The sequence below is a fragment of the Leuconostoc sp. S50 genome, assembly GCF_016624925.1.
In the GTDB taxonomy this organism is placed as follows: Bacteria; Bacillota; Bacilli; order Lactobacillales; family Lactobacillaceae; genus Leuconostoc; species Leuconostoc pseudomesenteroides.
Genome location: NZ_JACVUE010000001.1, coordinates 346,029 through 403,699, shown reverse-complemented (window position 1 = coordinate 403,699; position 57,671 = coordinate 346,029). Strand labels below are relative to the sequence as shown.

The window sequence follows — 57,671 nt, the reverse complement described above, 5'->3', positions numbered from 1 at the left end:
TTGCTTTGTTAGCAATATGCATCAAAACACGACCACTATCTGAAGGTATCTGAAATTTAGCGCCCTTGCCATAGACTTCTTCATCAGGAGTGAGATAAATGTCAAATCGTTGCGCTAATGTCGCAAACACATTGTCATTATCAACAGTGTCCAGTAAATATGCCGCGAGCAAAAAGTCAAAATTAACACCAGTTAATTTCAAGCCTAAACGCTTAAACAAGACTAATTGCGCCTTGACATTGAAAACATTTTTTTGAATTTTATCGTTTTCAATCAACGCTTTAAGTTCAGGCTGCTGTAATAATGATACATCTCGACTACCATAATACCCGACAGCAGCATTTCCAATCACAAAGCCAATCATCTCGCCAGCATGGTAATCTTCGCCAACATATTCAATATGGAGCGCAAATTTGTCCCCTAACATACTTAAAGCGCGTAAATTACTGTCTTTTAATTCAACAACTTGTACACTCTTCTCATCAACCGTATCGTCTCCAGCAATTTGGCCTGAGCGCTTCAGCGCCTTAATCTTAGCTAGCTGTTGCTTAAAATCTAATTTTTCATAAAAAGGAATGAGGGCATCATAATCAACACCGCGATATTCAATCTCTTCCAGTGGTAATTCGAGATCAGCCGCCGTTAAAATAGTGGCTAATTGACGTGCTCGGAACGCTTGATCACGGTCATTCATCAAATTTTCTTTCATCTTCGATGGTTTCATGCCGTCAATATTGTTGTATAAATTATCCAAATCATGATACTCTGCCAAGAGCTTGAGTGCCGTTTTTTCACCCACCTTAGTTACACCAGGATAATTATCAGACGTATCGCCAGTCAAGGCCTTTTTTTCAATAATCTGAGCAGGCGTCAAGTTGAACTTTTTCAAAATGTAATCCGGTGTATAACGTTCAATTTCAGTGACCCCTTTTTTCGTCACATTTACAGTAACATTATCGGTAGCCAGTTGTATTAAATCCTGATCTCCCGTCACAATTGTAACTGAATATCCAGCTGCTTCACCCAAACGTGAATATGTCCCGATAATATCATCTGCTTCGAGTCCATCTTGTTGATAATTGCGCAGTCCGTGGAGCGCGACCATTTCACGTAGATAAGGAAACTGTTCTAAAAATTCAGATGGTGTTTTCGAACGCCCATCTTTATAACTTGTTAATAGTTCACCACGAAACGTCGTTTTACCAGAACCAGCATCCCAAGCCACCACTGCCAAATCAGGTTGCATGGGGTCAACTATTTGGTCCAAGAAATTATTAAACGCAACTAATGCATTAGTATGTAGGCCTTCATGTGAAATCATGCGGTCTAGTTGATTATACATCGCATAAAAAGCTCGAAAAGCCAGTGAATTACCATCAATTAATAAGAGTTTTTTATTGGTCATTTGCTATCCATTCTGTTTTTCATTGTAATGATATCTTCAAAAACAATGTAGTGAGATAATACCTATCTCAATTATTATACCATGTAATAATTTTCCAAATAAAAAAGCCCTAGCGGGCTGAATTTTATTCTAAATAAATTAGTCGCGAGATCCACCGGCTGCAACACCAAAGATCCGCAATAAGGAAAAGAACAAGTTCACAAAGTCTAAGTAGAGACGTAGCGCGCCGTTAACTGCCAAGCCCGTTGTATCAGCTTGTCCAGCATATTGAGCGTACATCACCTTAAGATTTTGATTATCATAGGCTGTGTACAAAGAAAAGACAAATACACTGACCCACGAAATTAACAACGACACCATACCGCTGTAAAAGAACATGTTAACAACGGAAGCAATGACCAAGCCAATCAACAAACCAAACAAAATTGATCCTAAGCCAGTCAAATCACGCTTTGTCACCATACCATATACAGCCATACCGCCAAAAACACCAGCAGCTGAAACGAATGCCATTAAGACTGATGCGCCAGTGTAAACTGCTAACAACAATCCGAGCGTTAAGCCTTCAATCACGGCAAACGCCATCAGCAATCCAAAAGCTTTAGCTGGATTTTTGAACGTTGCTCGTCCAATCATCGTCATGATTAAAATTTGTACCCCAAACAGTGCAAATGTACCAATGATGTTACCAGCAATAAGACTATAAACTTGAGTTAAGAAAAAATTCTGAACAATAAACCCTGTAATCGCAGTCACAATGATAGCAATACCCATGAAACTATATGTTTGTCTAAAAAATGCTCTTAGCCCATCATCGACACCCGTCACATCGCGACGTGCATTCATATTAAAATTATCCATTAATGCTTACCTCCTCCAATTAGCAAATACAACACCGTTGTATTTCAGTTATATCCATTATATCAGAAAGGTCATTAAATAGACATTAAGTCAAATCAGTATGAAGTTGCCCAAGTAGTTTTTCGTAAGCAAATTCATATTTTTCGATGTCACCAGCCCCCATAAACACCATGACTGCATTATCATACGGCATCAGCAAACGCATATTATCTTCCTGAACGATGCCACCAAACTTGGAAATTTCTGCACCTAAGTCCTCTGAAGAAATCGTACCTGATTGTTCTCGCGCTGAGCCAAAAATATTGGCCAAATAAACTTTATCAGCTGCTTCTAGGCTTTCCGCAAATTCGTCCTTATAAGCAATGACACGAGAAAATGTGTGTGGCTGAAAAATAGCAATAATTGGCTTATTAGGGTATTTTTGTCGAGCAGCATCTAAAGTCGCGGTAATTTCTGTTGGATGATGTGCATAATCATCAATCACCGTAATATCACCGATTTGTTTTTCACTGAAGCGTCGTTTAACACCTTGATATGTGAGTAAATACTGACGTATCAAATCGAGATCAACTTGTTCCATGTAACTCACTCCAATGACAGCCAAAGCATTTAAAATGCCATGTTGCCCGAACAAGGGAACGGCAAAATCACCAAGACTTTTACCACGAAATACCACTTCAAAATGAGAGCCTAAAGTTGATTTACGAATATTAGTAGCAACGAAGTCATCTTTATCAGGGTTAACGCCATAGTAATAAACATCGGCATTCGGTTCCAATGACCGTAGATGTGCATCATCACCCCACGCAAAAATGCCTTTTTTGACATTGTTGGCAAAGTCGGCAAATGCACTGGTGACATCCTCAATCCCTGTGTAATAATCGGGGTGATCAAAATCAATATTAGTCAAGATCGCGTAATCTGGACGGTAATCCTTAAAATGGCGACGATATTCATCTGCTTCCACAACAAAGAATTGCGAGTTTGGTACCCCACGTCCGGTGCCATCCCCAATCAAATAGGAGGTTGGCGCAATGTTTTTGAGCACATGGGCTAGTAATCCAGTCGTTGATGTTTTACCGTGCGCACCAGCGACAGCAATTGAGGTCGTTTGAGCAATTTGCTCTTGAACTGCTTCAGGATACGAAATCAGCTTAACACCTAGTTCAAGTGCGCGTGCTACCTCGACATGCGTATCTTCAAAAGCATTTCCCCGAACAAAAACAGCTGACTGGTATTCGTCAACATTTTTAGCTTCAAAGGGCAAAATTTTGATACCCGCTGCTTCTAAAGGTGCTTGTGTATACGTATAAGTATCAATATCAGATCCCAAAACTTCATTGCCTTGATCATGCAAAATTTGCGCTAAGGGTCCCATTCCTGTGCCTTTAATACCAATAAAATAATATTGTTTACTCATTATTTTCACCTTCTGTTACAAATGTAAAATATTGTAACTCACCTTTTCGCAGTTCAAAAATTAAGCGACGATACTGTGCCGTTTCATCATTTAACGTGCGATATACTCGTGGTGCATTCTTCAAATTATCGCTCATTAGTAGTTTAGGTCCACGAGATTATCACGATACAAATTAACAGCCTTTTCAAAATTAAAGCTGTCACCAACTTCACCAAAATCGTCTGGTAAAATCAGTGCACCTGGCTTATCAGGAGCGCCTGGCAAATGCAATTCTCTGCCAGACACAATCATTCCAGCCGAAGGTACACCGCGTAATTCGCCATCCCAAATCAAAGCGCCACTTGGCATCATTGTGCCTGGTTGCGCAACTGCCACTTTGATATTTTCTTTAATATTGGGCGATCCCGAAACAATTTGTAAGGTTTTATCATTAGCCACGCGCGTTTTGGTGACATGTAAGTGATCAGAGTCTGGATGTGTGGCAACCGTTTCGACGTAGCCAATGACTAATTTCGTTGGTTCAACCGTCAATTCATCAGAAAATCCGGCTTGCTTTAATTCTTGATTAATGACATCAATTTGTTCTTGTGTCAATGTTAGCTGACCAGATTTGTGCTTAATCTGTATTTTTTCGCCAATGCCAAAGATGTTATAGCCTGTTGTTTTATCCGAAGATAAATCACTCACTCGGGTAACATTTTTATTGGTAGTCACAACTTGTTGGTTAGCATTTGGTGCCAAAATAATCATTAGAACATCTCCGAGATGTTCTGGGTTATATGTTGTTATCATGGTTAAATTCCTTTATTTTATCAGTACGTTATCTATTTTACATTACTTTTTAATACCAATAAAGTCAATATTTGACGAACGCTAGTGAAAAGAGTAAAACAGAGTAGTACACTGAAAAAACAATGGAGTAATCATCGTGAAAAAAGCTTATATCTATGTTCTCATTTCAACATTTCTCTTCAGTTCGATGGAAATTTCATTAAAGTTAGCCGGCAGTCAATTCAACGGCGTCCAATTAAATTTTCTACGTTTTTTAATTGGTGGTTTAGCTCTAGTGCCACTCGCTGTCCATAACATGAAGCAGCGTCACGTCACCTTTCAAAAGCAAGACATCGGTACTTTTCTCTTAACTGGATTTGTGGGTGTTGTTGTCAGTATGACATTCTTCCAAATTGCAGTTGAAGTCGATGCTGCCTCTACGGTAGCGGTCCTGTTTAGCTCAAACCCAATATTTGCCCTCATTTTTGGCTATATCATTCTTCATGAAACGCTAACACGTTCTAACTTGATTGCTGTTGTTGTATCAGTTATTGGACTACTCGTTATTGTCAATCCAGCTCACTTAACGAATCCACTTGGCATTTCACTTGCACTGATCGCGGCACTAACTTTTGGCTTATTCGCAATTATGCAACGTCAAGTAGGTATGAAGCGTGGCTATGATGGTTTAACAATGAACACATTTTCGTTTATTGCTGGGGCCTTGGAGCTGATGGTGATTATGATTTTATCTCATATTCAAGGTGTAGCTAATTTGTTTATAAAAAATCCTGTCATGCATGATTTTTCAAACATTCCTTTCTTTCAAGGCATTACTATCCACAATATCATTTTGTTGGCATACATATTCTTGGGTGTCACAGCAGCCGGTTATGTACTTTATTCACTAGCAATGGAGGCTTCAGATGTCTCAACTGCCTCGCTTGTCTTTTTTATTAAACCAGCCCTCGCACCAATCTTGGCACTGATTATTCTCCATGAAAGCATCAAACTTAATACAATAATCGGCGTTGTCATTATCGTGATAGGTTCAACCATCATGTTTATCGGCAATCGTTATAGTAGTAAAGCTGACACCGTGCCCTATCAACAAGAAACCGAAACACAAAAAAAAGCCTAACGGCTTATTTTTTTTGATCCAAATATCGTAACAATAGCTTAGCTGAAGCTTTTCCAGCTTCAACCACATAGTCATCAAACACAACGCCTGAATCACCATTGGCTAAATCGGAAACACCACGTAATACAATAAACGGCGTCCCAAATTGGGTGGCAACTTGCGCTACCGCTGCGGCCTCCATCTCAGCAACCAAAGCGTCTGGAAAATGAGCTAAAATACGTTTTTTGGCATCATCTTGTACAAATTGATCGCCGGAAACAATAAGACCTTCTTTAACGGCTGCCAATTTTTCAAAATCAGCGACAACTTCAGGATCGGCCAAATAATACAGAGGTTTGTTAGGTACCTGCCCAAATGCATAGCCAAATACAGTCACGTCAACGTCAGAATGGGCAACTCGAATACCGACAACCTCATCACCAATTTTCAAGTCAGGGTCAAGGGCGCCAGCCGAACCAGTATTTACAATTAAATCTGGTTCAAAATTGTCAATCATTACTGTCGCCGCTGATGCTGCTGCAACTTTCCCAATACCAGATTCTGTTAAAATCACTTCATGACCCTTATAAGTGCCTGTGGTAATTGAAGTACCACCATGCTCCTTTGTCTTTGTATTATCTAGTGCAGCAATCAATGACAACTTTTCTTCCGCCATTGGTGTAATAATACCGATTTTCATAATAATTTACGCTCCAAGTCTAATTTACTAAAAAGAAATACGCATAGGTCGCAATAATTAATAAAGCCAAAAAGATAATGGCTAAATTATAACGATGCGTTAATCGCTTAGATTTGCCGATTGGTGTCAGTTTCCCGTCTGATCCCAATTCATAGCGACCTTTGCGAGTTAATCGCATCTCTTGACGTGTTTCTGGTGTGACAACTTCTATCTTTATGGGGTGTGCTTTAGCATATTCTTTTTCTGCTTTCACCCGTTGTTTATCACGTTGCTTTTGGGCTTTTTTCGCAGCTTTTCTTGTTTCGTTATCCATTCATTAACCTCTAAGATAGGCCCAATACAAAAACGCCGTTACTGTTTTTTGATCGTTTAATTTTCCAGCTTCAAACATCTCTTTTAAGTCATCAAACGAAATTGTTTTCAGATCCATTGTCTCCCCTAAATCACGAGGTAATTGCTCTGATTTTGCTATTGGCTGTAGGTTTTTTGCAACATAAAGATGCATATAGGCATCAGAAAAACCGACTGTTTCCACAAACCCGATTGCCCTTTCAATCGTTCCAGCGGTCATTCGTAATTCTTCGTTTAATTCGCGAACGACCGCATGATGTGGGGCATCGAAATCTCTTTCATCTAACTTGCCCGCCGGAATTTCAAGAATAAAATCACCAATTGTGGCACGCCATTGCTTTTCCAAAATAATGTGGTCATCATCGACCATTGCTAAGACTGAAATAGCTGGCACGTGTCTCACAATATCACGCTGTGATGTTTGATTATTGTAGAGTTGTACACTTTGTTTTTCAACACTAAAAATGGGTCCTTCGTAGACAATTTTAGTGTCTGTCACAATTTCTTTTTCAGCCATTAAATTTCTCCAGCTTTTGCCCTAATGGGTTGCACGCGGGCAGCTTGATATTTTTGGTGACCTTGTACCAAAACATACTTAACCTTTTCGCCTTGAATTAACGACTTAAAGCCGTCCATTTCAATGCCATTAAAATGGACGAAAATATCATCACCACCATCATCAGGTGTGATATAGCCATAGCCACGTTCTTTTTGCCAAATTTTTACTGTTCCTGTTTTCATATCTTTATTGTATCAAAAAAGTTGCCTACATGGACAACTTTCATGGTTTTCAATTAATTTTTAAATAAATGCTAGAACAACAAAATTTATCAAGAAAAAGAGCGATACGATGATTAATACTGGGGAAATTTCTTTGAATTTACCTAATGTTAGTTTCACTATAATGAAAAATAAGAAACCAGCGGCAATACCGTACGAAATGGAATAAGAAAATGCCATAAACACTGACGTGAAGAAAGCTGGTAATGCTACTTCTAGGTTTTCCCAAGAGATTTTAGTAAATTCTCCCATCATCATGATACCTACCAGAATCAATAATGGTGATGTTGCCGCAGTTGGTATAACACCAACAAACGGTGCAAAAATAATCATCAAAGCAAATCCAACTGCCGTAACAATATTTGCCAAACCAGTACGGGCACCAGCAGCAACACCAGCCGCTGATTCAATAAACGTTGTCGTGTTACTAGTACCTGCGATACCAGCAAAGGCTGTTGTAAATGTGTCGACAACCAACGCGCGATCCATTTTAGAATTAAACCCTTTATCTTCTTCAAACGCTTTCGTATCTGCTTTTGAGAAAATACCAGTTTGATCACCAATACCAATCAAAGTGCCAATCGCATCAAACAGACCGGTAAGTCCCATTGCAAAAATGGTAATAATTGCCAATGAGGCATGATGCCAATCAGTGAACAATGATCCCAAACCATTCGCGCCTAATGCTTGTCCAAAAACATGTCCCAAAGATCCAAAGGCTGATCCAATCGAAGTCCCAGCTGAAATGTGCGTATTGGTAACACCCATTGGAATACCAATGACTGTTGTCGCAATTAACGTTATCAAAAACGCACCAGGTACTTTACGCATTACCAATATTACTAATAGAATAAAACCAATTAGTGCCAATAGCACAGATGCAGAATTAAATTTTGACAGTTCAGGTGTCACGCCACCACTCGCTAAAATAGAATTAATCGTACCTGTGGCCTTGCCAGTAAATGGTTTGTCATTTAGCGTCAAAATATTGCCTGGATCAACGATAAAGTTGATAAAACCAGCGTTTTTTAATCCAATATAAGTGACAAACATACCAATACCACCGCCTATGGCAGCCTTCAATTCACTAGGAATGCCTTTCACAATAGCGCGTCGACCATGTGTTAAAGTAATGATGATATCAACCACACCGACCAAGAACACGATTGCTAAGGCTTGCTGCCAATTGAATCCAAATCCAAATACAATCGTATAGGTAAAGTACGCTTGCATGCCAATTCCTGGCGCTAATGCAAATGGAACGTTAGCAAACAAGCCCATAAAGAGGGTGCCAAATACGGCCACTAAAATCGCAGCCAAAAAAACAGCTTGCTGTGGGATACCTGCTTGACCAAGAATCTGTGGATTCAAGAAAAAGATGTAAGCCATGGAAACAAAGGTCGTGATACCTGCGACAATCTCCCGTCGTACACTGGTACCATTTTCCTTAAGATGAAAAAACTTTTGCATGTGTGTTTATCTCCCTTTGACATAGAAAAATCCACCCATCACAAACGATGAATGGATCAACACCACGCAATTTATGATAGTCCAACATGTTGGTGTTGGGTAGAAACTGTCGGCCAATATCCGACACTATATCAACAATTTATTTTAATATATTCTAGTTTAGCACCGTCACGACGCAGTTGCAAGAATTTCAAATAGTCATTAAATGTTGTGATTGAATCCTCATTTTTTTCGTAGCGACCGCGTCAATAAAGTCCTTATAATGAGATACAATCAAAACAGCGCCAGCATAATGCGTTAAAAAATTTGTCAGCGCATCTAAGGCGAGTAAATCTAAATAATTAGTGGGTTCATCTAAAATAAGTAACTGCGTATCGGTAAATAAAACTTGTAGCAGTAACACTTTTACTTTTTCACCGCCACTTAGTGAACTAACTTTTTGAAAAGCCATATCTCTTTTAATGCCAAACGCACCAAGAAAATCTCTGGCTAATTGTGGCAGTTGAGAAGATTTCAATAATACGTTTTCTAGGACTGTCTTTTCTTCGTCCAAACCAGACAAATTTTGTGAAAAATAGCCAACCGGCTTATCATAATTTTTGATGATTTGCTTAATCAGGGTGGTTTTACCACTGCCATTATCACCTAAAACAGCCAGTCGCTCCCCTGTTTCCAGATTAAAATTCACGTCTTGTAACAGTAAATGATTGCCGGCTTTAACTGTTTCCCCTGTTATTTTTAAAATAGTCCGTGTTTTATAGTTTTGACCTGCAACCGTTTGAAGTTTTAAAGGCTTTGTGACAAGCGGTTTATCAACTTTTTCTAGTTCTGAAAAGCGGCGCGCCATCGTTTTGGCATTTTGACCTAACTTTTTCTGTGTTTTTAATGCGTTACCTTTTCCACTGATCAAACGTGCATCAGATGGACTAATATTCTTTGGTCGTTTTGTCACTTGCTTTTCCCGTGTTCGGACCTTATCCATTGCCCGTTGCAGTTGCTTTTTCTTATTGACCGCATCATGATACAGATGATTCTGAGTTTCGTTGACAAGATTACGTTGGGCTAGATAGTCGTGATAATTGCCATTATAAGCAGTAACTTGTTGTTCATGCAGCGCCCATATTTTTTGGATGATATGATTAAGAAAATAACTGTCGTGGGAAATCACAATCAATGTACCATAAAAATGTGACAGCCGTTTGATTAACCAATTTTGATGTGTCATATCTAAATTAGCAGTTGGTTCATCTAACACCAAAATATCAGGTTGATTGTTTAGTGACTCATTGATACATTGCATCATTTTTTCACCACCACTACGATCACTATCGTCGACGACCAATTGTGGCACATAAATAACACGGCCATTTATAGAAATCTCACCACTGTCAGGTGATAAATCACCAATCATTAAGTGCGCCAATGTCGTTTTGCCAACACCGTTAGCGCCAATAATGCCAATACGCTCACCAATTTTTATTTGCTGAGTAACTTGTGTTAAAATGTCACGTCCGTCAATACTGTAATTGACTTTATTTAATGTGAATGCATGCATAAAAAAACCTCCTCTGATTTTTCACAGAATTGGTTTCGTAAACATCGCAAAAATAACGACTTATTGTCGATTTTGGCGCACTTATCCTACTCTTTCCAATTCCGTTTGTGAAATTTGAATGAATAGTTTAGTTACGCACTGGATCGACCTCTTCTCAATATTTAAAATGATTATATCATGCTCTACAAGTTAGAACAAGCCAGTAATTCGACCTTTTTCATCAATATCAATGTCTAATGCTGCCGGATGTTTTGGCAAACCAGGCATTGTCATAATATTACCTGTCAGTGCAACCAAGAAACCAGCGCCTAACTTAGGGACAAATTCACGAATATGAATAGCAAAGTCTTTTGGTGCTCCTAACTTTTTAGCATCATCAGAAAGAGAATATTGCGTTTTAGCCATAATAATTGGTAGTTTATCCCAGCCACGAGCTTCAAATTCTTTTAGTTGCTTTTGAGCTTTGTCAGATAACACAACAGTTTCGCCACCATAAATCGTTTGGACAATAGCATTAAGTTTATCGGTTGCAGAATCATTAGGTTGATAAAGTGGTGTAAAATCAGATTCCTGTGCTGCTTTTTCAATGACCGCTTGTGCTAAGTCTTTTGCCCCTTCGCCACCCTTGGCCCAAACCTCTGTCGTATAGGCGGTTGCGCCAAATTGTGCAACATAATCTTTAATGACTGCCAGTTCTTGTGGTGTGTCGGCAGTGAAACGGTTAATTGCCACAACAACCGGTACACCATAACGATTCATCGCCGTTAAATGCTGCCCTAAGTTTTCTAATCCAGCGGACAAAGCTTCAATATTTTCATCGTTTAAGGCGCCCAGTGCCACACCACCATGATGCTTCAGTGCGCGAATGGTCGCTACTATAACAATTGCGTCCGGTGTTTTTCCTAATAATGGGACTTTAACATCAAGGAATTTTTCGCCACCTAAGTCAGCTCCAAATCCAGCCTCAGTAACCACGTAATCAGCCAATTGTAGCGCTGTTTTTGTTGCCAAAATCGAGTTCGTTCCTTGCGCAATGTTTGCAAATGGGCCACCATGAATGATTGCCGGTGTATGTGCCAGTGTCTGTACCAAATTAGGTTTAATTGCATCTTTTAGCAATACTGTTAATGCACCTGCTACACCCAAATCAGCAACAGTAACTGGTTCTTTGTCGTAAGTATAGCCAACGACAATACGATTAATACGCGCCTTCAGATCCATTAGATCAGTTGATAGCGTCAAAATAGCCATTAATTCAGATGCAACAGTAATATCAAATCCATCTTCACGAGGCACACCAGAAGTCGGTCCCCCTAGACCAACAGTCACATGTCGTAAAGCGCGATCATTAATATCCACTACACGCTTCCACAAGATGCGACGTGGATCAAGGTTGAGAGGATTTCCCTGATGTAAACTGTTGTCAAGCACTGCCGACAAAGTATCATGTGCCGAAGTAAGCGCATGAAAATCACCAGTAAAATGCAAATTAATATCTGCCATTGGCACAACCTGCGCATAACCACCACCCGTTGCACCACCTTTCAGCCCCATAACTGGTCCTAATGATGGTTCACGAAGCGCAATCATCGTATTTTTACCAGATAATTTAAGCGCATCAGCTAAACCAACTGTCACGGTTGATTTACCTTCTCCAGCAGGTGTTGGATTAATTGAAGTAACCAAAATGAGTTTACCCAAATCAGTTGATCGATTAACTTCAGGATCCAACTTGATTTTCGCTTTATCATAACCGTAGGGTTCAATTTCTTGAGGCTGTAATCCCGCGCTGGCAGCAATTTCAGAGATAGGTGTAATTTTAGCAGCTTGTGCAATTTCAATATCTGTTGGCATGAATTTATCCTCTTTGATCATAGTACACATTTCAAAAATCAATGTGATAGTTGGTTAATATTTACGTTAAATTCATTATAACTAAAGTTCATCTCTACGACAATTCTTATGGCCAATCAATCAGTTGAAACGCTGAAATCAACTTTAAAGCGAAATTCTAAAGAAAAAAACTGAAAAATCAGCCTGCAAACATTTGTCATCAAACTTATTTTTCAGTTACATTTATTCATACTATTTGTCAATTTCTTTTTTACTGTCTTTTCGGAAGTCTTTAGCAGCTTCTTGCACAGCATCCTCTACACTACCTACTGCCTTTTTAACAACATTAGCAGATGACTTACCTGCATTGCTCATCAACTTATTTTTTGTCACCGTAATTCGCCTCCTTGCATTTTAACGATAACACTAATTTCTGTTTTGATAACCTCAGTGTATACCATCAAATATTTGAAAGCAACTAAAAAGCCCAACAAACGAAGACTATATCAGGATAAACATATGTCGTTTGTTGGACTAGTAATACAGGGAGTATCACAAGAATAGTGTACACCATTATAGTTATAATATCGGATTTTTTGTCAGGTTTCTTACCATCATCACTGAATCATCAAAAAGATGTATTTAATGACTATACTTTTGAAAGCAGTTTTCAACGATATTGGTGCAGCGAGTTCTTTTGAAAACATTGACCATTCCGATTATTCGACAGCTTGATAGCCAATGTCATGCCGAAATTCTAATGCCATATCAATCTTATCAAGTACTTCATATAATTGCTTTTGAGCCACCGCAATAGTTTTTTGATGATGGACAACCGTTAAAACGCGCCCTCCCTTGGTCACTAACTGACCATTTTGCAGTGACACACCGGCATAATTAACCGGATAAGGTATTTCTGGAACTCTTAAACCATTTTGTGGTGCTTCAGGATAACCAGGTGACGCTAGTACCACACCAAGATAGATGTCTTCTTCTTGCCATTTTGTAGTAGGTTGATTGCCTTGTAATAATTGCATAATTAGGTCATAAAAATCACCTGTATACTGTGGCAACACAACCTGTGCCTCTGGGTCACCAAAGCGGACATTAAATTCAATTACTTTTGGTCCTTGTGTTGTTAACATCACACCAGTATATAGCACACCTGAAAATGGTATTTTTTCAGACAACATGGCTTTAACAGTAGGCTCAACTAACATATTGATCGTTTGACGTCGAATGTCATCTGAAATCCAAGTCACTGGACTATATGCTCCCATGCCACCAGTATTTGGTCCTTTATCACCATCAAAACGGCGTTTATGATCCTGCGCCAACGGTGCGTGGGTCATTTGACCATTTCGACCAACTAGCGTGAAAACCGAAAATTCAACACCGTCCAAATATTCTTCAATAACTAGTTTAGCATCACTTTGTTGTTGATATAGTTCATCTAAATAAATTTCCCCATCATTTCTATTATTGATTATCGTGACACCTTTTCCCAACGCCAGACCATCTAACTTGAATACAACAGGAAAATCAAATAACTCTAAACTAGCTTGAGCCACGGAACGTGATGTGACGGTTTGTGCATTAGCTGTAGGAATGTGATACTTTTTTAAAATGTTTTTCGTGAATGACTTGGAACCTTCGAGCTGTGCTGCCTTTTTTGATGGTCCAAATATAGTCAATCCAGACGCTTCAAAGACGTCCACAATTCCTAACGTTAAAGGTTCTTCACTACCAACAAAGGTCAAATCAATTTGTTGACTTCGAGCAAAATCTCGCAAGGCTGTTAATTCCGTAACAGCAATATCTTGACAAGTAATGCCACTTTTAGCCATACCATCATTTCCTGGTGCAACAATCACTTCATCCACTTGGGGACTTCGCAAAAAGGTCTGCGCAAGCGCGTGTTCACGTGCACCAGAGCCAACAATTAGTACTTTCGACATAATTACCATCCATATTTTTATTTCTTACTTACATATTTTAACAATAATCAGAAGCTATTTGTACGGTTATATGCATTATTTAAACGAATTATTTCGTTTTCAAGTTGTAAATAACTATAAAATACGAACATTAAAAAACGCCATCGTTAAGATGACGTCGAAAATTTTCTTATTATTGTGCCAAATAGCCACCGTCTACAACAAATTCTGATCCTGTCGCAAACTTTGACTCTTCACTAGCCAAATAAACAGCCATGTATGCAATATCATTTGGCTCACCAATGTGGCCCATTGGTGTCTGTGTACGTTGTGATTGTGCTTCTTCAGCACCAGGAATATTTTCTACTAGTGGCGTTTTGATATAACCTGGGTGAATTGTGTTAACACGCAAATTATAATCATTTAATGCAGCGTGTAATGCAGCTGACTTGCTCAAAATTCTTACACCACCCTTTGAATGATTGTAAGCAGCCAAGTTAGGGTCACCAACAAATCCTTCAATTGATGACATATTAATAATTGAAGCACCACCAGGTTGATTTTTCATATATTGAATCCCATACTTAGTACCCAAAAATACGCCATCAGAATTAATTGATTGCAAGAACTTCCAGTCTTCAAAAGTAGTTTCTTCAATGTTCTTCGCAATTGCGATACCTGCATTGTTTACCACAGTATCAACATGTCCAAACCACTTAATTGTGTTTTCAAACAAATCAATCCAACCTTGCTCATCTGAAGCATCGTGCTGTACAAATCGTGCCACTGATTCATCACCAATTGACTTTACTGCTTCCTCACCAACATTGGCACGACGTCCTGTGATAACAACTTTTGCACCTTCTTCAACAAACTTCTGAGCAATAGCCAATCCAATACCAAGCGTACCACCTGTAACAATTGCAACTTTGTTCTTTAAACGATCTACCATGAAAATTCCCCTTTTTTCTTTTATATTGTTTATTATATCACAAGTTTTGTTCAAAAGTTCACTATCTTTGTAAGCGTTCACATTTATTTCAAAGTTTAATCACTAAAAAAACCAGCTTTCGCTGGCTTTACTTTGACAAAATTGATTCAATTGTTGCTAATTCATCACCAGAAAACGTCAAATTATCTGAAAACTTTAAATTATCAATCAAATGAGCGACATTACTTGCCCCAATGACAACACTTGCAACGCGACGATCCTTCAACAACCATGCTAAAGCCATTTGTGAGAGCGATTGTCCTCTTTGTTGGGCAATCTCGTTTAAAGCATTTAATTTGTCAATTAAAGCTAATTTACCATTTTCAAATAATACGGCGTTTGTACGATGAATTGGATAATCATCTGGTATATCATTGAGATATTTTGATGTTAATAAGCCTTCAGCTAATGGGCCATAGGCAACGAGACCAGCATGATTTTGATCCAAAACTTCTAATAAACCGTCGTTTTCTGCGGTGCGATTAAGCATGTTGTATGAAACTTGGTTGCCAATAAATGGCGTGCCTAGCGTCTCAAAAATTTTCGCAATTGCAGCTGTTTGTTCAGCATTGTAATTTGAAACGCCCACATATAATGCTTTGCCTTGCTTAACAATCAGATCTAACGCACGCGCTGTTTCCTCAAGGCGTGTGTTTGGATCCCAACGATGGGCGTAGAATATATCAACGTAATCCAATCCCATTCGCTGCAAACTGAGGTCTAACGCCGCCACCAACGTTTTTTTACCGGAAAATTCACCCAGTGGTCCAGGCCACATATGATAGCCAGCTTTAGTCGTAATCACCAATTCATCACGATATGGCTTTAAGTCTTGTCGAAATACCTGTCCAAATGTTTCTTCGGCTGTACCATTACTTGGGCCATAATTTGAAGCATTATCAAAACTAAAAATGCCGCTGTCAAAAGCCTTCAAAATAACTTTTTTTGAGTTTTCTAATGGCATTTGATCACCTAAGTTTCGCCATAAACCAAAAGAAACTGCTGGCAAAATTAACCCTGAATCACTCACCCGACGATAAGGTAACTTTTCATAGCGTTGCTCATCTGCTGCATATACCATTATTTCAATTCCTCCAAAATTAATTTTGCAATACGTTCATGATCGGCGACAGTTGGATGAACACGATCTGTGGCAATTTGCCATTTGTTTGTATTGATAAACGTTAACGCTTCAAATCGTGACATCTCATTTCGAAAAACAGTTTCAAATGCGCCATTAAAGGGTAGTAAAATAAAAATTTTTGCATCATGGAAACGTTTGATAATCTCCAGTAAATAGACACGTAATCCAAACGCAAAGTCTTGAGGACTGGCCCCATAGTTCAAATCATTGGTACCATAATTAACGACTACTATATCGGTTGAAACCAATGGTCGTGGCACATTGAGCGCAACATGCCATAATGATTCAATTGCAGTTGGTACTTGAAACGGTGCAAAAGGTGTTAGCCCTGAACCACCATAAGCAATGCGTGCCAATGGTTTTTGTAGTGCTTTAGAAACCAACACGGGATAACTCAACTCTGGGTGATCACCATCTGATGCCATATCTTCACCTACCGTAATCGAATCACCGACAAAAGTAAGAAATGGCCGTGACTCCGTAATGGGCGAAACCAAACCATCATCAATCGACATTGACAATAGTTTTAACGGAGATGCCCAAAATAAGGCTTGTTCTTTTTGCCAAGTGCGCAATACCAGATCATGGCGACCATCTTGAACGGATATGTTAACCTGACCAGTTGAATCGGCAACAATATCTTGCCAATCAATATTATTAGAGGAATATGCTAACGTAATATTGCTGTTTTGATTAGCAAAAACCAACCTTATTTTTTTGACACCATCAGTTATAAAACTTAACGAAGCCCCCAGCTGTGTTGTGACGTAATAATCTTCCTGTTGCGCCCACTCAGGAGACAACAGTGGCTTTAAATCAATCATCATAATGTAACATCCAAATTATCTTGACTTTTTAAAACGTCTTGAATACTTTCAAAGGCATCGACACGTTTGAGAGCCTCAGCAAACGGCGCCGCCACAGACAACTTGATCAACTTGCTGAATTCTTTTTTAGCAGGTACTTCAATTGTATTTGTCACAATGACCTGTTTGATGTGAGACTGATCCAACAATTGGCTAGCTTTGTTAGATAAAACGGCATGAGTTGCAACAGCATAAATAACATCAACCCCTGCATCATTCAACGCTTTACTTGACTGCACCATGCTCGAGCCAGTATCAATAATATCATCAACCAAAATAGCGCGTTTGCCACTCACATCCCCTGTAATCTGATATGAAAACTCATTGGTGTCCTTGTCTAAACGATGGTCAACAATCGCCCATTGGGCATGTAACAATTTGGCGAATTTACGAGCTCGTGCGACACTTGAATGCCCCGGCGCAACCACTACCAAATCATCCCCGAGTAAATTATTTTCATAAAAGTAGTGACCAAGTGCTGGCATGGCAATCAAATGATCCACCGGAATGTCAAAGAATCCTTGTACCTGATCTGCGTGCAAATCCATCGTCATAACGCGTTTAACACCTTGAGACTCAAGCATATCAGCAATTAATCGTGCCGAAATTGGTTCTCGTGAGCGTGCTTTTCTATCCGCGCGTGCGTAACCAAAGTATGGAATCACCACGTTTATTGAGTTGGCAGAGGCCCGTCTGGCAGCATCAATAAAAATCATCAAACGCATAAAGTTTTCATTAACGGGATCTGAAATACCTTGGATAACATAAACATCACGACCACGAACGGTGTTTTCAATTCGTTCATAAATTTCATTGTCAGCAAAGGTTTTAACATCAATCGGGGATAGCGGCTTGCCCAAAATACTTGATATTTCCTGTGCAAGTTGGTTATTACTACCAAGATTAAACAATTGATAGGCTGGGGTCATGTGATTCTCCATTCATTATTGTTCTGATTCTATTATACTATATGAAAACGATTACATGAAATCATAGGGTGATATATTTGCCATGCCAATCATTGGATCAATACTACCATCAATGATCTGATTAACAGTGAGTTGATTAACTGACACTGCGGCCTGCTTCGAATGAGAAGGTATTATAGAAACATTTTTTTCAGGTAACTGCAAGGTTTTGTCGCTATCGAAAGCCAATCGTTGTTGCAAAAATGTTTGTCGTGGTGGTACTAAAGTTTCAGCTGCACACTGAAACGCTGAATACTCCCCCACCAAAATCAAAGCTTCTTTAGCACGCGTCAAGCCAGTATACAAAAGATTTCGATTTAGCATTAGGCCAAACTGATTGGTTAACGCCAAAATGACTAATTTGAACTCATTCCCCTGTGCCTTGTGAACCGTGGTGGCATACGCTAGTGTCAATTGATTTAAGTTCTTTTTTGGATAAGCCAGTTCTTTCCCATCAAAATCAATTATCAGGCGATCTTCATTATCATCATTGCTGGGATCTTTTTTATACTGCACAGCGATAATTTTTCCCATATCACCATTGTAAACGTCACGTTCACTGTCATTTTCTAGCTGCAATACCTTGTCGCCCTTACGGAAAATTAGAGTGCCAAATTGAATACTTTTTTGTGTTGGTTTAATGGGATTAAACAAGGCTTGCGCCATTTGATTTAAAGCATTCACCCCGGCATTACTTTTATACATAGGTGTCAAAATTTGTAAGTCGTCTTGCGTGAACCCTTTTTTAACAGCAGAAGTGACGATCTGTTGAATCGCAGTCAACGCTTGATCTGCACCTACCATAAAGGCCGATCGGTCAGCTTGATTTGTTAAAAAATCACTGGGAAGCCGGCCATTTTTGACATGAGCCGCCAAATCAGAAATGCTACTACCTCTACCCTGGCGATAAATTGTGGCCAGCTCCACATGTGCAATTTTTTTAGAATTGACTAAATCAGCGAGTACATTACCTGGCCCAACGGATGGTAATTGGTCACTATCGCCAACAACAATCAGCTTCATACCATTTGGTACCGCCGCAAGTAGCTTAGCGGTCAGCTCAATATCTAACATTGACGCCTCATCAATAATAAGCAAACCACCCGCAATTGGATTATCCGCATTAAATTCTGGTTCATCCAAATCAGAAATTCCCAACAAACGATGAATTGTTGAGGCCTCATGTCCGGTCACCTCAGTCATACGTTTTGCAGCGCGACCGGTTGGCGATGCCATCCGTACTTGGTATTGTTTTAACAGCTTTTGCCCATCTGCAGCAGTACTTGCACGTTGCTGCACTATTTTTTGCCATGTTGCAACAATCGTTCGAATAATTGTTGTTTTACCAGTTCCTGGTCCACCCGTCAGCAAAAAAATAGGTGCGTTTAACCCTTCTTTCACAGCTGAAATTTGTGTATCATCTAAGATCATATTGCCTGGCGTCACAAAAGCTTGGTCAATGTCTGACATTGTTAATTCAAATGGTGGCGTGGCTATTTGTAAACGCTGAATATCATTTGATACTTGAACTTCCGCTTCAAATAGTGTGTTAGGGTAATAACGACCATCATCATTCACTAAGATATGACTACTAATCAAACGTGAAATTGCTGTTTCAATTTGTTCTGCAAAACTTTGACCCTGCTCATGAATCATTTGAGCAATCGCATAGCGTAATTGATCATGATACAGATAAGTATGACCATGCTGAAAGCTCACTCGCATAACTGCCGCATAAACAGCTGCTTGTAAACGTTTCTGATCAGAAGCCTCAACACCAATTTGGCGACCTATTTCATCGGCTTTTTTGAAATTAATGCCTTCAAATTCAAATACAAGTCGATATGGATCTTGCATTAAAATATCTTGTGCCTGATTACCATATTGGTCATATAAACGACCAGCCAAGTCAGCCCCAATGCCAAATTGATTACCAATTTGGAACAAGCGCTCCAAACCAAGGTTGAGTTGCAATGTTTTCGCCATTTTTTTCGCGGTTGAATTCTTAATGATACCGTCTAAAACAGCAACATCTGCTAAAATCAAATCCACAGCATTTAATCCAAGATGGTCAACAATTTTTTGTGCAGATTTTGGTCCAATACCTGAAAACTGCCCACTAGCAAAATATTTAATTAGTCCATTTTCATCAGGTGGTAATTCATTTTCGTATCGTTCCGCCTTGAATTGTTGACCATATTTAGGATGGCGCACTGTTTGACCATAAAAAGCATAAACACTACCTTCTTGGACATCACCAAAAGTGCCCGTCACAATGATTTCAGGCGCGTCCCAGTCGTCAAGTGACGTCTCTTCTACTGACACAGATAAAATTTTAAAATAGGAATCCGTTGACGCAAAAATTACAGATTGTAATGTGCCAATAACTTTATCCAATTCTGTCGTTACTAATGCCATTAAATTGTTGTCGAGTCATCTTGCTTTTTATTGAGATAACTCGTATTATTCCAATCTTCAATTTGGTAATGTTCACCATCAACAGTTGATAATACAGTTGTCGAGGTGTTGCTTAACCCACCACGTTCACGAATACTCATTCGTGGTTGCTGCAATAAACCATTCAATCCAAAAGAAAGCGCCATACCATGCGATACAATCAAAATATTGTCGTTTGGGTATTGTTGTGCTATATCTTTAATTACTCGCACAAAGCGGTTGGTCGCTTTGGTATAACCTTCACCGCCAAATTCCTGACCCTCAAAATGATCTAAGTCGTGACGATAATTATCGTAGGCCTTTGGGTAACGTTCTTGCACATTTGCAACTAACTCACCTTCCCATTCGCCTAAGCTGACTTCCGCTAAATTAGATCTCAGTGACAAAGCTGGTGTGTCCTTTAAATATTGCGCAATTTTTGTGGCAGTAATGCGAGCACGTTTAATTGGTGAAGCATAGATGTGAGCAAATTTGACGTCGCTCAAAAATTCGCCAACTTTTTTCATGTCGGCATAACTTGATGGCAGTAACTCTGAATCACCATTGCCACCTTGAAAGCGTCGTTCGAGATTCCACTCCGTTTGACCGTGCCTTACAAAATAAAATTTAGTCATATTGATTGATTTACCTCCAAAAAAATTGATGATGACAATGTGTTCTAATTAACCTTTGTAATAACACCGCGTTGCACCAATTCATCAATAAAAAAATGATACAACTTGACAATTTCTTCAGCATTATTGTTTTTAAAAATATCAACGCGAACAACATCTCCCGCTGAGACAGTACTCATTTTGAAACCTGTCAAATCTTGATTAACGGATACTTTGAGCTGAATAGAATTAGCTAACGCTTTTTCTGGCTCTAATGCTCGATGTAAAACATGAATCCCTGCATTGTTAGTGACAAATCCTAAATCACCCAGCGTATATTTTTTTAGTTGATCACTCAATTGATAAGTCGCGTCTCCGGCGATTGTTACACTTTTCTCAAATGCCATTATTTTATAGCTCCTCAGTTAGTCTAAGTACCATTATAGCAAAAAAGCACCACTATCGTGGCGCTGATTGATTTAAAACTTTTGATTAAATTCAGATCCCTTTGGATGATTAGGCACTTTTATCTTACCGTTAATGATTGCCTTTTTAGCTTTATTGACAGCTTTCTTTTCGGCAGAAGTTAGTTCTGAATCAGTGAGATAAACACCATGCTCTTTCAAACCATAAGCAATTGTTTTACCACCAGGGAATTTTTTGGTCTTGTTGTAATTATCCGCAACATTTTTGACACCATCGCCTACTGAAGTGATTGATGAAGCTAATGTCGATGTTGTCTTTTTACCATCTTTTGAAGTGTAGGCCCCATCAGACTTTTGATCGCGGTCAACACCAATGATGTAGAGACGTTCTTTGGAATCTGCGTTCAACTTAGCATTTTCTGCCTTTGCTTCAGAAAATGCACCATTTCCAACAAATCCAGCTGCCGCAAAAATAGTACGAATCCCAGAAGCATACATCGTCGCTGCAATTGTTTTTCCTTTAGCAGAGTCAGTAAATGAGTTAGCATACTGCTTTTCAACTTTCAAAGATGAATCAGTTGCTTTTACACCAGCTTCAAAGCCTGCATCAAAGGCATCAATAATGTTACCGTGAATTCCACCGATGAAGCCAACTGTTTTTTCACCGTTGGCATCGGCTTTTGTTGCAGCAGCAACACCAGCAAGATATGATGATTGTTCAGAACGGAACATGACGCTTGCGACGTTTTTACGACTTTTAACAATGTCATCTACCAAAACAAATTTTTGCTTAGGGTTCAATTTAGCAGATTTTGTGATTGATTGGTTCAATGAATAGCCAATACCATAAACAATCGTGTACTTCTTACTCTTAGTTGCCAAATTAAAATTTTGATCAAGGTCAGAATGATCAGCTGTATTAAAATAAGTCACAGGGGCATTTTGACCAGACTTCAAATTATTTTTCTTAGCATAAGCTTGTGCGCCTTCCCATGCAGATTGGTTGAATGAATGGTCATCCACACCACCCACGTCCAGAACAAGGCCCAGTGTGGCTGATTTGCTGCTATCAGTTGATGATGTTGATTTATGACTAGTAGCCGCATAAATACCGCCACCAATTATGGCTACAGCTACGACACCAGCAATAATTTTTGTTGATTGATTCATGGTGATTCTCCTCTATTACGCTCTCACGTTTTTTCAATTGGGTACGCTAACGCGTAGCACCGACCCAATTATTTTGACTAACTAAATATAAGCTGTACTATTTTTCAATTAGTTCCAGCTATTCATTTTACATTAGTGACAACAAAAAACAAGGTCCATAGTGGTCCTTGCTTTTAAAAAACGGATGACAGTTATTGAAAAAAATAAATATTAAACACGCACAGCAAAGCGTAACCCTTTGGGCAAAAAGTTTTTGATTTGTCCGTTCACAAATTTACCCCAACCAGCACCATTGCCGTTAACCACCATCAATATCCACCCCTTAGATAATGGCTCATCAGTACTAATAACATCGCCATGAGCATAATCAGCCCAATCTTGATCCACTAAATTAAATTGCTGCTTAACTTGGCTTGGTGACACAGCTAAAGCCAGAGCATGTGCTGGTTCAAAACGATTTTTTTTGAAGCTACCTATTTCCAATCCCGGGCGCAAAATCCTCAACCCATTCAAATCAGGTGTCGATTCAGGCGCAAGGAATAACCGATCACCAAACAGCAAAAATTGACGATTTTCAATGTCAAACTGTTGAAAAGTTGATTCCCAAAAATCAGCAATTAGTTGTTTTTGGTCACGATTAAGTTCGGCTGGTTTGAGTTTTTTTATCACAGTCTCAGTTGATGATACCGTTGTAGACTTTTTGATCAATTTTGCTACAAAATGCCCTTCTCCATTTAAATGATGCGGCCATAAACGAGCCGTTTTGAGAAGCTCAGAGCGATTTTGCGTTTGACTAGTTGTTGTTACACCACTGACAAAGTCAGAATCTGCCCACTCTGGACGCCCATTAGCGATCCCACTGCCCGCTGGCTTGTCAATTGGCAACAGTTCAAATTCTGGATAGGTATCAAGCAGCCATGCTATCATCTGCTCATCTTCTTCAGGTGAAAAAGTGCAAGTTGAATAAACTAACTCACCGCCAGGCCGTAACATCTTAACTGTTTCATGTAATATTTCCCGTTGCCGTTGTGCGTTTTCAGCAGGGTAATCTGAATGCCAATAAGCCATTGCATCCGGATCTTTTCGAAACATACCCTCACCAGAACATGGCGCATCTAGTAGAATTTTGTCAAAAAATAATGGTAGTCGTGCACTCAATTCCGCCGGTGTCTGTGAACTGACAATTGCATTTTGAACACCGAGTCTCTCGATATTTTCGCTTAATATTTTAGCACGCGACATAAAAATTTCATTAGACCACAGCAAGCCTTTTTGCATCATAAAAGCCGCCAAATGAGTTGATTTTCCACCTGGCGCTGCAGCTAAATCTAACACTTTTTCACCCGGCTTTGGGGCCGCAACCTCGCCCACAAATTGCGCCGACGGTTCCTGAGAATAAACAACCCCCGTGACGTGGTCCTTTGAGTGACCATCAACAGATCCGAAGTATCCCCATTGACCATAAGGCACTTTTCCATCATTTGGTGTATCATGCGGCACTGGATTTGCTTTCAAAGGGTTAAGTCGATAGCCCTTTTGATGGACAGTCTCAAAACTGTTAAAAAAATCCGTTGCTTCCTGTCCTAACAAACGTGTGTACTTTTTTTTGAAATCTTCAGGTAAGTTCATGAGTATGCTTCAACCTCATCAAATGTTGGAATCGAAGGAATGGCCCCTGGTCTTGTGACAGCGATAGCGCTAGCTATGCTAGCACGTTTTACAGCATCATCTAAATTACTAAAATCAGATGCTATAACACTCGCCAATGTGCCAATGAAAGTATCTCCGGCCGCTGTGGTGTCTTGTGCGACTACCTTTTCAGGTTGTGCCCACCATCTTCTTTGACCATCAGCAACAAAAGATCCTGCGGCGCCAAGCGTGATAATACTTCGCTTTGCGCCTTTTGCTTGCAACGCATCCGTCACACGTTTTAAAACACCTTCGTCATTTACAACTTCAATTCCTGTCAACAGTTGCGCCTCTGTCTCATTTGGCAAAATAATGTCTGTAACAGCCATTAATTCGGGCGTTAATTCGTACACTGCTGGCGCCGGATTTAAAACAGTTTGAACATGATGGTTATGTGCTAGCTCAAAGGCTGCCAAAATAACAGCATAAGGCACCTCAAACTGCGCAATAATCAAATCGGCATCAATAATTAAATCGTGATCTAAGTCGGCAGTTGTCAGAGCTTGATTAGCACCACCATGAATTAGAATTGTATTGGCGCCATCATCTTGTAACATGATAAAAGCAGAACCAGTCGGTACATCACCATTAGTTTTTAAGTGATCGACGTTAACCCCGTTATTGACAAGAGTAGCGCGCATGAATTGGCCATTGGCATCATTACCAATTGCACCAATAAAGGACACATCGGCCCCCTGCCTTGCCGCTGCAACGGCTTGATTGGCGCCCTTTCCACCCGGTGCAGTAGTCACGTTAGTCAAAGCCATTGTCTCTCCGACTAGTGGCATTCGCGGCATTTTCATAATGCTATCAACATTCAAACTTCCAAGAACAACGATTTTTTTTGTCATAACTTTCATCCATCTCATTAATGTCAAATAAAGTTGATAACGCAATTGGTTATCAAACATTATTTTTGCATAAAGTTAATTATATCATTTATTATCACACACTTGAAAAGTTGGCAAAAAAAAAACGCCCGTATTAAGCGTGCCTTTGAATATCGCCACCATTTTCGATCATAATACGCAGCATTTCCATTAACTCTTGATTTTGATTTGTCAGTACTTGCAATTCAAATCGCATCGCCTTGATCTGGCGTTTCATTTCAGCTAAATCGTCGGTTGTATTATCTTGATAGCCAAATACTTGGTGATATGGTTGCTTATTACCTGTGTAAACAGATTCTGAAAAAGTATCACGTTCTTGACGTACCCACCGCATGACTGTGTTGTAGGGAATTTCAAATTCAGAAGCCACTGACTTTCCAGATTGATGGCGGTTAATGATTTTGTCGCAAACTTCGTTACGCGTTTTTAATGAATAATGTGCTCTTGTTTCCATTTTTTACCACCTTTATAATACTTTAATAATTATTATAAAGGAGATATTTTCATTTGATAATGGACAGTTTTCGCGATATTACCCATTTAATATTAAAAATGGTATATTTTAAACACTAATCGTTTCGGGTATTACCCGTTTGATCATGTATTGCTACAACTTTGGCATTATTAACTCGTCCGGTACCCGAATATGGTTGATAATCATCAAACAAGACACCTTGATCAGCCCACCATTTTCTTAAAACTTCTTTATTGGCATCAAATCTTGGTGGCATTGCGAATGTTGTTCCTAAATCTTGAACAGACTCATCTAGTGTAAACCCTGGATTAGTAGTTGCTACCTCAACACGATTGCCCCCTGGCTCAATAAAGTAAATAGAGTTGAAATAACCACGATCAATATAAACTTCACGACGCCAACCTTGTTCCCGTGCACGATTCCACAAGTAATCTAAATCCTGCGAAGATTCGACGGCTAAAGCAAAATGATCAGTTGATCCTTTTCCAAATTTTGATTCAGGGGCATCGCTTGGTGTTTCGTACAAGTAGATGGCCTGTTCATCTGCTAAATTAACAACGTTGCCTTTAACAACAACGCCATAGTCACTGAATAGTTGTTCAAAAAAATTCGCAGTCGCCACAACATCAGGAACATGTAATTCAGCCCCTAGAATACCTGTGATTTGTTTTTCTGCAGGAACATCTGACATAAAGTTGATATGCCAGTCAAACTGTTGCTGATTGACTGCTTTAATTTCAATTGGAATTGCATCAAAATCTTGCGTGTGTAAAATACCACGGCCATCAACTGTTACTGGTAAATTAAAGGAAAGCAATCGTTCTTGCCAATATGGTAACGCACCTGCCGGCACACCAAAATGTAGCCCATTGAAAAACATTTTGCCGTCGACACGAGGACGATCAAGTTTTGCATCTGGGAAAAAAGTGACCACAGTGCCCGGTGTACCAATGAAATCACCATAATAAACATGGCGCATATGAGGATTAGCCTGATTAATAGAATTTTTTATGAAACGTAAACCCAAAATATCAACATAAAAATGTGCATTTTGTTTAAAATTACCTGTTAAAAGAGAGACGTGATGCGTTTTCATATGATTATCGCCATGCGCGTCAAAAAGCGCGCCTTTCTATTTTTATTGTTGATTAAATTATATATGCCCTAAATAAAAAAGCAAGCATTTTGCTTACTTTTTAGAAGCTAATTATCCATTTTTGGTCTAAAATAACGATATATTGCCTGCGCAACTACCAATAAGAATATTGCTGCAGCTAACATTAACGTTTTATCGGTTTGATCATGGTAAACTAACATTGCTCTTATTAAAGCTGTCACGCCAATATATAAGAAGTTGCCAGTTGAAATGTGGGCGTCCTTTATGAAATATTCACGTACCAAACTCAAAAACTCAAAAAACAAAAATACAACTAAAATTTCCTCAGCCAATTCCGTAAAATGACCAGCGATATCGGTCATCCATAACATTTGTGCGAGATTCAACAATTCTCGTAGCAAAAAACCAAATATCACGACGCCAATAACAATCATGACCGTATTTAAAACATACTCGAAGTAACCCGCAACTTTTTGATGCCACTCGTGTTTCATATATTTACCGCCCTTTAATATTTTTCAGGTTAAAAGTCAAATAAACTCAATTGATTTTCGTCTGGTAATCCCTCTAGAACGGAATGCTGTGTCATAAAATCAATAATCGTTTGTGACACTTTGCCTCGTTTTTTGAGGTCTTCTTTACTCAAAAAAGGTTTTTCTGTCCGTGCAGCCACAATTTGTTTGGCCACGTTGTCGCCCAAGCCCGGTAGAGAAATAAATGGTGGTATTAGTGTTTCACCATCAATCACCCATTCAAGTGCTTCCGATCGGTTTAAATCAACCATTTTGAAGCTGATTCCCCGCTCAAGCGCTTCGTTAGCCATTTCAAGAACTGTCATTAAGTTTTTATCGCCAACAGTCGCGTCATTGCCAAGTTCACGTAATTTCTTTAAAGCAGATTTGGTTGCTTCTTTACCCCGACTCATCGCGACAACATCAAAAGCATCCGCACGAACTGAGAAGTAAGTTGCATAGTATATTGTTGGAAAATAAACTTTGAAGTAGGCAATTCGCAAAGCCATTAAAACATAAGCCGCGGCATGCGCTCGTGGGAACATATATTTAATTTTGAGCATTGATTGGATATACCATTCTGGAATATTTGCTTCGCGCAACTGTTTTTGGTATTCGTCGGTAATCCCCTTACCTTTACGAACCTTTTCCATAATGTTAAACGCATCGGCAGCTGGAAAACCCCAGTTAATCAAATCTGTCATGATTTTATCACGCGTTCCAATAACTGTACCGATTGTAGCCGTTCCGTTTTCAATCAACTCATTAGCATTTCCCAACCAAACATCCGTACCGTGAGATAAGCCAGAAATTTGTAATAACTCAGAATAAGTATGTGGTTGCGTTTCTTCCAACATACCGCGCACAAAGTTAGTCCCAAATTCAGGTAATCCTAGTGTCCCTGTTTTTGAAAAGATTTGCTCTGGTGTTACACCAAGCGCTTCGGTGGAGGTAAACAAACTTAAAACACCGGGATCGTTTGCTGGAATTGATTGCGGATCAATTCCAGACATATCCTTTAATGTCCGCACCATTGTTGGATCATCATGTCCCAAAATATCCATTTTTAATAAATTATCATGAATGGAATGATAATCCATGTGTGTTGTTTGCCAGAGCGATTTTTGATCATCAGCAGGATATTGAATTGGTGTGAAATCATAGACTTCATATTCACGTGGCACAATCAATATACCACCGGGATGCTGTCCTGTTGTCCGTTTGACACCTGTGATTCCTTGGGCCAATCGCTCAATTTCTGCCCCACGATAATGTTTATCATGATCCCGCTCATAGCCTTTCACGTAACCAAAAGCTGTTTTTTCAGCCACTGTCGCTATCGTTCCGGCACGGTACACATTATGCTCGCCAAACAGTACTTTCATGTAATTGTGAGCAATTGGCTGATAATCACCAGAAAAATTCAAATCAATATCTGGCACTTTATTTCCGGTGAAGCCCATAAAAGTTTCAAATGGAATATTTTGTCCATCACCAATCAACATTTCACCTGGATGATTGGGATCTTCTTTTTCAGGCAAATCATAACCAGACTCATATTGTTTCGGATCAACTAGTTCGAAATAATCACCATGCGCGGATCGATAATGAGGCGGCAACGGATTAACTTCAGTTATTCCCGACATTGTGGCGACAAATGAAGAACCTACGGATCCACGTGATCCAACCAAATAGCCGTCTTTAACAGATTTAGCAACCAATCGTTGCGCAATCATGTAATGCGGCGCAAAACCGTTACCAATAATTGCTTTCAATTCTTGGTCTATACGCGCCTGTATTTCTGGTGGAATTGGATCACCATACCAAGCTTTCGCTGTCCGGTATGTTTTTTCAGTGAGTTCATCACCCGCCCCAGGAATATTTGGCGGATAGGAACCACTTTTCAGAGGCTCAATATCGTCAAGCATGTCAGAAATAAGGTGGGTATTATCAATCACAATCTTTTTTGCGACTTCTTCGCCAACAAAAGCAAAGTCATCAAGCAATTCTTGCGTCGTTTTGAAATAATTATCAGGTAAAGCGGTTCTATTTTGTGGATTACCTGGTTGTGTTGCAATTAAAATATTACGGTAAATTTTATCTTCAGGGTTGGTGTACTTAACATCACCAGTGACCACCACTGGTTTTCCTAATTCGTCACCAATGGCAATCATTTCCTCTAAAATTTCTTGCAGTTTTGTTTGGTCGGAAATTAGTGCCGATTCAATCATTGGTTGATAGTTTGCGGTTGGTTGAATTTCAATAAAGTCGTAATATTTGGCTTTCTCAGTTGCCTCATTTTTTCCTTTTTCAATGAGAGAAATAATGACGTCCCCACCCGTATCACCTGTTCCTACTAGTAAACCTTCACGATATTGTTGTAGGATTGAACGCGGAATACGAGGTACTTTGGCAAAAAATTCAATGTTTGAACGGGAGACCAGTTTATAAAGATTTTTTAATCCAGTCGCATTTTGAACCAACAATGTCGCATGAACCGGACGACCATGCTTCCACGCATCCCCTTCAGTCATGTGGTCATTAAGTTGATTGTGGTAGTTTAAATCAAAACGTTCTTTCGCCTCTTTCATCAAGCGCCATGCGATATGTCCAGTGGTTTCAGAATCGAAAATAGCACGGTGAGCTTGCTCTAAATTAATATTAAATCGTTTAGCAATCGTACCGAGACGATAAGATTTATAGTCAGGATATAACCAACGAGTAAACGGCAACGTATCAATAATAGGATTACTAATTTGCGTTTGCTGGTAACGTGCATAAGCGGCGTTCATGAAGCCAATATCAAATGTTACATTATGACCCACTAAAATAGCATCACCGCACCACTCTCGAAAACGTCGAATAATATTTTCTTCGCTATCAGCATTTGCCACCATGGCATCAGTAATTGACGTGAGATTAGTAGTAAATTCAGATAATGGAAAACCTGGATTAATATATTCTGAAAATTTATCAATAACGTTACCAAGCTGCATTTTGACAGCGGATAATTCAATGATTTTATCTGTTACGGCGGATAGTCCAGTCGTCTCCAAATCAAAAGCTACAAAAGTGGTTTCTTTGTCTAATAGTGAAATGGGTTGCAAATTGAAGGCAATTGGTTCACCATCTTCGACTAGATTAGCTTCCATACCGTAGATCATTTTGAGATTATTTTTACTACCAGCGGCAACAGCCTCGGGAAAGCCTTGGACATTTCCCGTGTCAGTAACAGCCAAAGCTGTTTGACCCCAATTTTTTGCGAGTTTTGCAACTTCCGAGTAGTTAGTCACGGCATCCATGGTCGACATGTTTGTGTGAACATGCAGCTCAATCCGTTGCTGTTTTTCGGTGTAATATTCTTGTCGATTGGCGTGATCAATGACTTGTAAATCATAAATATTCATGACCAGTTCACGGGCATAGGTATCTTCTTGAACATTACCACTTAGTCGAACCCACAAACCGGCCTTTAAACCTTCAAACACCGCCTCATCAGATTCATTATTAGAAAACTTTTTGGCTGAAATAGAACTTGAATAATCGGTGATTTTGATGGTGAGTAACTGTCGCCCTGAACGCAATTCCCTAATTTCATCAGCAAAAATGTAGCCCTCAACTACCACACGGTTTTCTTCACCATCGATATCTTCCAATCTGGTAATATCAGCATCTGCTGAAATTTTACGACCTAATGTTAGTGGAACACCCTCTGACGATGTTTTTGGTTTAGCCTGTTTATTAGCTTCAATTGCTTTTTGCAAGTCTTCACGGGCCTTAGCATGATGCTGTGCAACATTTTCCTGAATTTCTTGGGCTAATTGTTCGTCGAGTTGTGGCACTAATTTGATCTTAGGAAATCCAAAACTCTCGTAAACTGATACTATGGAAGCAACTGCTTGGTTATCTAACGATTGAAATAGTAGTTGCGCACCAACCGCAACACTGAATTCGTTATCGTTTACCAATTTAAGTATCGTGTTGCTTGCTAATTGCTGCGCCTTAGCATGGTTTAATTGAGAGTGATCTAAAGCCAAATGCCAGTATTGTGCCATCATTTCTTGATCAATTGCTTGTGATTGAGTGGAAATCATTATCGACACGTCAGCTATATTAGTAAATGCTTTTTTTAGATATTGCTGAAATTGCATATATACGTTAGCTGGCAAAGGCTTTAATAATTGGACATGGAATATCCATTGTCTCTGTCTGGCAGATACATCTACGCGGGTTAACTGACCAGCTTCAAAAAAAGATACAATTTCATCCGGTAATTGAATCTGACTAATTAAATGTTTTAATTGTTCTTCATGGGTTAACGCCATTTGTCCCCCTAATTTGAGTAAAAAAGCCGATCATTCATCGGCCAAATGTTTACTCACTTATTTATTCATTGTCACCTTGAAGCAAAACGGAAACTGAGTCAACCACTTCACTGACACGCATTTCAATATTAGTATTACTTGCACGGACTTTGACTTCAACAACATCTTCACTCGCCTTTTTGCCAACTGTAATTCTGATTGGCAAGCCAATTAGATCAGCATCGGCAAACTTAACACCAGCACGTTCTTTGCGGTCATCCACCAAAACTTCCAAATGTTTGGCTTCTAACAAAGCTTCAAGCTCTTCAGCCACACGTACTTGATCAGCATCTTTCGTATTAACCGGTACAATGTGGACATCAAATGGTGCAACACTAGCTGGCCAAACAAGCCCGTCCTCATCAGCTTTTTGCTCTGCAATCGCGCTTAACAAGCGTGAAACACCGATGCCATAAGAACCCATCACAACATCAGTTTGACGACCATTTTCATCCAAAACTTGAGCGCCTAGTGACTTAGAATACCGGGTACCAAGTTTAAAAATATGACCAATTTCAATACCGGAAGTAAATACTAAGTGCCCTTTGCCATCAACAGCCAAGTCACCTTCTCTAGCGACACGAAAATCGCTAATATTTGTTTCCTCAACTTGGACGTCTCGTCCCCAATTCAAATTAGTCAAATGATAACCATCCTCATTGGCTCCAGCGACAAAATTTACCAAATCGGCAGCCCGTTCATCGACCAAAAGTTGCACATTTTCAGGTAGTTCGACTGGTCCTAATGATCCAAAACCTGCACCAACAATATCTCGGACACGGTTTTCATCAGCTAATTCAAATGTATCAGCATTCAAGAAATTTTGAACCTTAACCTCATTAACATCATAATCACCTGTCGTCACAACTGCTACAAGCTGATCGTCAGCAATAAACATCATTGTTTTAACAAGTTCATTGGATGATTTACCCAAAAATTCTGCTACGTCCGTAATCGTTTTTGCATCAGGGGTTGCAACTTTTTCTGATGTCAATAATTCTGCATGACTGGTTTTTCTCTCATAGAAATCTTTGGCCATTTCCAAATTTGCCGCATAATCGGTCGCATCAGAATAAGCAATAGTATCTTCTCCAGCTGCCGCAGGAGCAGAAAACTCCTTCGAATCTGATCCACCCATAGCACCGGCGTCACCGACAATTGCACGATAATGAAGACCAAGTCGATTAAAAATGTTGACATACGCTTTTTCCATATTGTGAAAGGCGTCATCAAGACCTTCTTGGTCAGCACTAAATGAATAAGCATCCTTCATAATAAACTCGCGTGTTCGAAGCAATCCAAAACGCGGTCTATTTTCATCTCGAAATTTTGGTTGGATTTGGTAAACCACTAAAGGTAATTTTTTATATGACTTAATTTCATCAGCAATTAATTGAGTAAAGGTTTCTTCATGCGTTGGTCCTAAAATAAAATCACGATCTTGTCGATTTTTGAACTTGTACAACGCCGGACCGTATGTTTCATAACGCCCTGAACGCTGCCACAATTCTGCTGGTAAAATTTCTGGGACTAACATCTCATTGGCGTCAATTTTTGACATCTCTTCCCGAATAATAGCTTCGATTTTATTTAAAACCCGCTTAGCCAAGGGTAAATATGAAAACATACCAGCTGCAACTGGTCGAATATAACCTGCTTTTAACAACAATTGGTGGCTCTTAACTTCAGCTTCCGCCGGAACTTCTCGTAAAGTTGGCATCAGTAATTTAGACTGTTTCATATAAACTCCTCTTTTATTAAATATACTCTCACTTATTTTATCGCAAAATATCATTAATAGTAACAGCAATCATCAGAATTACCATTGCAATTGCGCCTACCACGGTGACACCATTTTCAAACGATGCTGGTAATGGACGTCTTAGAACTGCTTCCAGTAAGTTCAAGATTAGTTTACCACCATCTAGAGCTGGTATTGGAATTAAATTCATAATACCTAAGTTAATCGACAAAAATGCCATATAGAATAGAATATTCAAAAATCCTGTTTTAGCAACAGTTGACGTTGTTTTGGCAATTGAAACTGGACCACCTAGTTTATCCAAACTAAACCCACCACTAAACAAATGTGTCAGCGCGTACCAAATTCGACTGGTTGTTGAAGCTGTTGTGTTGACACCATACTGTATGCGTGCACCAAAGCTCTGGTGCGTTTTCTCTGTGATACCCACCAACGGCGTTCTTGTACCGTTAACCGTAACCAATTTAGGTGTGACTTTGATAGTCTCTTGTTTACCGTCACGTACAATATTAATCGTCAGTTGCTTGTGTCCAGCACCGCTAATAGCGCTTGCTACATTTTCCCAAGTTGTGGTTTTTTGTCCATTCACTTTGGTAATTTGGTCACCTGCTTGCAGTCCAGCCTTTTGAGCTGGCATGTTGTTTTGGACTGTGCCCACAATTGGTTCGTTAAGTGTAACGCTTGGCAAGGTAAAGCCCAGTCCTGAAAAAACAACTAAGGCTAATACAAAGTTCATAAATGGTCCGGCAACATTAATCAAAGCGCGTCGCCATAATTTCGCACTTTGAAACCATGTATCACGTGGGGCGATTTGGACAGTCACACCATTTTCTTCAATGATTGTTGCATCATGACTAACAGATAACACTGTCATCTCTGAATTATCAGCTTGATAACCTGTTAACGTCAAGTCATCACTCAAGTCGAAAGTGTCAATTTGAAATGGTACACCTTGACCTGCCTGATCAATCCGTGTGTCAATTTCGATAACTTTACTCTCTTGGTCAAAGCGTAGTCGCAATCGTTGACCCGCTTCTAAGTCAGGTGTTTCATCCATTCCGGCCATCCGTACATATCCACCAACAGGTAATATACGGATTGTATAGGCAGTATGATTGCGATTCCAGCTCAATAACTTTGGCCCCATGCCAATCGCAAATTCACGAACCAATACACCAGATTTTTTGGCAGCAAAAAAATGCCCAAATTCATGTACTGTAACCAATACACCAAAAACAAATATGAATGCAATTATCGCCGTTAAACTCATTCCAGATCTCGCTTTAAATTAACATGCCTAAAATAGACATCAGTGGCATAACAACTAACATTGAGTCAAAACGATCTAAAATACCACCATGCCCTGGTAAAATATTGCCTGAATCTTTGACATTGAAGTGACGCTTTAAGCCTGACTCGATCAAATCACCAAGCTGTCCAGCAATAGACAAAACAACTGCAAATAATAAGAGTTCAATGAAGTTATAGGCTGGTAGCCAGTTAAAGATAGTATACAGAGATGCCACAACAATTACTGCCACCAAACTACCGCCAATTGACCCTTCCCAAGTTTTGTTAGGACTAATTTTTGGCGCAAGTTTATGTTTACCAATAGCTCGCCCAACCATATAAGCACCCGAATCAGTTAGCCAAACAATTAACATACCAAACATCACTGTTGCCAAGCCCTTTGTATCCGCTTGAAAAAAATAATGAAATCCAGTACCAATATAAAGCATGGCTAAGGTCAACGTACCAGCATCATCAAAATTAAAATGATTACGACTAAAGACTGTATGAAGTAACAAAAGAAAGGCTAGTATATAAAAGAATATATGCGCACTTTTAATGAGTGGAATGTCTTGCCAAAAACTATTGGGCAAGATCAGCGCTACAACACCAATAAAGCTGACCCAAGCTTCCGCAGAAACAAAAAAACGGTGTTTCATACGCAAAATTTCACTCATTGCAATCACACCCATAATCAGTGTCAAAATCAGAAGTGGTGCGCCTCCCCTGATTAAAAGAGGGACAAAAATAATCAAAGCAACTACTGCCGTAATTACACGTGTTTTCATAGCTTACTGTTTCTCGCTTTCGTCATTAAGACCTCCAAAGCGACGGTCTCTTTTAGTATAAGAAGTAATAGCTTCTATCAAATCTTCACCCGAATATTCTGGCCAAAGAACATTCGTAAAATATAGTTCAGCGTATGCTGACTGATAAGGCAAAAAATTACTCAATCGCAATTCACCCGACGTCCGAATCATTAAGTCAGGCGTGGCTAAGTCACCTAAGGGTGAAGTTTGAAGGGCACTGGCAAAACGATTGGCGTCAATCTCTTCAGCTGTCAAATCACCCGACGCAACCTGTTGCGCTAATAATTTCGCGGCTGCCACAATTTCGGTTTGACCACCATAATTAAGAGCAAAGTTCAAAATCATGCCCGTGCCTTGCGCTGTTTGTTCAATCGCACGTTGCACGGCATCTTGCGTTCCTTTAGGCAAACCCGCAACATCGCCCATAACTTCAACACGAATATTATTTTTAATCAGTTCTGGTACAAAATCATTAAAAAAATCAATTGGTAATTGCATCAAAAAGTTAACTTCGTCATTCGGGCGTGACCAATTTTCAGTTGAAAAAGCGTATAGCGTCAATACTTCAATGCCTAAGTCGCTGGCTGCAATCGCAACTTTTTTGACAGTTTTCATACCCGCTTTGTGACCAGCAACACGTGGCATAAAACGTTGTTTTGCCCAACGACCATTACCATCCATAATAATGGCAACATGTCGCGGAATTTTGAGCTGGGAGACGGTCTTCGTCTCCTCATTTTTAATTTTAAAAAGCGCCAAAACGCTCCTCCTTCGTATGCAACCACTGAATGCATATATTGTATCTAACCTATTTTACCAGAATGGCGCGCAAGGTACAAAAAAATTCGATAAGAATTATCCTATCGAATCATTAAAATTATTGAACCGTAACACTCTTTGCCAAATTACGTGGTCGATCAACGTCTAGACCACGGTCAAGAGTTGCGTAATAAGCGATTAATTGTGCCGGGATGACTGTCAACAACGGCATTAAGAGCTCATTAACTTCAGGTAGAACGAAAGCGTCATCTTTTTTAGCTAAAGTCTTAGCAGCAATAATAACCGTGTTGGCGCCTCGTGCTGCAACTTGTGCAATTTCACCTCGGACAAGTCCAGCAGTTTTAGCCTGAGTCAGCAAAGCAAATACCGGTGTACCTTCTTCAATCAAAGAAATTGTACCATGTTTTAACTCCCCAGCTGCAAAACCTTCAGTTTGAACGTATGATATTTCTTTTAACTTCAACGCCGCCTCAACAGCAACCGCTGCATCTAATCCACGTCCAATATAAAATGCTGAACGACGGTGCTTTAAGGCACTTTCAGCAATTGATTTGAAAGTGTCTTTTTGATCAATAATCACTTGCATTTCAACAGCAACTTTTGCTAACTCATTTTTTAAATCAAATGGTGTATGACCAACCGCTGCAGCCAAAATAGCTGTCACAATAATTTGTGCTGTATAGGCTTTTGTCGAGGCCACAGCAATTTCAGGACCAGCTAGCAAAGGCAAAGCAAAGTCCGCTTCACGAGTCAATGTTGAATTCATGACATTAGCAATGGTTAAAGTTGGATAACCTTGTTTTGTGATATTATCCAAGACTTCTCGTGAATCAGCCGTTTCTCCAGATTGGCTTAAGAAAATGAAGAATGGTTTTTTACTCAACAAAGGTTGCTCATAGGCAAATTCTGATGAAATATGAACTTCTGTTGGTGTTTGTGTCCACTGTTCAAAATATCGTTGTCCCACAAGCCCCGCGTGATATGATGTGCCGGCCGCAACAATATAAATGCGATCTGCTGCCTGCATAGCTTCGATAACTTCAGGGGCAATATTTTGTACTTGCCCTTCATCGTCAAAATAGTACTGTGACAGAGTACGTGCAACGATGGCCTGTTCATCAACTTCCTTTAGCATGTAGTAAGGATAAATTCCTTTGTCAGTTTCAGAGGCATCAATATCTAAATGAAAGGCTTCGCGGGTAATTTGTTTGCCATTTGGATCAAACAAATCAATCTTTTGCTTGTCAATCACAGCAATTTCGCCATCCATTAATTCAATAAAATCATGAGTAACATCCAACATCGCTGTTGCATCTGATGTCACAACGTTTCCAACTTCTGAAACACCAATCAATAGAGGACTCTTTTTCTTGGCCGCATACATCAAATTAGGTGTCTGGCGATCCATCAAAAGGAATCCGTAGGCTGAGTTGCCATCCAACAAACTAATCATCCTACGAAATGCATCAAATGTTGACAAGTGATTTTCTTTTGAAAATTTGTCAATCAATTGAACGGCAATTTCAGTATCTGTTTGTGAGTGAAGTTGAACGCCTTGTAAATATTGATCACGTAATGCTTCATAATTTTCGATGACACCATTGTGAACTAAATAAAAGCGTCCATCCTCTGACATGTGTGGATGCGCATTTTCAACTGACACACCACCGTGAGTTGCCCAGCGTGTATGGGCGATACCCGCAGTACCTTCAATACCCTTACCTTCTGTTGCAAGTTCCAAATCAGCTACGCGACCTTTTTCTTTAACAAGAAAGTCACCTTTTTCGCCATCATTAACATACACACCAGCTGAATCGTAACCGCGATATTCTAATTTTTCTAACCCTTTTAACAAACTAGGTAACACTTGATTAACGCCTGTAAATCCGACAATTCCACACATATATAGCCTCTTCACCAAAACTGGTTTACTTTTTATTTTTAACTAACAGTAGCTATTTTACAGCCTTCGTCGCCCTTTGTCAAACAATAAATAAAAATTGGTATAGTCCTATTTTTATAATTGGTATAATCAAAAAACAACGGAGTGTCAAAATACAAAGTCTGTCATTATGGTATGATAGAAAAAACTTGAAAGCGAGATCTATTGTGACACAAATTGTAACCTGGCATATTCGAAACGCAAAAATTTTGGATGTTTTTAATCTTAAATTCGATGATACTGAACTTTGGATTGACAATAATATAATTGTTTATCGTGGCCCACGAGATGATCTTGCTGCAACTCACACATTTGATGCTGGGGGTCGATATATTGTCCCCGGTTTGATTGACGCACATCTTCATATTGAAAGTTCTCTACTTGCACCTAGTGAATTTGGCAAATTAGTGCTACCTCATGGTGTCACTCGTATCATTGCTGATCCGCATGAAATCGCTAGTGTAGCCGGTATATCAGGCATTCAATATATGCTCGAAGAAGCACGACAAACACCACTTCACATTCACTACATGCTACCATCCTCAGTCCCTGCAACGCCTTTTGAACACGCAGGAGCAACACTTCATGCCGAAGCTCTCAAGCCTTTTTACAGCATTCCTGAAGTAAATGGTCTAGCTGAAGTGATGGATTATCCCGCCGTCGCAAATAGTGACCCAGATATGCTTGAAAAAATCAACGACGCTTTAGCAGCAGGTAAACACGTTGATGGTCACGGGGCTGGTTTAAGCCGCGCACAACTTTCAACTTATCGTCAAGTTGGTATCGATACCGATCACGAAAGTGAAAACGCTGCTCAGGCTTTAGAACGAGTCAACGCAGGATTTTCTGTCTTTGTGCGTGAAGGCACGGTAGAACGTGATGAGAAATCCATTTTACCAGCTATTACAACAGCCAATCACGCACATTTTTCATTTGCCACCGATGATAAAACTGCCAGTGACATTCAACATGAGGGGTCAATTGATTTTAGTATTAACCTTGCGCTTCAAAATGGTATTGCGCCGGAAATCGCTTTTACTATGGCAAGTTATAATGCCGCTAAAGCCCATAATTTAAAAAACGTCGGCGCATTAACAGACGGTTTCGTTGCTGATTTAGTTGTTTTTGATGCATTAACAGAATTCAAAGCTCAAGAAATCATGGTAGATGGTCATTGGTATGAAAATAAGTTTTCAACTGTGACACCATTAGCAAACCAGTCTCTGAATTTCACATTATCCGATAGTGATTTAATCTTGCCACTGGCAGACGATATGCCTGCACATGTTATCAATATTATGCCTCATCATATTACAACCCAGCATACCGTTGAAAGCGTTTCAATCGTTAATAATCATTTTGAGGCGAATACAACATTTGCTAAAGTTGTTGTGGCTGAGCGTTATCACGACTTAGGACATGGTTTAGGAATCATTAAAGGCTTCAACATGAAAGCCGGCGCAATCGGCTCAACGGTAGCGCATGATTCACATAACGTCATTATTGCTGGTGTTGATGACAAGGATATGTTATTAGCTGCTGAAACGTTAAAGAAAATCGGTGGTGGACAAGTTGTCGTGATCGACGGTCAAGTAACCGCAATGCCTCTTCCAATCGGTGGCCTCATGTCTGATCAAGATTATCAAACGACTATTGATCAAAATCGCGCTTTAGATAACGCTTTTTCAAGAATCAGTGATGTGCCATTTGATCCATTCTTAACACTCTCATTCATGGCTTTACCCGTTATCCCAAGTTTAAAAATAACAGACCAAGGATTGTTTGATTTTGATAAATTTAGCTTCATTGATATTCAAGATACAGGAGAATTCAAGTCATGAAAGCCATTAGTATAAGCCCACAAGATCTATTGTCAATATTTTTAGGTCAAAAGACCACTTTAACAATTGCCTATACTGGTCAGTTACTGATTGCAGCCAATAAAAATGATCAACCACATTTACCATCGGAAATGGCTGGTGCAATTGTTGACATTCAAGAGAATCAGCTCACCTTAGTCAGTTTAGTTCATCCTTTTAAAATAGAATCGGAAGCGCAATTATTTGAAGTTGATAATCAACTAATTCAGCGTGAACCCGTCAATTGGTTTGGTCCACAAGCTTTAGTGATCGAAAAAAAAATGAGTGATTTTGCTAAAACTTATGATGGTCCACGCGCAAAAAATGGTGGAATTCCACGCAACTATATTCCTAATGAAATTGCCGAACCAATCATTTTGTCAGACCGCTACTGGCAGACTTATGCGCAATTCGTCAATGATCCCGACGGTTCATTTGCAGCTCAAATCAAACCAATGTTTGATTAATCTATCTAAAAAACGTATCATCCAAGTTCTGGACGATACGTTTTTAATTACTAATAAAATGAGAAATAAACAATTGTGCGACGTTAAAATAGATTAAAACTGAAGTCAAATCTGACAATGTTGTAATAAATGGACCACTCGCAACCGCCGGATCAAATCCTAATTTATCTATTAACACAGGAACAAGATATCCTGCCAAATTAGCAACCATAATTGCCATCGCCATAGCAATACCCACAGCTAATCCAAGTTCAAAATTGTGTTTCCAAATTGTCACGATTGCAAACACTGAAGCACCTGTCGCGGTACCAACTAATAATCCTGCCAGTACTTCGCTCCAAAAATTTTTCCAAGCTGTATTATCAGTTCCCACCGCCAATCGACGGACCGCTAACGCCAATGCCTGCGTTCCGGCATTACCCGCTGTACCAGTAATTAGCGAAATAAAAACAGCCAAAATGGAAGCTTTTTTGACTAAACCATCAAACGAGCTAATCAATGTCGCCGTTGACATACCTAGTAATAGCAAGGCAATCAACCATGGAATACGTTTTATCGCTGAATGCCAAGGTGTATCATCTGTCTGGCTAACGTTAACGGCAGCCAAACCTGAATAATCTTCAACCGCTTCTTCGTCAATAACATCAACAATATCATCAACCGTGATCACACCGAGTAGCAAGTCATTGTCATCAGTAACCGGAATGGAAAGAAAATTATAATCAGCCACAATTTGTGCCACATCTTGCTGATCATCACCAGCTTTTACACTAATAATACGATCATTAGTGATGTCTGACACCAGCATATCATCAGGGTGTGTTAACAAATCACGCAATGAAATAACGCCGACCAAGTGTTTTTGGTTATCCAAAACATAAACGTAACTAATCGCTTCAGCTTCAGCGGCTTGGTGTTTAACCAACCGCATCACTTCAATGACTCGCAAATCCTCAGTCACAGCTAAATACTCTGTTGACATCAAAGATCCCGCTGTTTGATCGTCATAATCAATTAGCTTACGCATTTCATCTGCTTCCGCTTTAGGCATCAAGCTCAAATACGTTGCAACCAAACGAGATGGTAGATTTTGCAAGACATCCGCCTCATTATCGGCGTACATGTTGCGTAAAATTTCAGTCGCTTTTTGCGGCGGCATTTCTTGGAGTAATTCTCCAATGTCGTCATCATCCGCATCCAAATTATCGAAAACATCTGCCAAAGTCTCATTATCTAATAAACGCCACGCAACGGCTCGCATTTGTTCAGGTAAACCACTATAAACCTGACCCATTTCAAAATCATGCAACGCTTTAAATGAGACAACAAAATCCTCATCTTGACCCGAATGAAGCAAATCAGCCAAGTGAGCAATAGTTTTTTGTAATTGTTCTGCAGTTTCTTCCAAGCTTAGTCAATATCCCTTAATGTTTTGAGATCCTCGGGTAATTTTGTGTTAAATTCACGAAAATCTTCGATAAATGGATCATAAAACTTCATATGATAGGCATGTAGCGCCTGACGTTGGAGCCCATACCATAGGGGGCCATTATAAAGATCATCACCTACTAATGGGTGCCCAATATTTGCAAAATGAACCCGTATTTGATGCGTTCTACCAGTGTGCAATTGTACCTTGACACGCGTCATTGGGTGTTGCCCATTCTCATCATAACGACGTTCAACCCAGTACTCTGTCCGCGACGGCTTACCATCTTCACGAACTTCACGCTTAATAAAATCACCTTCGACACGACCAATTGGGGCATTAATATCCCCGTGATCATCTGATATAATGCCAGACGGATAAGCCAAATAAAATTTTTCCACGGTATGATCTTGCAATTGTTGATCTAAAACAGCGTGGGCGAATCGATGTTTTGCCAACAAAACAATGCCTGATGTATCCCGATCCAGTCGTGTCACTACGTGAGGTACCAAATCTTGTGCCTCAATTTGTTCTAAATGGCCCTTAACTTGATTAACCAATGTATGTAGCCGATCAGCATGACCTGGCACTGTCGTAACCCCATAAGGCTTATCAACTACCAGCCAATGCTCATTTTCAAAAATGATGTTTAGAGGCTTGTAATCAGGTACGACGAGGTCATTACTCTCTTCTACCGGCATCACAATCGTCACTTTATCCCCATCTTTTAAATAATCAGACGTATAAACTGGCTTTTCATTGACCAAAATCGCCCCACCATTATGTTTCATTTGACTAAACATACGGTGAGAAACGCCATGTTTTTGCAGAAACGTACGCACTTTGCGCGCTTCTGATCCAGTATAAGTCCAAGTAAACTGCATATTCTTATCATACACATCATTTGTCGACGTGTATTTTTCTCCTAAAAAATTTAAAATATTTATTCAATGTCATTGATGAAGGCATTTTGTACGCGACGCCAAAAATCGACGTGACGGTATCTAGCAAAATGGACACATTTTTCAGACACTCTAAATCGCAATTCTAAAATATGATCGCTGGCAATTTCTCCCTGATCATACATCACCAAAAAATTGTTACTCTGCGGTCTCATTACAATTTTTTGATCACGAGGAACAATCAGTGGCGATCCTAACGTTCTAAAAACACGATTGTTAATGGAGGCAATTTCCGACATTTGAATTGCCTGCAAAGCAGGGTGCAAAACAGCGCCACCATTAGCTTTGTTGTAGGCAGTTGAACCTGTCGGTGTCGCCACAGCGATACCATCACCCCTAAAACGCTCAAAAACTTCACCACCCAAATAAATATCGGCAACTAGCGTGCCGAGCGGTTGCTTAATAACGGCTTCGTTCAGTGCCAAATAGTGGCTTTTTTCTCCAGTTGTTTGGATAACAGTCAGTTCTAACAGCGGATAACTAACTTTTTGCCCGTTGTCATGACTTAAGCTGTCTACTAGTTGGTCTAATTCCGTGCTTAACCAATCTGTATAAAAGCCCAAATGTCCGGTATGTAAGCCAACAAACCTAACATGGTCAATTTGATTAACATAGTGCTGAAAAGCGCCCAAAAGCGTGCCATCCCCACCAACGGAAACGACAATATCAGGCTCTTCATTATCAACAGTTAAACCATGTTTGCGCATTTCTAAAGCAAGATTTTTGGCAACAACACGACTGCTAACATCTTCATTGTTGAAAATAGCATACTTCATTCTACTGCTCTGATTTCACTTAATTCTTGGTCTAAAGCAAATGTTGATTCTGATAGCTTGGTAAGACGATCGGCCAAATTATCACTTAATTCGCCATGCTTATAACGTAAATCATGTTCAACTGTTGCCCAAAAATTCATAGCCATTGTGCGAACCTGAATTTCTGCTAATACTTTCAGTTCACCACTATACATTTGAACAGGATATTCAATGACGATATGATATGATCGGTAGCCTGACGGCTTGGCATTAGTCACATAATCTCGCTCTTCTAAAATTTGAAAATCCGTACGTTGTCTTAGCAAATCGACCACAGTGTAGATATCTTCCACGTACTTGGTCATAATTCGTACACCGGCGATATCTTGTAAATCAAGCGACAAGCGACTTTCATCTAGATGACGTCGCACAATTTTTTCTTCAATAGAGGCCTGTGACTTGACACGACCTGTCACAAATTCAATTGGTGAATCCTCACCATTTTTTTCATATTGATCACGTAATCCGCGTAATTTAACTTTTAATTCTGATACAGTTTGAACGTATGGTGTAAAAAAGATTTCCCAATCCATATTACTACCCCTTTTATACAATTTAAAACATCACTATTATATTTTAACATATTTTTGAGCCTATCATTTGTCAATCCCAATATTGACGGTTACCCTTACAGCTATCATTTGGCAAGTAGTATCAATTCTACAACAAAAAAACGCCACCGCATTATTCAAAATAGTGATGTAGCGCATATATTTAACTATTATTTTTCTTGATGGCTAACGTTACGTATAAATAAACTTTTTTGTTGCAGTTTCCGGAGAAAAAGTTGATCCACCATACACACGTCATGTCATCTACCTTAGTGATAATCAGAGTGATTTAAAATATATCGTTTTGTTAATTACCATGATTGGTATCACCAAATGTGCAACTTTCTATTTTTCAGCTTCTTGTCTGGCCAAGGACGCCATGTTTTTGGTAAAAAGGTTCTTTCTGTCGTAATTCTTTTGATGTTGGACCGTTTTGTAACATTATTCAACCACTGCGCAATCAAAGTACACTTTCTTTATCATGTACTCTGATCCTTCACTTCTTTAATTAATATGTTATTGTCTCAATTCGATGATCTGCATTTTCAATTTGGTTAATCTGCCCCTCCTTAGAAAAATGAACAGGTTGTAACTCCCATTGATTGGTTGTTAAAAAAACAAACGATCCAATTTTTTCAGGAAAATATTTAATTTTGATGTTTTTACGATGATCAGATAATAATTTTTTAATTCGGATTAATTGATTTTTATTGAGATTAATTACTTTGCTCGGCCGGCCACTACGATTGAATTGAACTGGCACATTATCATTAGAGATTGCTATTTGGCCAATACCGATTTTTTCATGATGCTTATCAATAGTCAAAAAATCAATACAATCATCCGATTTCGTATTTTTATTACTACCACTCTTCCCATTGGCACTTCCAAATAATATGCTGATTGATGAAAATCCAGCGATAACTAGTGCAAGCAGAGCTAAACGTACTTTTTTTATCATGTGTATATCCCCTCGATATCTTTCATACAACATTTTTGGTACAACGTTGATGACCATTATTTATTCTTTCTCAAACAATGTTATTTTACTAAACCTATGCCGCCAGCCATCTTTTTAGAAAGATGAACTATTATAAGTATTAGTAACAGATGACTATACTTTGATATGCCTTACTTAATTAATTTTAATTCAATCTCTGAATATGATTGGTGGACTGTGATTCGTCAACAAAACCGCAGTTCTAAATTCACCTATCCTGACTAGCATTACAATAGATCTATCAAATTTGCTGACACGATCTTTCATTTTGCTTTATCCTTTAATTATTTTGTCATAACAATCTATGAGATTATCAATCTGTTTTTAAGATTGTAACATTAATAGATATTTTATATGGAAAATTCACAGTTTATACTAAAAATATTCATATTTTTGTTATTTTATTAGAGAATACAACCTACAAAATAGTCATCAAAAACTTTTAACTATTTTTTTGTTCTCAAGCAATACAATTGAGTTGCTTTAACATATTTTTGAGCCTATCATTTGTCAATTCCAATATTGACGGTTATACTAATATCTTGGATATTTAAATTGTTTTACGTAGGAGAAACACCATGATCGACATTTACCACTTTGCAAATCCTTTATCAGATAACTGTTTAGTCGCCGAAGAATGCCTTGAAAAGCTCACCCATACATTTTTTCAAAAAACGCGCTTACGCTTTATTCCTCTCATCAATGAACAAGTAAGCGCTAAATTAATCCAAGGTGAGCAAGCGCTACCGATAATGGATATGCCTTATGACAAGGAATCCTTAACTTATCGTGTGATTCTTGATTTTAAAGCAGCACAAATTGAAGGTAACAAAAAGGCGCGACCTTTTTTATTGTCTTTACAAAGTGCTTTAATTACCAAAAAGCAACCCTACTCTCTCTCGTTGATTACAAGCATCGCCACACAAGTTGGCCTTAATCTCGACGACTTTTTGACAAATCGGATGAGTCAAGAGGTCATTGATGCGCTAAAGGCAGACCAAAAATTAGCTTGGCAGTTACTGAATAAATATAGTGTGGCGATTGCCATTGATGACTCAAGTACACTTGAAACAAGTCTATTAACGAATTTTTCAAAAGAATCTCTGGCAACTCACTTCACACATTTACGCGAACAGTTTGTTGTTAAAACAAAAGATTTGATATCTTCTGAAAATGCCAAAACGTTTGCTTAACTTTGCTTTAATGCCATAAAATCAAATCACTATCAATATAAAAATGGTGACTAAATCTTTTAATATTGCTTGTACAACGACATTTTCAGTTAACAACAAAAAAGCATAATGATTCATCAACACAGATGAATCATTATGCTTTTTTTGTGTGACGCCATTATTTCACCAATTTGTCCCAAATTACAACTCGGTCAGATGCCAATGACTTGGGTACGTCAATGATTCTTTGATTGGCACTACCTCTGAATTGTAGTGTTAAGTCCTTTTCTTCTTCCAAAAAACGACCATCAACCAAAATATCAATTAACGACAATAAACGCGCTTTATCATAGGTTTCGTTTTGCAATTCATCCCAAGTGTAGCCTGTCCAAGACCATATATCTTTTGAATGACCAAACTCTTGACGAACTCGGCGACATAATTTTAGACACACATCCGTGTTGAGAAATGGCTCTCCACCCAATAAAGTTAGACCTTGAACATAATCTTGACTTAAATCTTCAATAATCTGGTCTTCTAATGCTTGCGTGTAAGGTTGTCCAAAATGAAAATTTTGGGCGGCAACATTATAACAACCAGGACAGAGAAACATACAACCACTCACGTAAAGGCTACAACGCACCCCCTCGCCATCAACAAAATTAAAAGCCTTGTAGTCAGCGATATAGTTTTGACTATACTTCTGCGCCGTCCATTCTTTTGGCATCGGATTGTTTGGTTTTCGCATAGATCGCGGCATGCTCGATCATCTCCTTGGTCATATTCTTTTCACGCGAAATAATTTCAATATGTCGCCCATGAACCATAGGCCGTTGCTGTGGATTGCCAAGATAACCACACGTTCTCTTAACAACATCGCAGAGCGCTGGATCATGGTTCCCACATTCAGGGCACATAAATCCTCGAGCAGTGGCTTTAAATTCACCAGCAAATCCACATTTAAAACATTTATCAATACAAGTATTCGTGCCCAAATAACCGACATGGTCATAAGCCCAATTCCAAACTGCTTCTAACGCTTGTGGATTTTGTTTCAAGTTAGGATATTCACAATAATGAATAAATCCGCCCGACGCATATTTTGGGAACGTCTCTTCAAAACTTATCTTTTCAAACGGCGTTGGATGCTTTCTAACGTCGTAATGAAAACTATTGGTATAGTATTCTTTATCAGTAATATCAGGCACATCCCCAAATTTCTGCTTGTCGAGATGGCAAAATGTATCTGTTAGTGATTCCGCCGGTGTCGAGTATAGACTATAATGATACCCACTTTCCGCTTCCCATTGTTGGCAGTATTTGTTCATTTTTTTAACAATGTCTTCGGCAAACGTATGCGCTTCGGGATTTTTTTCCCAATTTGGTCCAAAGAAAGTTAAGCACGTTTCGTATAATCCAACATAGCCCAATGAAATTGTAGCACGTCCATCTTTAAACACTTCATCAACTTTATCAGTTGCCTTGAGTCTTTTCCCAAATGCGCCGTACATGTAAAGCAGTGGTGCATTTTCAGGAACAGCTTCTTTTGTTCTTTCAATTCGATACGATAAAGCTTCATGGCATAGCGCCATTTTTTCATCAAAGATTTCCCAAAATAGTGCCATATCACCTTTCGCAAATAGAGAAATACGAGGCAAATTCACCGAAACAACCCCTAAATTCATTCGGCCAGAATTAACTGTGACACCATTTTCATCTTGCCAGCCTTGTAGAAACGATCGGCAACCCATTGGTGTTTTGAAACTACCAGTTAGTTCAACAATTTTGTCATACATTAACAAATCTGGGTACATCCGCTTCGTTGAACATTCAAGCGCCAATTGCTTAATGTCGTAATTTGGATCAGTAGGAGCAAAGTTTAATCCTTTTTTTAATGTGAAAATCAACTTTGGGAAAATAGCAGTTCGCTTTTCTTTTCCTAATCCCTTGATTCTGATATTCAAAATTGCTTTTTGAATTTCACGTTCAAGCCAACTAGTCCCCAATCCAAAATTAACGGTGGTAAATGGTGTTTGCCCTTGCGATGAGTACATTGTATTTATCTCGTACTCCAAAGCCTGCATCGCATCATAAATATCTTTGCGTGTTTTTTCTTTAGCGTAGGCGTCACGTTTATCAGCAACTACCCATTGTTCGGCTTCAACAATATGTTTGTCATAATTCATCTGCGCGTATGGTGCCAATAATTGATCAATACGATTTGCTGAACAACCACCGTACTGCGACGAAGCGACATTAGCAATAATTTGCGCCATCTGTGCTGTCGCTGTTTGAATAGAATGTGGTGAATCTACCCACGCATTGCCTATTTTATAACCATTCGTCAGCAAATTATCAAAATCGATTAAACAACAATTTGTTGCTGGTGTCACAGGTGAATAATCTAAATCATGCCAATGAATATCGCCGCGTAAATGTGCCTTAGCAACAAGTGGCGGTAACATTTGTAGTCCCAAGGCCCGACTAGCTGCCCCAGCCTCCAAATCGCGTTGCGTATTGAACACGCGACTATCTTTATTCGCATTTTCATGCACAACTGATTCATCTCGTGAAAATAATTTTTCGATTCTTTTTTGGACATTAGCGGCATCTGCAAAGTCTTGTTTCTCAGTCTGATAGTATGCGGCATATTCGTTAACAGCATCCAATTGTTCATAATTTGTGAGTAACGAACATAATAGATTGCGAATTTCGGAAGTTGTCACACTGACTTTAGAATTCAAATATTGATAAAAATCATGCTTAATCACATCAATAATATGATCAGACAGATTAAGCTTTGTTAAAATAAAATTAATTTTGTACGCGTAAAATTGTGTTTCTTCACCACTTTGCTTAATGACTGTTAGATTGGGTAAACTATCAAGTTCTATCATATGGCTCATTACTAAACGATTGCCTCCAGTGCTTTTCTAAATTGTTATAGTTAAAATGGTACAACTATTTTTTGCATAAGAGTAGGACAAAAAGTGTCCTCTATTGCCATCTTCTCTATAGAATACTGATATAATCGCATTTTAAGCGTTAAAAAAATTTATAATAATAGACCGTTCAACTCAAACGTTTTGTTACACACCACAAAAAAAGACAAATCAATTATCCACTGATTTGTCTTTTTTTATTTATGCACGTGCAAGGCTTGCTGCACCAATTACACCAGCATCATTCCCTAATTCGGCTAATTTCACGCGTGTTGAATTACGAACAGTTGGAAAGGCAAACACTTTCCAATTTTCTTCAACACGAGCTCGCAAAAATTCACCAGCAGCAGCTACACCACCGCCAATAACAATTGCAGATGGGTTCAAAATATTTGACATTGCTGCCGTAGCATATCCGAGATAATATGACACTTTGTTGACAACCTCATTAGCTAAAAAGTCACCGTTTTTTGCTAAGTCGAAGACAATTTTTGATGTCACTTCTTCGCCATCATCAATCATCTTTTTCAGCTTTGAGTTACCGACATACTCTTCTGCCAAGTCTTGTGCCAAATGGACCACACCCGTTGCGGAAGCATATTGTTCCAAGCAACCACGATTACCACATGTGCACAAATAACCATTTGGCTCAACAACCATATGACCGACCTCACCACCGGCACCTACAGTACCGTGAATCAGTTGACCATTTGCGACCAAACCACCACCAACACCAGTGCCTAATGTCACAAACGACACTTCATCATCGTTGTTTCCAGCACCTTTCCAAGCTTCGCCAAGCGCTGCTGAGTTGGCATCATTGTCAATCGTCAATGTAAATCCAGTACCAGATTCAATATCTGCTTTAACTGGCTGCTCTGTCTTCCAATTAAGGTTAAAAGCACCCGTTACCGTACCAGTAACCCGATTAACAGTACCTGGTGTTCCCATCCCGATACCGATAATACGATCATGATCCAGTTGGTACAAATCAAGGTGGTGATTAATTGATTCCACAATATCTGGAACAATATGAGAACCATCATCTAGAATATTTGTTTTGATTGACCATTTTTGCTGAATTTCACCTTGATCTGTCAAAATTGCAAACTTGATAGTTGTACCACCAAGATCGACACCGATAAGTTTATCTTTTGCCATGATAATTATAATAATGTTGCCCGATCTAACGACTGCAAGTTCACTGGACAGCCTCTAATGAGGACAACATATTTCCTCCGTATGAATTGATTACTTAATCATTCTAACAGATATGACTAGCCAAGTGCAAGCGGTTTCACAGTCTAAATAAACAATGCTAGTCAATCACTGGGACTTTCAAGTTCTAATCGATGTTCGTGCGCCAAAATGACTTTCATTGTTGCATACATTTTTGGTTGTATAATATCGGCTTTATATAAATTGTCCACTTCTAAAGCAGCCATTTCAATGTCCCATAGCCGCTTTCCAACATGAATATACACACCAAATTCTTTTAAATATTGTAGAACATCATAAAAAGTTTTCATGATCTTACTCCCATAAAGATAGTCAATCCGATTAAAAGCACTGTCAGTAATACCATCACCAGCCGAACATGCCAGCTAAATTTTCCATTACGACTATAGAAACCAAAAATCATGGCAAACATCACCCCGCCGATGAAGCCACCAAGATGTCCCCAAAGATCAATGTTTGTAGCAGAAAAACTTGACAACAATGTCAATAAAATAAACAATCCCATCATTGATCCTAATGCCCTTACGTTGGGGTCATGACGGAACTGATAGGCAAATATCATTAAGCCACCAAACAAGCCGAATAATGCTGTCGAGGCACCCACTGAAATGGTATTTGGCGAAAATAAATACGAAAAAATATTACCGGAAATACCGGAAAAGAAGTATAAGCCTAAAAATTTGCGGCTACCAAAAGCGTCTTCTGCTATTGGACCAATAAACCATAAAGTCAACATATTAGTGATAATATGCATAAAACCAGCGTGCAAAAATATAGGCGTGATTAAACGCCAATATTGCGAATCGTCCTTGATATAAGGTCCCCATTTAGCACCTACTTGGACCAAAAAATAGCTATTGTCGGTTGTCCCACCACTGACGACCAGCTCAATCACAAAAACAACAATTGTTACTGTCAATAATATCGTGGTTACTGGTGCAATTAAATAATGTGTTTTTAACGTTTTCATAGTACCCATTTTAACAGATTATAACCTTCGCTGCTCATATGAACTGTTCTATATACATATCATTTTTAATAGTCCTATGTTAAAATGACAACAATTAAGTATATAAGGAGAACAACCAATGTTTGGTATTCTATTAGTCCCATTCTTTATTTTAATAGCTTTTATTTATTTAATCACTTTTATGTTTGTTAATACATTCGGTGTTGTTTCACGACTTATTTTTGCCATCGTGATTATCTTATTACTAGCTTTTATCGTGAAAAACTTCTGGGCGGTCGTCGGTTTTATTTTATTAATTGCATTTGCTTTCTGGATTCGACAGAGATTTATTCAACCGCACATGAATCATCAAACGCAACAAGACCCATCGACATTTGATGGCGAATTCGAAGAAGTAGATAAGGACAAATAATCGTTTAGGCTCAATTTAATCAAGTTGAGCCTTTTTGTTTGCATATAAATGGCAAACAAAAAAGCATTCAAATAATCAAATGCTTTATTTCAACGACGATCTTTCAACCGCTGTTGCATCAAATACTGATACCTTGCGTACCAAACATCTACATAACCCTGCGAAAACGGACCCGTGCCAGCGTTAATCCAGTCAACCAAAATTTTGACATGTGCTTTTAAAATCTTATCAATTTCTGGTGGATAATGCCATTTCTTACTGTGAGCTGCATATTCATCAGCGTCCAGTAAATGTTTTTCGCCATCTGGAAACACTTTAACATCAAGATCGTAGTCAATATATTTAAGCGCCTCTTTATCCAATACATAAGGAGATGCTAAATTACAATAATACGATACGCCATTATCACGAATCATCGCAATGATGTTAAACCAATACTTTTTGTGGAAATAAACAATGGCTGGTTCACGTGTCACCCAACGCCGACCATCGTCTTCAGTCACTAAAGTATGATCATTTAGCCCAATAATCGCGTTCTCACTGGTTTTTAAAACCATGGTATCGCGCCAAGTTCGATGCAACGAGCCGTCGTGCTTATAGCTTTTGATCGTGATGAAATCACCTTCGCGTGGCCCGCGACCTGGTTTATCAACGCTCATAACGCTACCTACTCTTCTAACACCGAATTTCTATTTCAGTATACCACAATTTACTTGTCGTCTTCCAGCATTAAATTAGCCAATACGCTGTCAATTAAATCAGAAGTGTAGCCTTTTGTGTAGAGACCTTTTTTCGTTTTAAATTGGCGTTTTGAATTGTCGTCACGATGATAGCGTCGCCATAATTTATCAGCTTCTCGTTGAATATTTTCTAGCTCTGACTGATCATCATGTTCTGCCGCTAAATGACTAACCGCATTTTGTGCCATATCAAAAGAAAAACCTTTTGTAGCAAGTGCTGCAATGATTTTTTGTCGCTTACTGCGCGTTGATTCTCGTTTATACGTAACAGCTGCTTTCTTGGCGAGTTGAGTTGCAACGATGATTTGTTCCTCATCAGTGTATGTTGCCAATGCTTCTTCAATATTGATATCCGACACACCTGCTTGTTTAAGCGCCATTTTAATGACAATTGGTCCTTTCGGATTAATTGTTTTTTTAGTGGCAACATAATGGAGGGCGTAATTAAGATCATCAAGATAATGTTGCGCCTTTAATTGACTAATTACTTGTAATTGAACTTGTTCAGGGATTTCTTTATCGTTCATTTTTTGCTGAACTTGTTTTATCGTACGAAGCGAATGACCAAGATAGTTCAAGGCAACGCGCATTGCTTTCGCAACTTCGTCGCTCAATTTAATATCAGCAATCAAGTCATCATCCAGCTCACGCCCTTTCGCTAATCCGTATTTAATCAGGACACTCTCAGATACACCAAATGCAAATTGATTATCTAAATCAATGTTGTATCGACCAGCTTGTTTTTGAACTGAAATTTTGGTTATTATTTTCATGATGATGTAAAGTTTCTCCTCTGTCAACCAAAATCAGCCTGAAACACAATAAAGTTTCAACTCATCAAGTAAGCGCCAAAAGTCATGAACATCAAAATGAAAAAAAGCAAACATAGTGCCACTACCAACACACTAACAACAAAGTCTTTATTAACCAAATACTGATGTTTCTGCGTGATTTCATTTCTTTTTTGATGCCATTCTCGACGATTTTGATTGCATACTATACTGGCTAATATCATACCAAAAAAGCACAATACAAGTACAGCAACGCTCACCCAAAAATTAATCTGTGTATTTTGGGTCAATTGTGGCACTGCTCCTAGCAAAATCATGACTGCCTCCAAATTTATTTTTTCATTTTTGTTCTGGTTGGACTAACCCATGTGCCTTGTCCAGATAATCCCAAGACGCTTTTCAGGGCTGGAATGAAAGTGACAACTATTGTAATGGCATTCATTTGCCAATACCAAGCCATGTACATGGGTGCAAATAGGAGATATTTTAATTTTGCACCGTGATTATCAAGCGCTAATGATGCCACTAATTGCCAGATGCCAACCATCGATATGAATGCCGAGAAGACAAAAATCATATCTAACGTGTGTATGAGTTGCTCCGTATCATTAGTGAAAACAAAATAAAATAACTTGAGCGCCAACCATGTGGTGAAAATCAAATAATAAAAACTCCAAATTATACTACCTGTTTGATCCAATAGAAGTACTATTTTAGCAATGTTTTTGATAGGGTGCTTAAAAATACGCGAAAAATTAGTCACCCATGCTTCTGTGCCACCCTTTGCCCAACGTTTTCTTTGATTATATAGCATGCCTAATGTGCTAGGTACATTCATATAAAACATAATATCTGGCGCAAATACGGCTTTCCATCCGCTAAATTGTTGATCCCAAGCAATCGATATGTCTTCAGTTGCACGATCCTGACGGAAACCGCCACAATCAAGCACAGCATCCTTACGATACATTGTGTTGGCGCCGGAATAAGCGTACATATTGCCGAGAACACCCATTTGAGATCGTTTAATGATACCGACAATGCTGGAAAATTCAACGGTTTGTGATTTTTCCAATAGCAAAGAACGGTTTTGAACGTCCATATTAGCTGTTACGGCAGCAACGTTTTGACCCCCAGGTCTCAAAAAATAATTCATGTATTTCCATAATCCGTCTGGCGCACAAACCGTATCAGCGTCGTTACTCAAAATATAATCACCACGGCAAAAAGATAAACCGATATTAAAAGCATGTGCCTTACCCTTATTCTTGTTGACACGTAAAACGCGTAACTTCGGATACTTAACACTTAGTCTAGACAAAATTTCAGGGGTTGTATCAGTTGAGCCATCATCACAAACCAGTACTTCATAGTTATGATATTCTAAATCGTTCATCAAATACTCAATCGTATCTTCAATAACCATTTCTTCATTATGGCAAGGAATCATGATTGTAATCATTGGCTCTTTTTCGACGCGAATTTTTTTAAAATCACGATCCAAAATTTTGCCAACGTACACTGTGCGATAAAAAATACCACCAATAGTCCAAGCAATAGCACCAATAATCGGATATAAGGTTAAAATTTGCACAAAAACTGTCAGAATTTGCTTCATTTAATTTCGACCCCACTTTCCTTAAATAAGTCACTAATTAGGTGATCATCAATATTTTGTTCTTCATTAACAGCATAATATTTCGTTGATTCACGAAAGCTTTTATCGCCATATCTACTCGTGTAAAGCTCATTCATGACTGACCTTCGCGCCTGAAGTTTATCGTCATTATATGTAATTTGATTTGGGTATATTTTCTGTTCACGATAATTATTTCGTACCAAAAATGCCAAACTGCATACCAACACAACGACAATCGCAATTAAGATTGAAGCTTGTAAAAATTTAGTAAGGTCAAACCCATCTTGATAATGCCAATGATACAATGATTGCCAAAATCGGCCATCTTGTAGTGAATCAAATAATATCAAGACCGGTAACACGAGCACGATTAAGAAAGCAAAATTGATGCCGAATTGTCGTAATTTAAGTCCCCAGTGTCCTTTGTCGAAAAAATCATCTTGCACAAAATTTTTCACATCTTGCGAATTTGATGTTTTATCATCAGGTTCAATAAAAATATTTTCTTGACTAAATTGCTTAGTATTTGATTGTATATGTTTGTCAGTCATTTTTTTCAGCCAATTCAATTTTTTTGGTCAAATTCTTATTAGGATCCAATAAATACTTCTTTTCCAACTGTAAAAGCGTCTCTTTTGGCAAAATATTGGCATAATAGCCAGTATTGTTGAGATCAAGTTGTAAAGCATATACTGCCTCTTTAATAAAAGATGCCTGTCCACTTTCCATATACTTGATAATAACTAACAAAAATTCAGATGACAGAAATTTTTCTGGAATCTTTGAGTCCCTAAGTATCGAATCGTTGACAATTTTTGAAGCTTTCTGATCAATTGCGTCAACCTCTAATCGTAAGTTTGCTTCTAAATCTTGATTAATTAATTTTTTAATTGGCCTAAAAACCTTGTATTTGGACAATTCTTTTGACAACATATAGACGATTAAAAATAAAAAAGCCGATAGCATTAATAATCCAACAACGCGCGTCCAAATATTTTCAGTCGTACCAGTGCTGCCGTACATTAAGCTTGCTGCGTGATTAGAAAACACAATACTTCCCAATAAAATCATTGGTAAAATTAATGCTACAACACTTATAATCAGTGATTGTCTGTCGTTTGACTCTTTTTTAAATGCTCTGATACACTCATTTCTGGAAAAGGTGTTTTTTTCTAATTCTTGCAAAAGTTCCCATGACACATAGCAGTAGTCTAAATCGGTAATTTTTTGTTCTGTTACCATTGTCAACACTCCTTTCCAGCGCCAATATTACTTGACGGCTTTTTCTTTTTGGCGAATCGTATCAGCAAGAATTTGTGTGAAACTTCTAGGATTATTGAAGCCATGTTTGAAATAAAAATCACTGTATTGAAGGTCTTCAACCGTTAAATTATTTTGGATAGCTAACGAAATTATCTCTGCTTGCGCGCCAACTTCAAATGCTGATCCTTTACACTGGATACCTAATATTTTGTGTGTCTCTTTTTCATAAACCAAGTAAGCTTCAAAGAAACCATTGCCACTGACATACTGATCTCTGATAGAGACAACATCGCTATCAAAACCTTCTTGCTTCGCCTTTTCGTTTGTCAAACCAGACATACACAACGAGATATCACGATCAAAATTAAGTTTGTACGTACCTTGTGAATTTTTCAATTTCACACTATTGCCGGTCAAATTTACGCCTGCAACATCCCCCTGCCGAATAGCATCACTCGCATGTGGCACATAAGTAGGTTCCTTCACGTTGGTTAGCTTGGTTGTCGCACAATCACCAACGGCATAGACATCCGGATGACTCGTTTGCATGTAATCGTCTACAATAATCGCGCCACGATCACCCAGTGCAACTTGATTAGCAACTAAAAAGGAATTGGGTCTAAACCCAGTTGCATAAATAATACCGTCAGCCTCAAAATGTTGCCCATCAGCTGTCTTGACATGACTAATTTTTCGACTACCATCCTCTAGATTTTCTTCATCAATGCTGCTAATCAAAGCATTCGTGACAATTTTAACGCCATCTTCTACCAATGCATTTTGCATATCAAGCGCAATTTCTTTATCCAAATATCGGTTTAAGATGAAATCTGAAGAATGAATGATTGTGGTTTCAATTTTTAATTCACTCAAAATTTTAGCCATTTCAATGCCAATCGCGCCACCACCAATCACAATACAACTCCGACTTTCAGCCATTAATTGTTTAATTTTGACCGCATCTTCAAATTTT

Annotated in this window: 55 protein-coding genes and 1 riboswitch (2 of these 56 cut by a window edge); of the genes, 5 read left to right on the top strand and 50 right to left on the bottom strand. The window is 38.9% G+C overall.

Annotated features, from left to right (window positions below; genetic code table 11):
* The 5 genes from polA to ytpR form a co-directional block, all read right to left on the bottom strand.
* Window positions 1–1,405, bottom strand: the 5' portion of a protein-coding gene (gene polA / locus IAE53_RS01885) for a DNA polymerase I (protein ID WP_200135859.1). It extends 1,280 nt beyond the left edge of the window; only the first 1,405 of its 2,685 coding nucleotides appear in the window; it begins with the start codon at window positions 1,403–1,405; its stop codon lies off the left edge, out of view.
* Window positions 1,406–1,543: 138 nt separating this feature from the next.
* Window positions 1,544–2,266 carry a Bax inhibitor-1/YccA family protein gene (locus tag IAE53_RS01880; RefSeq protein WP_200135858.1) on the bottom strand — a complete coding sequence of 241 codons (723 nt, stop codon included), beginning with the start codon at window positions 2,264–2,266 and terminating at the stop codon, window positions 1,544–1,546.
* Between the two features lie 85 nt (window positions 2,267–2,351).
* The gene (gene murC / locus IAE53_RS01875) at window positions 2,352–3,686 is read right to left on the bottom strand and encodes a UDP-N-acetylmuramate--L-alanine ligase (protein WP_200135857.1); all 1,335 of its coding nucleotides are present in this window, start codon (window positions 3,684–3,686) and stop codon (window positions 2,352–2,354) included.
* Complete coding sequence (locus IAE53_RS01870; protein ID WP_004915993.1) at window positions 3,679–3,822, bottom strand: hypothetical protein; 144 nt, start codon at window positions 3,820–3,822, stop codon at window positions 3,679–3,681. The genes murC and IAE53_RS01870 overlap by 8 nt, the downstream gene beginning before the upstream one ends.
* Window positions 3,822–4,478 carry a YtpR family tRNA-binding protein gene (gene ytpR / locus IAE53_RS01865; RefSeq protein WP_188352698.1) on the bottom strand — a complete coding sequence of 219 codons (657 nt, stop codon included), beginning with the start codon at window positions 4,476–4,478 and terminating at the stop codon, window positions 3,822–3,824. Before ytpR ends, IAE53_RS01870 begins: the two co-directional genes overlap by 1 nt.
* A 136-nt stretch (window positions 4,479–4,614) precedes the next feature.
* Here ytpR and IAE53_RS11595 point away from each other — a divergent pair, with 136 nt between their 5' ends.
* Complete coding sequence (locus IAE53_RS11595; protein ID WP_010277649.1) at window positions 4,615–5,598, top strand: DMT family transporter; 984 nt, start codon at window positions 4,615–4,617, stop codon at window positions 5,596–5,598.
* A 4-nt stretch (window positions 5,599–5,602) separates the two neighbouring features.
* Here IAE53_RS11595 and IAE53_RS01855 read toward each other — a convergent pair whose 3' ends face one another.
* The 28 genes from IAE53_RS01855 to glmS all read right to left on the bottom strand — a co-directional run bounded on the left by IAE53_RS01855 (window position 5,603) and on the right by glmS (window position 38,408).
* Window positions 5,603–6,277 carry a 5'-methylthioadenosine/adenosylhomocysteine nucleosidase gene (locus IAE53_RS01855; protein ID WP_200135856.1) on the bottom strand — a complete coding sequence of 225 codons (675 nt, stop codon included), beginning with the start codon at window positions 6,275–6,277 and terminating at the stop codon, window positions 5,603–5,605.
* Between the two features lie 19 nt (window positions 6,278–6,296).
* Window positions 6,297–6,590 carry a membrane protein gene (locus IAE53_RS01850; RefSeq protein ID WP_010277655.1) on the bottom strand — a complete coding sequence of 98 codons (294 nt, stop codon included), beginning with the start codon at window positions 6,588–6,590 and terminating at the stop codon, window positions 6,297–6,299.
* Between the two features lie 3 nt (window positions 6,591–6,593).
* The gene (locus IAE53_RS01845) at window positions 6,594–7,145 is read right to left on the bottom strand and encodes an NUDIX hydrolase (RefSeq protein ID WP_200135855.1); all 552 of its coding nucleotides are present in this window, start codon (window positions 7,143–7,145) and stop codon (window positions 6,594–6,596) included.
* Entirely contained in the window at window positions 7,145–7,369 is a 225-nt protein-coding gene (locus IAE53_RS01840; RefSeq protein WP_148422990.1) for a cold-shock protein, read from the bottom strand. The genes IAE53_RS01845 and IAE53_RS01840 overlap by 1 nt, the downstream gene beginning before the upstream one ends.
* A gap of 60 nt (window positions 7,370–7,429) precedes the next feature.
* Window positions 7,430–8,878, bottom strand: coding sequence for an NCS2 family permease (locus IAE53_RS01835; RefSeq protein WP_010277666.1), 1,449 nt, complete (start codon window positions 8,876–8,878; stop codon window positions 7,430–7,432).
* 57 nt (window positions 8,879–8,935) lie between these two features.
* Window positions 8,936–9,032: riboswitch (purine riboswitch) on the bottom strand.
* A 36-nt stretch (window positions 9,033–9,068) separates the two neighbouring features.
* Window positions 9,069–10,433 carry an ATP-binding cassette domain-containing protein gene (locus tag IAE53_RS01830; protein ID WP_200135854.1) on the bottom strand — a complete coding sequence of 455 codons (1,365 nt, stop codon included), beginning with the start codon at window positions 10,431–10,433 and terminating at the stop codon, window positions 9,069–9,071.
* A gap of 189 nt (window positions 10,434–10,622) precedes the next feature.
* The gene (locus IAE53_RS01825) at window positions 10,623–12,287 is read right to left on the bottom strand and encodes a formate--tetrahydrofolate ligase (RefSeq protein WP_200135853.1); all 1,665 of its coding nucleotides are present in this window, start codon (window positions 12,285–12,287) and stop codon (window positions 10,623–10,625) included.
* A gap of 231 nt (window positions 12,288–12,518) precedes the next feature.
* The gene (locus tag IAE53_RS01820) at window positions 12,519–12,659 is read right to left on the bottom strand and encodes a hypothetical protein (RefSeq protein WP_010277676.1); all 141 of its coding nucleotides are present in this window, start codon (window positions 12,657–12,659) and stop codon (window positions 12,519–12,521) included.
* 326 nt (window positions 12,660–12,985) lie between these two features.
* Window positions 12,986–14,224, bottom strand: a complete 1,239-nt coding sequence (purD, locus tag IAE53_RS01815) for a phosphoribosylamine--glycine ligase (protein WP_148422994.1) — start codon at window positions 14,222–14,224, stop codon at window positions 12,986–12,988.
* A 172-nt stretch (window positions 14,225–14,396) separates the two neighbouring features.
* On the bottom strand, window positions 14,397–15,155 hold the full coding sequence (locus tag IAE53_RS01810) for a glucose 1-dehydrogenase (RefSeq protein ID WP_004916020.1): 759 nt from the start codon (window positions 15,153–15,155) through the stop codon (window positions 14,397–14,399).
* 127 nt (window positions 15,156–15,282) lie between these two features.
* The gene (locus tag IAE53_RS01805; RefSeq protein ID WP_188352706.1) at window positions 15,283–16,275 is read right to left on the bottom strand and encodes an aldo/keto reductase; all 993 of its coding nucleotides are present in this window, start codon (window positions 16,273–16,275) and stop codon (window positions 15,283–15,285) included.
* Complete coding sequence (locus tag IAE53_RS01800) at window positions 16,275–17,165, bottom strand: SGNH/GDSL hydrolase family protein (RefSeq protein WP_148422996.1); 891 nt, start codon at window positions 17,163–17,165, stop codon at window positions 16,275–16,277. Before IAE53_RS01800 ends, IAE53_RS01805 begins: the two co-directional genes overlap by 1 nt.
* Window positions 17,162–18,133, bottom strand: a complete 972-nt coding sequence (locus IAE53_RS01795) for a ribose-phosphate pyrophosphokinase (RefSeq protein WP_148422997.1) — start codon at window positions 18,131–18,133, stop codon at window positions 17,162–17,164. Before IAE53_RS01795 ends, IAE53_RS01800 begins: the two co-directional genes overlap by 4 nt.
* Window positions 18,134–18,184: 51 nt before the next feature.
* Complete coding sequence (locus IAE53_RS01790) at window positions 18,185–20,590, bottom strand: ATP-dependent RecD-like DNA helicase (protein ID WP_200135852.1); 2,406 nt, start codon at window positions 20,588–20,590, stop codon at window positions 18,185–18,187.
* Window positions 20,590–21,243 carry a histidine phosphatase family protein gene (locus IAE53_RS01785; RefSeq protein ID WP_188352709.1) on the bottom strand — a complete coding sequence of 218 codons (654 nt, stop codon included), beginning with the start codon at window positions 21,241–21,243 and terminating at the stop codon, window positions 20,590–20,592. Before IAE53_RS01785 ends, IAE53_RS01790 begins: the two co-directional genes overlap by 1 nt.
* A gap of 44 nt (window positions 21,244–21,287) precedes the next feature.
* Window positions 21,288–21,629 carry a DUF1831 domain-containing protein gene (locus tag IAE53_RS01780; protein WP_004916034.1) on the bottom strand — a complete coding sequence of 114 codons (342 nt, stop codon included), beginning with the start codon at window positions 21,627–21,629 and terminating at the stop codon, window positions 21,288–21,290.
* 72 nt (window positions 21,630–21,701) lie between these two features.
* The gene (locus IAE53_RS01775) at window positions 21,702–22,817 is read right to left on the bottom strand and encodes a BMP family protein (protein ID WP_010279303.1); all 1,116 of its coding nucleotides are present in this window, start codon (window positions 22,815–22,817) and stop codon (window positions 21,702–21,704) included.
* A 210-nt stretch (window positions 22,818–23,027) separates the two neighbouring features.
* Window positions 23,028–24,446: an RsmF rRNA methyltransferase first C-terminal domain-containing protein gene (locus IAE53_RS01770; protein WP_200135851.1), complete on the bottom strand. Its 1,419-nt coding sequence runs from the start codon at window positions 24,444–24,446 to the stop codon at window positions 23,028–23,030.
* The gene (gene rbsK / locus IAE53_RS01765) at window positions 24,443–25,357 is read right to left on the bottom strand and encodes a ribokinase (RefSeq protein WP_200135850.1); all 915 of its coding nucleotides are present in this window, start codon (window positions 25,355–25,357) and stop codon (window positions 24,443–24,445) included. Before rbsK ends, IAE53_RS01770 begins: the two co-directional genes overlap by 4 nt.
* A 133-nt stretch (window positions 25,358–25,490) precedes the next feature.
* Window positions 25,491–25,850, bottom strand: a complete 360-nt coding sequence (locus tag IAE53_RS01760) for a hypothetical protein (RefSeq protein ID WP_004916044.1) — start codon at window positions 25,848–25,850, stop codon at window positions 25,491–25,493.
* A 115-nt stretch (window positions 25,851–25,965) separates the two neighbouring features.
* The gene (locus IAE53_RS01755; RefSeq protein ID WP_148423003.1) at window positions 25,966–26,967 is read right to left on the bottom strand and encodes a VOC family protein; all 1,002 of its coding nucleotides are present in this window, start codon (window positions 26,965–26,967) and stop codon (window positions 25,966–25,968) included.
* A gap of 107 nt (window positions 26,968–27,074) precedes the next feature.
* Window positions 27,075–27,482 (bottom strand): phosphate-starvation-inducible protein PsiE, encoded by a 408-nt coding sequence (locus tag IAE53_RS01750; protein ID WP_010279282.1) that lies wholly within the window; start codon window positions 27,480–27,482, stop codon window positions 27,075–27,077.
* Window positions 27,483–27,511: 29 nt separating this feature from the next.
* Window positions 27,512–31,825: a PolC-type DNA polymerase III gene (locus IAE53_RS01745; RefSeq protein ID WP_200135849.1), complete on the bottom strand. Its 4,314-nt coding sequence runs from the start codon at window positions 31,823–31,825 to the stop codon at window positions 27,512–27,514.
* Between the two features lie 61 nt (window positions 31,826–31,886).
* Window positions 31,887–33,605 (bottom strand): proline--tRNA ligase, encoded by a 1,719-nt coding sequence (locus IAE53_RS01740; protein ID WP_200135848.1) that lies wholly within the window; start codon window positions 33,603–33,605, stop codon window positions 31,887–31,889.
* 37 nt (window positions 33,606–33,642) lie between these two features.
* Window positions 33,643–34,896 carry an RIP metalloprotease RseP gene (gene rseP, locus IAE53_RS01735; protein WP_188352713.1) on the bottom strand — a complete coding sequence of 418 codons (1,254 nt, stop codon included), beginning with the start codon at window positions 34,894–34,896 and terminating at the stop codon, window positions 33,643–33,645.
* A 13-nt stretch (window positions 34,897–34,909) separates the two neighbouring features.
* Complete coding sequence (locus IAE53_RS01730) at window positions 34,910–35,704, bottom strand: phosphatidate cytidylyltransferase (RefSeq protein ID WP_200135847.1); 795 nt, start codon at window positions 35,702–35,704, stop codon at window positions 34,910–34,912.
* A 3-nt stretch (window positions 35,705–35,707) separates the two neighbouring features.
* Window positions 35,708–36,484 carry an isoprenyl transferase gene (locus IAE53_RS01725; RefSeq protein ID WP_200135846.1) on the bottom strand — a complete coding sequence of 259 codons (777 nt, stop codon included), beginning with the start codon at window positions 36,482–36,484 and terminating at the stop codon, window positions 35,708–35,710.
* A 118-nt stretch (window positions 36,485–36,602) separates the two neighbouring features.
* Window positions 36,603–38,408: a glutamine--fructose-6-phosphate transaminase (isomerizing) gene (glmS, locus tag IAE53_RS01720; protein ID WP_200135845.1), complete on the bottom strand. Its 1,806-nt coding sequence runs from the start codon at window positions 38,406–38,408 to the stop codon at window positions 36,603–36,605.
* Between the two features lie 206 nt (window positions 38,409–38,614).
* Here glmS and ade point away from each other — a divergent pair, with 206 nt between their 5' ends.
* On the top strand, window positions 38,615–40,288 hold the full coding sequence (ade, locus tag IAE53_RS01715; RefSeq protein ID WP_200135844.1) for an adenine deaminase: 1,674 nt from the start codon (window positions 38,615–38,617) through the stop codon (window positions 40,286–40,288).
* Window positions 40,285–40,773 (top strand): hypothetical protein, encoded by a 489-nt coding sequence (locus IAE53_RS01710; protein ID WP_200135843.1) that lies wholly within the window; start codon window positions 40,285–40,287, stop codon window positions 40,771–40,773. Before ade ends, IAE53_RS01710 begins: the two co-directional genes overlap by 4 nt.
* A 43-nt stretch (window positions 40,774–40,816) precedes the next feature.
* Here the strand turns inward: IAE53_RS01710 and mgtE are convergent, their stop codons facing one another.
* The 5 genes from mgtE to IAE53_RS01685 all read right to left on the bottom strand — a co-directional run bounded on the left by mgtE (window position 40,817) and on the right by IAE53_RS01685 (window position 45,491).
* Entirely contained in the window at window positions 40,817–42,181 is a 1,365-nt protein-coding gene (gene mgtE / locus IAE53_RS01705) for a magnesium transporter (RefSeq protein WP_188352717.1), read from the bottom strand.
* A 2-nt stretch (window positions 42,182–42,183) separates the two neighbouring features.
* On the bottom strand, window positions 42,184–43,086 hold the full coding sequence (locus IAE53_RS01700; protein WP_139967500.1) for an RluA family pseudouridine synthase: 903 nt from the start codon (window positions 43,084–43,086) through the stop codon (window positions 42,184–42,186).
* A 59-nt stretch (window positions 43,087–43,145) separates the two neighbouring features.
* A complete protein-coding gene (locus IAE53_RS01695) occupies window positions 43,146–43,940 on the bottom strand; it encodes an NAD kinase (protein ID WP_200135842.1) in 795 nt (264 codons plus the stop codon).
* Window positions 43,937–44,512, bottom strand: a complete 576-nt coding sequence (locus tag IAE53_RS01690) for a GTP pyrophosphokinase family protein (RefSeq protein WP_188352718.1) — start codon at window positions 44,510–44,512, stop codon at window positions 43,937–43,939. Before IAE53_RS01690 ends, IAE53_RS01695 begins: the two co-directional genes overlap by 4 nt.
* 526 nt (window positions 44,513–45,038) lie before the next feature.
* A complete protein-coding gene (locus tag IAE53_RS01685; RefSeq protein WP_148423015.1) occupies window positions 45,039–45,491 on the bottom strand; it encodes a hypothetical protein in 453 nt (150 codons plus the stop codon).
* Between the two features lie 617 nt (window positions 45,492–46,108).
* Here IAE53_RS01685 and IAE53_RS01680 point away from each other — a divergent pair.
* Window positions 46,109–46,723 carry a DsbA family protein gene (locus tag IAE53_RS01680; protein WP_200135841.1) on the top strand — a complete coding sequence of 205 codons (615 nt, stop codon included), beginning with the start codon at window positions 46,109–46,111 and terminating at the stop codon, window positions 46,721–46,723.
* Window positions 46,724–46,880: 157 nt separating this feature from the next.
* Here the strand turns inward: IAE53_RS01680 and nrdG are convergent, their stop codons facing one another.
* The 5 genes from nrdG to IAE53_RS01655 all read right to left on the bottom strand — a co-directional run bounded on the left by nrdG (window position 46,881) and on the right by IAE53_RS01655 (window position 51,853).
* Window positions 46,881–47,462: an anaerobic ribonucleoside-triphosphate reductase activating protein gene (gene nrdG, locus IAE53_RS01675; protein ID WP_148423017.1), complete on the bottom strand. Its 582-nt coding sequence runs from the start codon at window positions 47,460–47,462 to the stop codon at window positions 46,881–46,883.
* Window positions 47,398–49,608, bottom strand: a complete 2,211-nt coding sequence (gene nrdD / locus IAE53_RS01670; protein WP_200135840.1) for an anaerobic ribonucleoside-triphosphate reductase — start codon at window positions 49,606–49,608, stop codon at window positions 47,398–47,400. Before nrdD ends, nrdG begins: the two co-directional genes overlap by 65 nt.
* 237 nt (window positions 49,609–49,845) lie before the next feature.
* The gene (locus IAE53_RS01665) at window positions 49,846–50,805 is read right to left on the bottom strand and encodes an ROK family glucokinase (protein ID WP_004912044.1); all 960 of its coding nucleotides are present in this window, start codon (window positions 50,803–50,805) and stop codon (window positions 49,846–49,848) included.
* A 161-nt stretch (window positions 50,806–50,966) separates the two neighbouring features.
* Window positions 50,967–51,173, bottom strand: coding sequence for a YqgQ family protein (locus IAE53_RS01660; RefSeq protein WP_004912041.1), 207 nt, complete (start codon window positions 51,171–51,173; stop codon window positions 50,967–50,969).
* Window positions 51,170–51,853 (bottom strand): rhomboid family intramembrane serine protease, encoded by a 684-nt coding sequence (locus IAE53_RS01655; RefSeq protein WP_148423019.1) that lies wholly within the window; start codon window positions 51,851–51,853, stop codon window positions 51,170–51,172. Before IAE53_RS01655 ends, IAE53_RS01660 begins: the two co-directional genes overlap by 4 nt.
* A gap of 118 nt (window positions 51,854–51,971) precedes the next feature.
* Here IAE53_RS01655 and IAE53_RS01650 point away from each other — a divergent pair, with 118 nt between their 5' ends.
* A complete protein-coding gene (locus IAE53_RS01650) occupies window positions 51,972–52,265 on the top strand; it encodes a ribonuclease HIII (RefSeq protein WP_139967494.1) in 294 nt (97 codons plus the stop codon).
* A gap of 89 nt (window positions 52,266–52,354) precedes the next feature.
* Here IAE53_RS01650 and IAE53_RS01645 read toward each other — a convergent pair whose 3' ends face one another.
* The 7 genes in view from IAE53_RS01645 to IAE53_RS01615 are tightly spaced (at most 56 nt apart) and all read right to left on the bottom strand, a layout consistent with a single transcriptional unit that may run on beyond the window.
* Window positions 52,355–52,924, bottom strand: coding sequence for a DUF402 domain-containing protein (locus IAE53_RS01645; RefSeq protein WP_004912026.1), 570 nt, complete (start codon window positions 52,922–52,924; stop codon window positions 52,355–52,357).
* A gap of 50 nt (window positions 52,925–52,974) precedes the next feature.
* The gene (gene recX, locus IAE53_RS01640) at window positions 52,975–53,778 is read right to left on the bottom strand and encodes a recombination regulator RecX (RefSeq protein ID WP_188352722.1); all 804 of its coding nucleotides are present in this window, start codon (window positions 53,776–53,778) and stop codon (window positions 52,975–52,977) included.
* Between the two features lie 56 nt (window positions 53,779–53,834).
* The gene (locus tag IAE53_RS01635) at window positions 53,835–54,113 is read right to left on the bottom strand and encodes a hypothetical protein (RefSeq protein WP_200135839.1); all 279 of its coding nucleotides are present in this window, start codon (window positions 54,111–54,113) and stop codon (window positions 53,835–53,837) included.
* Window positions 54,114–54,127: 14 nt separating this feature from the next.
* Window positions 54,128–55,414, bottom strand: coding sequence for a glycosyltransferase family 2 protein (locus tag IAE53_RS01630; RefSeq protein WP_188352724.1), 1,287 nt, complete (start codon window positions 55,412–55,414; stop codon window positions 54,128–54,130).
* Entirely contained in the window at window positions 55,411–55,986 is a 576-nt protein-coding gene (locus IAE53_RS01625) for a hypothetical protein (RefSeq protein ID WP_200135838.1), read from the bottom strand. Before IAE53_RS01625 ends, IAE53_RS01630 begins: the two co-directional genes overlap by 4 nt.
* Entirely contained in the window at window positions 55,979–56,677 is a 699-nt protein-coding gene (locus IAE53_RS01620; RefSeq protein ID WP_200135837.1) for a hypothetical protein, read from the bottom strand. The genes IAE53_RS01625 and IAE53_RS01620 overlap by 8 nt, the downstream gene beginning before the upstream one ends.
* A gap of 27 nt (window positions 56,678–56,704) precedes the next feature.
* On the bottom strand, window positions 56,705–57,671 hold the 3' portion of the coding sequence (locus IAE53_RS01615; RefSeq protein WP_200135836.1) for an FAD-dependent oxidoreductase. It continues 395 nt past the right edge of the window; only the last 967 of its 1,362 coding nucleotides appear in the window; the start codon falls outside the window, past its right edge; it ends in the stop codon at window positions 56,705–56,707.

Coding starts and splice junctions, on each gene's coding strand:
- IAE53_RS01880 (WP_200135858.1), bottom strand. CDS start 2,266: ATGGATAATTTTAATATGAATGCACGTCGCGATGTGACGGGTGTCGAT.
- murC (WP_200135857.1), bottom strand. CDS start 3,686: ATGAGTAAACAATATTATTTTATTGGTATTAAAGGCACAGGAATGGGA.
- IAE53_RS01870 (WP_004915993.1), bottom strand. CDS start 3,822: ATGAGCGATAATTTGAAGAATGCACCACGAGTATATCGCACGTTAAAT.
- ytpR (WP_188352698.1), bottom strand. CDS start 4,478: ATGATAACAACATATAACCCAGAACATCTCGGAGATGTTCTAATGATT.
- IAE53_RS01855 (WP_200135856.1), bottom strand. CDS start 6,277: ATGAAAATCGGTATTATTACACCAATGGCGGAAGAAAAGTTGTCATTG.
- IAE53_RS01850 (WP_010277655.1), bottom strand. CDS start 6,590: ATGGATAACGAAACAAGAAAAGCTGCGAAAAAAGCCCAAAAGCAACGT.
- IAE53_RS01845 (WP_200135855.1), bottom strand. CDS start 7,145: ATGGCTGAAAAAGAAATTGTGACAGACACTAAAATTGTCTACGAAGGA.
- IAE53_RS01840 (WP_148422990.1), bottom strand. CDS start 7,369: ATGAAAACAGGAACAGTAAAAATTTGGCAAAAAGAACGTGGCTATGGC.
- IAE53_RS01835 (WP_010277666.1), bottom strand. CDS start 8,878: ATGCAAAAGTTTTTTCATCTTAAGGAAAATGGTACCAGTGTACGACGG.
- IAE53_RS01830 (WP_200135854.1), bottom strand. CDS start 10,433: ATGCATGCATTCACATTAAATAAAGTCAATTACAGTATTGACGGACGT.
- IAE53_RS01825 (WP_200135853.1), bottom strand. CDS start 12,287: ATGCCAACAGATATTGAAATTGCACAAGCTGCTAAAATTACACCTATC.
- purD (WP_148422994.1), bottom strand. CDS start 14,224: ATGTCGAAAGTACTAATTGTTGGCTCTGGTGCACGTGAACACGCGCTT.
- IAE53_RS01810 (WP_004916020.1), bottom strand. CDS start 15,155: ATGGTAGATCGTTTAAAGAACAAAGTTGCAATTGTTACAGGTGGTACG.
- IAE53_RS01805 (WP_188352706.1), bottom strand. CDS start 16,275: ATGGTATATGCAGCAGATGAGCAACGCTATGAAAAGTTACCTTATCGT.
- IAE53_RS01800 (WP_148422996.1), bottom strand. CDS start 17,165: ATGATGATTGATTTAAAGCCACTGTTGTCTCCTGAGTGGGCGCAACAG.
- IAE53_RS01795 (WP_148422997.1), bottom strand. CDS start 18,133: ATGACCCCAGCCTATCAATTGTTTAATCTTGGTAGTAATAACCAACTT.
- IAE53_RS01790 (WP_200135852.1), bottom strand. CDS start 20,590: ATGGCATTAGTAACGACAGAATTGGATAAAGTTATTGGCACATTACAA.
- IAE53_RS01785 (WP_188352709.1), bottom strand. CDS start 21,243: ATGACTAAATTTTATTTTGTAAGGCACGGTCAAACGGAGTGGAATCTC.
- IAE53_RS01780 (WP_004916034.1), bottom strand. CDS start 21,629: ATGGCATTTGAGAAAAGTGTAACAATCGCCGGAGACGCGACTTATCAA.
- IAE53_RS01775 (WP_010279303.1), bottom strand. CDS start 22,817: ATGAATCAATCAACAAAAATTATTGCTGGTGTCGTAGCTGTAGCCATA.
- IAE53_RS01770 (WP_200135851.1), bottom strand. CDS start 24,446: ATGAACTTACCTGAAGATTTCAAAAAAAAGTACACACGTTTGTTAGGA.
- rbsK (WP_200135850.1), bottom strand. CDS start 25,357: ATGACAAAAAAAATCGTTGTTCTTGGAAGTTTGAATGTTGATAGCATT.
- IAE53_RS01760 (WP_004916044.1), bottom strand. CDS start 25,850: ATGGAAACAAGAGCACATTATTCATTAAAAACGCGTAACGAAGTTTGC.
- IAE53_RS01755 (WP_148423003.1), bottom strand. CDS start 26,967: ATGAAAACGCATCACGTCTCTCTTTTAACAGGTAATTTTAAACAAAAT.
- IAE53_RS01750 (WP_010279282.1), bottom strand. CDS start 27,482: ATGAAACACGAGTGGCATCAAAAAGTTGCGGGTTACTTCGAGTATGTT.
- IAE53_RS01745 (WP_200135849.1), bottom strand. CDS start 31,825: ATGGCGTTAACCCATGAAGAACAATTAAAACATTTAATTAGTCAGATT.
- IAE53_RS01740 (WP_200135848.1), bottom strand. CDS start 33,605: ATGAAACAGTCTAAATTACTGATGCCAACTTTACGAGAAGTTCCGGCG.
- rseP (WP_188352713.1), bottom strand. CDS start 34,896: ATGAGTTTAACGGCGATAATTGCATTCATATTTGTTTTTGGTGTATTG.
- IAE53_RS01730 (WP_200135847.1), bottom strand. CDS start 35,704: ATGAAAACACGTGTAATTACGGCAGTAGTTGCTTTGATTATTTTTGTC.
- glmS (WP_200135845.1), bottom strand. CDS start 38,408: ATGTGTGGAATTGTCGGATTTACAGGCGTTAATCAAGTGTTACCTAGT.
- IAE53_RS01710 (WP_200135843.1), top strand. CDS start 40,285: ATGAAAGCCATTAGTATAAGCCCACAAGATCTATTGTCAATATTTTTA.
- IAE53_RS01700 (WP_139967500.1), bottom strand. CDS start 43,086: ATGCAGTTTACTTGGACTTATACTGGATCAGAAGCGCGCAAAGTGCGT.
- IAE53_RS01695 (WP_200135842.1), bottom strand. CDS start 43,940: ATGAAGTATGCTATTTTCAACAATGAAGATGTTAGCAGTCGTGTTGTT.
- IAE53_RS01690 (WP_188352718.1), bottom strand. CDS start 44,512: ATGGATTGGGAAATCTTTTTTACACCATACGTTCAAACTGTATCAGAA.
- IAE53_RS01685 (WP_148423015.1), bottom strand. CDS start 45,491: ATGATAAAAAAAGTACGTTTAGCTCTGCTTGCACTAGTTATCGCTGGA.
- IAE53_RS01680 (WP_200135841.1), top strand. CDS start 46,109: ATGATCGACATTTACCACTTTGCAAATCCTTTATCAGATAACTGTTTA.
- nrdG (WP_148423017.1), bottom strand. CDS start 47,462: ATGCCGCGATCTATGCGAAAACCAAACAATCCGATGCCAAAAGAATGG.
- nrdD (WP_200135840.1), bottom strand. CDS start 49,608: ATGAGCCATATGATAGAACTTGATAGTTTACCCAATCTAACAGTCATT.
- IAE53_RS01665 (WP_004912044.1), bottom strand. CDS start 50,805: ATGGCAAAAGATAAACTTATCGGTGTCGATCTTGGTGGTACAACTATC.
- IAE53_RS01660 (WP_004912041.1), bottom strand. CDS start 51,173: ATGAAAACTTTTTATGATGTTCTACAATATTTAAAAGAATTTGGTGTG.
- IAE53_RS01655 (WP_148423019.1), bottom strand. CDS start 51,853: ATGAAAACGTTAAAAACACATTATTTAATTGCACCAGTAACCACGATA.
- IAE53_RS01650 (WP_139967494.1), top strand. CDS start 51,972: ATGTTTGGTATTCTATTAGTCCCATTCTTTATTTTAATAGCTTTTATT.
- IAE53_RS01645 (WP_004912026.1), bottom strand. CDS start 52,924: ATGAGCGTTGATAAACCAGGTCGCGGGCCACGCGAAGGTGATTTCATC.
- recX (WP_188352722.1), bottom strand. CDS start 53,778: ATGAAAATAATAACCAAAATTTCAGTTCAAAAACAAGCTGGTCGATAC.
- IAE53_RS01635 (WP_200135839.1), bottom strand. CDS start 54,113: ATGATTTTGCTAGGAGCAGTGCCACAATTGACCCAAAATACACAGATT.
- IAE53_RS01630 (WP_188352724.1), bottom strand. CDS start 55,414: ATGAAGCAAATTCTGACAGTTTTTGTGCAAATTTTAACCTTATATCCG.
- IAE53_RS01625 (WP_200135838.1), bottom strand. CDS start 55,986: ATGACTGACAAACATATACAATCAAATACTAAGCAATTTAGTCAAGAA.
- IAE53_RS01620 (WP_200135837.1), bottom strand. CDS start 56,677: ATGGTAACAGAACAAAAAATTACCGATTTAGACTACTGCTATGTGTCA.